Below are 43668 nucleotides of genomic sequence, written 5' to 3' on the forward strand. Positions count from 1 at the left end.
GATACAATTTGGTGTAACCCGCTTCAACTGCATTCCTAACTAAATAGTACAAGAACGGTCTCTCATTTTTCCCTACGGGAATTAAACTTTTATGGGGAATATTGTCCATAATCCCCTTTTTATCTTCCTTGGCTTTCAGGCTCTTTTTCATTCGGGAAGAAGCACCACCTACCATAATGATCAAACTCGTATTCTCCATTGCCATCAACTTGTTAATTCTACGGTATACACCGCTTTGGCACCTTTATCCAAAAATGCCTGTTTTACTTGGTCCTCTGCATCATCAGTTACCATTGCCACCATACAACCTCCACCTCCAGAACCGATTATTTTTGTTCCGATAGCTCCAGCATTGCGTGCAGCCTTCATCATCTCTACCATTTTCAGGGGCGTGTTTTTGATTTCATTTTGAAGAATTATTTGGTGTTGGTTCATTAATTCTCCCAATGCTTGGATATTTGGATTAGGATTCAGCAGCTCTTTTTTTGCTTTTAACGTAATGTGATAGTTATAAATAGTGGAGTACCAATACCCCTGAAGCTCCTCCGGAACCAAGTCGATATATTTTTCATAGTCATCCAATGTCGCATGTTTCAATTCAAACTCAGGGTTGGCATTTTTAACCACATCCACCGCATTTTGCGCATACACTCTAGCATTTTTCAACACTTCCAAGGTTTTTTTGGGCACACCCGACTCAGCAACCAAAAGTTTTCCCAGATTTGCGCTCAAGCGCGTGCTCTCCCCACTTTGGGTATCAATATAAATAAGTCCCTTTTGGGCAATGGTGTACTGATCCATTAAACCACCGGGCTGATTAAAAAACAACACTTCGGCTTCATAGGCCCACCTTCCAATTTGATAATCACTTATTTCTTCCGATTTCCCCTGTGTTGCCACCAAAAATCGAATCCAGGCCACCACCAAAGCGGAAGAACTGGACAATCCAGCATTCACGGGAATGTTTCCTGAGATTTCGACATCATAACCTTGTTCAAATTCAAAACCCTGTCCTTTCAAAACTGACATCACGGACCTAAAGTAATCATCAGCTTGGATATGCTTTAAATCATCGTCTAACGAAATAGAGGATTCTTTCTTTAGATCCAACAACCTTAAGAGATAATTTCTATCAGAATTGGGGATTGCTTTTAAATTGATGTATCGGTCAATGGTTCCTGCTATCACAGGCAATCCCAAATAATCTTGATGGTCCCCGTAAAAGCAAATTCGGGCCGGAACTTTTATTTCAATCATTAATCTAGACTGCTTAACTTATTATTTCCAGTGGTGCTGTTTCTTTCCAGTTTCCTCTAGTAAAATCCGGAAAAGGCTGTGGCGCACCCCCACTTGCTACTGAGCGTTCACTTAAAGGGGAAACGGCGCTCCACAAACATCCTTCATATACATTTTGGTCCAACGGGAGCCCTTTTTGCAGGCATTCCATTATGCGGTACACCATGATTCCGTCCATCCCTCCATGCCCACTTCCTTTGGCAGCTTCGTTCAATCGTTTGTAGAGTGGATGGTCATATTTTTCATATAATTTTTCGAGTTGTTCCCCTTGCACCCAAGAATGGTGGTCTTCCGTAAGCCCTTCTACTCCACCTTCCAGTGCTACGCGAGTTGGAAACCCTGCTAAAATTCCCTTAGTTCCCTGAACCAAATTCAATCGGGAATAAGGTCGTGGACTGGTCTCGTCCCACTGTACCATAATAGTCTTACCCATGGTTGTTTTTATGATGGAAGTATTTAAATCTCCACCTTTAAAATCCAATTGATTCCATTTATGATTGGTGGGATAATTTTTTTCCGCATAGAGTTCGCGACCTCTTGCAGGCGTCGAAAAAGAAACCAAGCTTCCAAATGTATCCTCTTTTCTGGCCAAGCTCATGTATTGGGCAACAGGACCCAAACCATGGGTAGGGTACAAATTTCCATTTCGTTTGGCGTAATGATGTGTTCTCCAAGAACCCGTACCTCGCTCCTGCTCTTCCATCTGCCAACGCAGTTCGTGAATGTAGGCTGCTTCGCCATGCAAGATTTCACCAACTACTCCTTGTCTGCACATATTTAGGAACATCAACTCATCACGGCTGTAGTTTACGTTTTCCAACATCATACAATGTTTTTGGGTGCGTTCGCTGGTATCCACGATATCCCACATATCTTGAATCGTAATGGCAATAGGCACTTCAACAAAGGCATGGGCTCCGTGTTCCATGGCCCCAATCGCCATCGGTGCGTGGTTCACCCAGTTTGTGGCAATAAACACCACATCGGGTTTTACTTCTTTGAGCATAGTACGCCACTTGTCCTCATCACCCCAGTATTGGGCTATATTTTTGTGTCGATTTGGCCCACTGGCCTCTTTGACCCATTGTGTCTTTTCTTGCACCAAATCCTCATAGAGATCGCAGATAGCAACCACTTCGGTTCCTTCCAAAGCGGCAAAAAACCTAGCATGCGTTCCTCCCCTAGCTCCCACTCCTATAAAAGCAGCACGTACCTTTTCCAGTTTTGGTGCTGCAAATCCGCCCATGTATGTTGATGACAGGGGTCTTTCTGAATTTGCTTTTAAATAACTAGGTGCGATGGAAACTGCGGCGGCGGTCAATGAAGTCTTTTGGATAAAACTTCTTCTATTGAGGTTTTTCATGAGTCCTAAAGTCAATTGGTTTTTATCCCTCCCAAAGTATAAAAAATAAAAAGAAAAGGGAAGCGAGCTTCCCTTTTCAAAATCAATATACTATGTATTTCTCTGCTATTGCAAACTGGCCAAGCTCTTTTCCAAAGTTTCGATCTTGGCTTCGGCATCGGCCGCTTTTTTACGCTCCATGGACACCACTTGTTCAGGGGCATTGTTCACAAAACGTTCGTTGCTCAACTTCTTTTCCACCGATTTCAAAAATCCTTTGGTATAATTCAGCTCTTCCGTGATTTTGGCAATTTCCGCTTCAACATCAATGGCGCCACTGATCGGAATAAAATATTCGTTACTCTTCACCCTAAAGGTAAGGGCGCCTTCCAGACTGGCATCTACCACTTCTATTTTTGATAGGTTGCCCAATTTTAATATGATAGCATCCATTTGGGAGCCTACTCCTTCAGCATTCAACATAAAAAGCTCCAATGCATCCTTTTGAGGGATGTTTTTCTCTTTTCTAATGGTTCTGATACCTGAAATTACCTCGGAGGCAAATTCAAATTCAATAATTAAGGCTGAATCCACTTCCTTTGCTTCTGGCCATTGTGCTACGATCAAAGCATCCTCTGGAGTACGTTCGGCGATATGTTGCCAAACTTCTTCCGTTAAGAAGGGCATAAATGGATGTAACAATTTCAAGTTTTCTTCAAAAAGACCTAGTACTTCATTATAGGTAGCCTCATCGATTGGTTTTTGATATTCAGGCTTTACAATCTCCAGCAACCAAGAGCAGAAATCATCCCAAACCAATTTATATGTTGCCATCAAGGCATCGGAAATACGGTATTTGGAGAAATGGTCTTCAATCTCAACCAAGGTCTGATTGAATTTTGCTTTGTACCACTCGATTCCTTTTTGCGCTGCTTCGGGTTGTGATATATCGGCAACTTCCCATCCTTTTATCAATCGGAAGGCATTCCATATTTTATTGGCAAAGTTGGCTCCTTGCTGGCAAAGGGTTTCATCAAACATTATATCGTTACCGGCTGATGAACTCAGTAATAACCCTACACGAACCCCATCTGCCCCAAAATCTTCTATAAGTTTAAGCGCATCGGGTGAATTGCCCAATTGCTTGGACATTTTTCTACGCTGCTTATCGCGAACCAAACCAGTCAAGTATACATTTTCAAAAGGTCGTTTTCCTCTGTATTCGTAACCCGCCATAATCATTCGTGCTACCCAGAAGAACAAAATATCGGGTCCAGTCACTAAATCATTGGTTGGATAATAATAGTTTACCTCTTCGTTCTCTGGTTCCAAAATTCCACCGAACACGCTCATTGGCCACAACCACGAAGAAAACCAGGTATCCAAAACATCAGAATCCTGACGAAGGTCGGATGCTTGGAGGTTTGGGTTATTAGCTTTTGCTAATTCCAATGCTTCTTCTAGCGTTTCGGCAACCACATAATCCTCTTTTCCATCACCATAATAGTAGGCGGGGATTTGTTGACCCCACCACAGCTGACGGGAAATGTTCCAATCGCGGATGTTTTCCATCCAATGTCGATACGTGTTTTCAAACTTGGAAGGATACAATTTTACGTCTTTGGTCTCCAAAACACCTTCTATAGCGGGTTTGGCCAAGTTTTCCATTTTCAGGAACCATTGGTCGGATAGTCTCGGTTCGATTACCGCTTTGGTTCTTTCGGATGTACCCACTTTGTTAGTGTGCTGCTCTGTTTTAACCAAATACCCTTTCTCTTCCAATTCCTTGGAAATTTCTTTACGCACTACAAAACGGTCCTTTCCTTCGTAATGAAGTCCGAAAGAATTTAGGGTTGCATCTTCATTGAAGATATCAACCACTTCAAGGTTATGTTTATCTCCAAGGTTTTTATCGTTTTCGTCGTGCGCAGGGGTCACTTTTAGACATCCTGTACCGAATTCAACATCTACATATTCGTCTTCAATAATCGGAATCACCCTATCACAAATAGGCACAATGGCCTTTTTACCTCTTAAATGATGATATCTTTCATCATTTGGGTTGATACAAATAGCAGTATCTCCCAAAATGGTCTCTGGACGGGTGGTAGCAATCGTTACTTTTTCATCAGAATCTTCAATGGCATAGGACAAATAATATAGATTGCCTTGTCGTTCCTCATAAATCACCTCTTCGTCAGAGAGTGTGGTTTTAGCTTCAGGATCCCAATTCACCATTCGATACCCTCTGTATATCAAACCCTTATTGTATAAATCAACAAAAACTTTGATTACGGAAGCTGACATATCGTCGTCCATGGTAAACTTAGTACGGTTCCAATCACAGGAACAGCCCAACTTCTTAAGCTGTTGCAAAATGACACCTCCATATTCGTTGGTCCAATCCCAAGCATGCTTTAGAAATTCATCGCGGGACAATTTTGACTTATCGACACCATCTGCTTTTAGCTTAGCAACCACTTTAGCCTCGGTGGCGATAGAGGCGTGGTCCATTCCTGGGACCCAACAGGCATTTTTTCCCAAGAGCCTTGCTCTTCGAATGAGAACGTCTTGTAAGGTATTATTGAGCATATGCCCCATATGAAGCACCCCAGTAACGTTTGGAGGGGGAATTACTATGGTGTACGGCTCCCTTTCATCTGGCTTAGAACTGAAATAATCATGCTCGGACCAGTAAGCATACCAGTGTTCTTCAACCCTTTTCGGGTCATATTTTGATGGAATCTCCATTTTTCGGTACAGTTTTTGTTTAATTGGACTGTGATTGGTTTTATGAAGGGAAAGCTAAATGTTAATTTTTCGCTATTCTTCGGATGAGAGCCAATCCAGAAATACGAAACAAAAATAAGTAACGTTATTCTATAACAAAAGAATTTTGGATGCAGGTATCAAAACATCTACATTTGAAGTTCACCCAAAAACCAAAAATGATGAAAAAAACTGTACTCATGCTGTTTGTAGGGCTTTTATCCTTAGGGATATACGCTCAAGAAACTGCTAAAATCGAATTTAAGAGCGAGACCATTGATTACGGAGAAATCGAAAGAGGTAGTGATGGTGTTCGTGTATTTGAATTTACCAATACCGGTAATGTACCTTTGGTAATCAGCAATGTAAGATCTAGCTGCGGATGTACCATCCCAAAAAAGCCCGAAGAGCCTATTATGCCTGGTAAAGTTGGTAAAATCGAAGTGAAATACGATACAAACAGAGTTGGACCTATTAGAAAGGCAATTACTGTTACCTCCAATGCGGATACACCTACAAAAGTTCTAAAAATTAAAGGAACTGTAAAAAATCCCGGAGCAAAGTAAGCAAAAAGAAAATTATAGTTAAAAGCCCCAAAACCAATTGGTTTTGGGGCTTTTACTTTTTATTAATCGTCATCAAAGACCTTTTTGAGCACAAAAGAGAACAATAAATCCCTATTATATCTTTCAATAAGCAATTTGATACGTTTTCCTTCTTTATCATTAATCATTTTAAGAATTTCCTGAAGCTTATATTGGTGAACCCTCTTGCCATTAACCGCTAAAATAACATCACCTTCGCGCAAACCTGCCTCTGCAGCAGGACTTCCTGCTCGAATACCGGAAACAACTATTTCGGGCACTAAGCTTAACTTTGTTCTGTTCTCGAGTAAAATTTTGACATTCCCAAATGTATCCTCCCCCTCGCTTTTGACAACTCCATTGACATCGGCAATACTTTCTGCTATGTAGCGGAGCCCATTGTGTTGAAGATCTATACCTGCCAAATTATATTGAAAAGGATCTTTGAAATTTCCGTTCTTTTTTAATGTAACCAGCCCTCGTCCATAATCAAAAATCATATTGAAACGCTTGAGCACCTCACCACCCAAACTGCCATTACGATCACCTAAACTATCCATACCTTGAAAAGATTCACGGTCAGGAAAAGCAACTTTTGCCTCTTCCAATTCATAATTGCCTATTCGAACTCCATTAATTTTGCTTCGTTTTCCAAAAATATCACCGCTCAGACCTCGTCCCAAATGATCATCATAATTTTTCTCCGGGATTTCCAGTCCTTTTTCGGGTTCGGGAAACAACCATAGCGCATCGCTGCTGCCCGTATCCACAAGTAACTTCACCGGTATGTTGGCTGTGTCTTTCATTAGAACGGTACCTTCAACGTAGGCCTTCCGTTTTTCCACAAGTAAGGGAATAGTATGTGTATTTCTTTTATTTTTATATGTATAATGTTCTGGATTATGGAGTTTTAATCTTTTTGAGCCATAATTTACCTCTACAATAAAATCCCTAAAGAGATCATACCCCATGATTCCATGAACGGGAATACCTAAAGATGTTGAAAAGTTTATTTCTCTGTCCATAACCACATAAAGATCTTGAGAGTAGTTTCTTGCATGCCCTATCTTGAAGGCATTCCCTTTGGAACTCAAAGCTTTCATGGGTTCGCCGTCGCCTAGACCACGAATTGTAACTTCGGAAACATTGTTGATCGGCACAGAATCAGAATCAGAAAGGTTGAAAAGGATTGGCTTACTTACACCAGAATCCAAAATAAAGGTGAGTTCCGTCCCATTTATCTCAACTGGAATTATGATTAGGTTGTTGATAAGTTCAAACTTGATTTTTTGAAATTTTTCACTCTCGGGCAACCTAAACCCTTGCGCTACCATAAAAAGAGGCACAAACAATAAAAGCGCAAAATAAATAATATTTTTCCTCAACATCTTTAATATCAACTGGTCATACTTATTAAATATACAAATTTAGATTCAATGATTACCTTAATTTAACATTTCAATAACCGGGTAATTAATCTTTAAAGTTGTTGTTTTCGATAATTGGTTTTCTCATTTTTGTCAAAATTTTAGCTCATGCCAAGTATCTCCAACAAAGGGAAACAAATGCCCGCATCTCCCATCCGTAAATTAGTACCTTATGCGGAAGCCGCAAAAAAGCGAGGTGTCCATGTCATCCACCTTAATATTGGACAGCCTGACATTAAAACCCCAAAAGTCGCTTTGGATGCTGTACGAAACCATAATATTGAAGTACTTGAGTATAGTATGACACAAGGTTCTGAGGCATATCGGCAAAAAATTGCAGCCTACTATGCCAAACAGGATATTTTTGTTGATGCTGAAGATATTATTGTGACCACAGGGGGTTCCGAAGCTTTGTCTTTTGCTATGGGAACCATTATGGACAATGGGGATGAAATAATTATTCCCGAACCATTTTATGCCAACTACAATGGTTTTGCCACGGCAGCAGGAGTAAACGTGAAACCTATCGCTTCCTCTATTGAAAATAATTTTGCATTACCCCCTATTTCCAAATTTGAAGAGCTTATTACTCCAAAAACAAAGGCCATTCTTATTTGTAATCCCGGGAACCCGACGGGATACTTGTATAGCAAAGAAGAAATAGAGCAATTGGCCGAATTGGTCAAAAAACACAACCTTTTCCTTATTGCTGATGAAGTATATCGGGAATTCACCTACGATGGAAGGGAACACTACTCCATACTTCAAGTTGAAGGATTGGAGGAGTATGCCATTGTTGTAGATTCCGTATCTAAACGATATAGTATGTGCGGCGCACGAATTGGTTGTTTGATTTCCAAAAACACCGAAGTGATAAGCACTGCCATGAAATTTGCACAAGCCCGCTTGTCGCCACCAACTTTCGCACAGATTGCCAGTGAGGCTGCCTTGGAAACTCCACAGGAATATTTTGATAATGTTATTGAAGAATATGTTTCCAGAAGGAATCTGTTAATTACAGAGCTAAATAAGTTGGAAGGTGTAAAGGTAGCTACTCCACAAGGCGCGTTTTACTGCGTTGTAGAGTTACCCATAGCAGATGCGGACCATTTTGCACAATGGTTGCTCGAAAGTTTTGTACTAGATGGAAATACAGTGATGGTAGCCCCTGCCGCAGGCTTTTACGCCACGCCAGGATTAGGAAAAAATCAGATAAGAATTGCCTATGTGCTCGAAAAAGAGCAACTTGTGAAGGCTGTCCAAATTTTGGGCAAGGCCTTAACCGAGTACAACGCCAAGTGAACATTCAGGAAAACATATCCTTAAAAAGCTACAATACCTTTGGTATTGATGTAAAAGCCAAGTTCTTTGTTGAGATAACCGGATTGGTTCAACTCCAAAAAGCATTGGAACTTAAAGCATACCCCAAAAGGTTTATAATCAGTGGTGGAAGTAATATGCTGCTCACTAACGATATTGATGCTTTGGTCATGCATATTAACCTCAAAGGAATCACCGTTGTTGAGGAAGACGAGAAAACAGTAGAGGTTAAAGCGATGGCCGGTGAGAACTGGCACGAGTTGGTAATATGGAGTTTGAAACAAGGATACGGTGGGTTGGAAAACCTTTCGTTGATTCCAGGCAATGTAGGCACCGCCCCCATACAGAATATTGGTGCATATGGTGTAGAACTGAAAGATGTTTTTGTGAGCTGTGCCGCAATGGACGTTAAAACCGGTGAGCTAGAAGGTTTTGATAACGAAGCATGCAAATTTGGATACAGGGATTCCATTTTTAAAAATGAGGCCAAGGACAACTATATCATCACTTCGGTGGTGCTCAAGCTCACAAAAAAAGACCATGTACTTCACACAGGGTATGGTTCCATTGAGAATGAACTGAAGAATAATGGCATTGTTCATCCGACAATACAAGACATTTCCGATGCAGTAATTGCCATTCGAAAAAGTAAACTGCCCGACCCGAAAGAAATTGGAAACAGTGGCAGTTTCTTCAAAAACCCCATTGTTTCAAAAAAAGCTTTTGACAAATTTAGTAAGTCACATCCAGATGCTCCCTTTTATGAGGTTGATGAAAATCAATATAAAATTCCAGCCGGTTGGCTTATTGAACAATGCGGATTTAAGGGAAAAAGGATCGGAGATGCTGGGGTGCACGATAAACAAGCCTTGGTTTTGGTAAATTACGGTAATGCAACAGGGAAGGAAATCTTAAATCTATCCAAAAAAATTCAAGAGGAGGTCAAAAAGAAATTCAAGCTAAAAATACAACCAGAGGTAAACATAATAAAATAACCCTCGCATTGAAATCAATAACGAGGGTTATACCAAACCAAACTAACCAAATTTATATATGCTGTCAGGGCTATACACCCTTTATTCTTTTATTAAGCAAAGTCAAAAATGCTTTTTCTGTCTTAGCTTTGTTTTATATACGAGATAAATCCTATTTTAGATTTTGGCCCCTAAAAAATTTTACCAAAAGCATCATAAATGAGCACATTGATCGAGAGACATATTGTTTCACTCCTAGCGGAAAAAGACGATAAGGCTATTTCCCTACTATATGAAAACTACGGTGATACACTCTTCGGTATTGCTTATAAAGTGGTAAAAGATGAGGATTTGGCACAAGATATACTCCAAGAAAGTTTCATCAAAATTTGGAAAAAAGCAGATACCTACGATGCCTCTAAAGCCAAACTTTTCACCTGGTTGTTCCGAATTGTACGAAATACCGCCATTGATAAGTTACGAAGTGTGACCAATAAATCGGATAAGGAAATCCAAATAGACGTTTCGGACGTATATAATGTAGGAGTGAAGGGTATAAATCCCGAGCATTTGGACATCCAAGAAAACTTGGATAAAATTGAAGATAAATACAGAATTGTTCTGGAAGCCCTATTTTTTGAGGGAATGACGCAGCAAGAGGCAAGTGACGAATTGGAAATTCCTTTAGGAACCATAAAGTCCAGATTAAAAATAGGCCTTCGAGAACTCGGAAAGATTTATGGGACCACGATGTCTTTACTCCTCATCTTAAATCTATTGTCATGAAGGAAAAAGTTAAAATATTTTTAGAATCCGACATTTTGGAAAAGTACCTTTTGGGCGATACAACAAAAGAAGAAACCCAAAAGGCAGAAAGGTATATTGCCATGTATCCCGAAGTAAGGGAAACATATGATGTGCTCCAAAAGAACTTGGAGACTTTTGCCAATTTGTACGCCAAAAAGACACCGGAAGGCCTTAAGGAAATTATACTTTCCAGCGCCAAGAAAGAGACAATGGCAAGTAAAAGGTTCATACGTTATGCCATTGCAGCCAGTGTGGCCATTATGATTTTTGCCGGCTCTTCGATTTTCTTCTGGAATCAGAACAAAACACTTCAAGAGGAAAATACCATGGTCACCAACCAAATCAAGTATTTGGAGAACAACATGAAAGATCAATTGGCAGATATGAGAAACCAATTTATTGTTCTTAACAATCCGGCCACTAAAAAATACCAAGTAAAAGGAGAAAAAGAAGGTAAAGAACTCAAGGCCATTGCTTATATCAATCCCGTCAAAAAACTTTCTTACATCAATGTTAGCAATGTCCCTGAACTTCCAGAGGACAAATGTTTCCAAATGTGGGCCGAAGTCAACGGTGAATTGGTGAACTTGGGTGTGATCAAGGATTTTGATGAAAAAGACAAGCTTCTTGCAATACCTTATGCCGATAACGCAGTGGGCTACATTACCATTGAGCCCAAAGGTGGAAACAATGCTCCATCAGTAGACAATATTGTGGCCAACATTAAATACTAAGGGCTAAGTTTAAAGAAACCTTAAACTTCCTAACCTTTAGCAAGGTATTTTGTACCTTTGCCCAAAAGTTGGATTATGAAGTTAGCATTAGTTACCATCGGATTATTGGCACTTGCATTTGCAGGAATAGCTATTAAAATCTGGGGGAAAAAGAACGGTGAGTTTGCCGGCACATGCGCAAGTCAAAGTCCGTTTTTGAACAAGGACGGACAAGCTTGTGGGTTTTGTGGAAAACTTCCAGAGGAACAAGATTGTAAAAAAGACACTATTACCAACACGCATTAACCTGCAATATTCTAGGTAAGCTTCAAATTTTTGGAAAAAACCGACGATTCCATCAAAGAAATTATACAAAAGGCAAAAAAAGGAAACCAAATTGCCTTTAGTACACTCTTGGATACTTTTTGGAACGATGTTTATGGTTTTCAGATACTTCGCACCAAAAATGAAAATGACGCAGAGGATATTACCATAAGAACATTTTCCAAGGCTTTCGATAAAATTGACACTTACGATGAAACGTATGAGTTCAAAACCTGGCTTATCACCATCTCCAAAAACCTTCATGTAGACCTTCTTAGAAAACGTAAAAGAAGCCTGTTGAACGAGATGGATTCCCGAGGGGACGAAGTAAAAAAGGTTTTGGACGAAACACCATCCGTAGAAGACCGATTGATTACCGAGCAAAACTTGGCCAACCTACTTAGGGATATCAAAAAATTAAAACCTCATTACCAAAGGGTCATTAACCTGCGCTATTTTCACGAAATGAGTTATGCCGACATCGCCAAAGAACTCAACGAACCCGTAAACAATGTGAAGGTAAAGTTGCTTAGGGCAAAGAAGCTTTTGGCCGAAATCATCAAAAAAAAGTGAGCCACCTCAGTTCACAAATTTTCCTTCCCAGTTTTGTATCTTTGTAAACCAAATTTATTTGTATGAGTACAAGTGTAGCAGAAAATGTTCTTCCACCCAAAGGAAAGCCAAAATGGCTAAGGGTTAAGCTCCCAACAGGTAAAAAATACACTCAGCTAAGAGGCCTAGTGGACAAGTACGACCTACATACCATTTGCACCTCTGGAAGTTGCCCAAATATGGGCGAATGTTGGGGAGAAGGCACAGCTACCTTTATGATTTTGGGCAACATTTGTACCCGCTCCTGTGGGTTTTGCGGCGTAAAAACAGGCCGACCCGAAACAGTGGATTGGGCAGAACCTGAAAAAGTGGCCCGTTCCATAAAAATCATGAACATTCAGCATGCCGTACTTACATCTGTGGATCGTGACGACCTTAAGGATATGGGATCCATTATTTGGGCCGAAACAGTAAAAGCTGTCAGGAGAATGAACCCGGAGACTACTATGGAAACACTTATTCCAGACTTTCAAGGAATCTCCACACACTTGGATAGAATACTGAACGTAGCTCCAGAAGTCATCTCCCATAACATGGAAACTGTAAAACGTTTGACTAGAGAAGTTAGGATACAGGCCAAATACGAACGAAGCCTCGAAGTGCTGGACTATTTGAAGAAAAACGGTGCAAAAAGAACTAAATCGGGTATTATGCTCGGTCTAGGAGAAGAGGAAAATGAAGTTATCACAACTATGGAAGACCTTAGAAAGGCTGATGTTGATGTAATTACTATTGGCCAATACCTTCAACCTTCAAAAAAACACCTGCCCGTAAAGCAGTTTATTTTACCAGAGCAGTTCAAAAAATATGAGGAAGTAGGGTTGGAAATGGGCTTTAGGCATGTGGAAAGTGGAGCCTTGGTTCGCTCATCTTACAAGGCACACAAACACATTCACTAGCACAACCTCCCTTCCCTCCCAATCATGAAAAATATCACTGTTGGCATCAATGGCTTTGGCCGTATCGGCAGAACCCTTTTTAGGCTTTTACTGAACCATCCAAACATCAAAGTAGTGGCCATAAACGATTTGGCCAATGCCGAAACCCTTGCTCATTTATTAAAGTACGATAGCATTCATGGGGTGTTGAATGCAGATGTGTCACACAAGGACAATTGTATTCTAGTCGAAGGAAGGGAAATCCCTGTACTTAATTGCAATCATCCCAAAGAAATCGATTGGAAATCTCATCAGGTTGATATTGTTGTTGAATCCACCGGGAAATTCAAAACAAGTGAAGATTTGGGATTTCATGTGAAAAATGGGGCCAAAAAAGTGATTCTTTCTGTTCCTCCGCTGGATGAATCGATTAAAATGGTGGTTTTAGGGGTCAATGAGGAAATTATCAATGCTGAGGACGAAATTATTTCCAATGCCTCTTGCACTACCAACAATGCAGCCCCCATGATCAAGGTAATTAATGGGTTATGTGGCATAGAGCAGGCATATATCACCACGATACACTCCTATACCTCAGACCAAAGTTTGCACGATAGTCCCCACCGAGACCTCAGAAGATCTAGGGCCGCCGGACAATCCATAATACCTACCACAACAGGGGCCGCCAAAGCCTTGACAAGTATTTTTCCTGAACTATCCGATGTAATAGGTGGATGTGGCATACGTGTTCCGGTTCCTAACGGTTCACTAACTGATATTACCTTCAATGTAATAAAAGAAACTTCCATTGAAGAAATAAACGCTACCTTTAAAAAACAAGCAGAAAACAGCCTAAAAGGCATACTCAATTATACAGAAGACCCTATCGTTTCTATCGATATAAACAATAGTTATTACTCTTGTACGTTTGATTCTTTGATGACCTCAGTGATTGGCAAAATGGTAAAAATCATTGGATGGTACGATAATGAAACTGGATATTGCTCCAGAATAATTGATTTAATAGCTTTGCTCATTAAGAAAAACTACGTTTGAACTTCAACCTAGTAAACAAAAAAATAGGCGAAAAATCGCTGCTTCTATTGTGTATATTACTATGCGCACAATTCTCTTTTGCCCAAAGTGAAAGTAATTCTGCTTCAGATGTAAAGTCTATTTTTGATGAGTTTATGGGCTATCGCCATGAAAACAAAATAGACAAGGCCTTGGAAACCTTGGACAACGCTGCCAACATTGCAGAGAACAATGAAGACGCTAAACTTTTGGTGGACACCTATCATCAATATGCAAGATTGTTTTTGGAAGAAGGCGATATAGATACTGCAATTTTTTATTTAGAACGGGCGGGAGACTTCTTAAAGGACACTTCCTATTCATATGGGCAAGCATTCCATTTATATTTGGATGGAGCTCTTAGATATGGAGAAGGCAATAATTTTCAAGCCTTGAAACAGCTAGAGGAATCCAGAAAACTTAGCAACAATAGAAATCTTACCAATAATATACTTTTACTTGAGGCCTATATTTACACCAATATTGAAAAATATGATGACGCCATTAAAAACCTGCATGCGTTAATCGTTAACTCAGATGATAAAGAGCGTGCTTATTTGGCAACAAAAGCTAACCTACAATTGGCCAACATAAGCATTACCTTAAATGACCTTGAAGAAGCCATTATTCATTCCAAAGCAGCTTTGGAGTTGGCTCAAAAGCATGGTTTTGCCAAGGAAATTAAAAACGCTTACGAGCAATTGTCCAATATCTATGAGATAAATGGCAACTATGAAGAGTCATTGATGTACACCAAAGAATTGGCTCAAATCAAGGATTCCATATTTAATACAGAGAAAGCTAAACTGGATGCGGATACAGCGGATAAAATCCGGTTCGACCACCAAATGAACGAGCTTAATAAGCTCCAGGCCAAGAACGAAGAGCTGAGTGAATCGAAGAACCGTTCAGAAATAACGGCCATATTAACTTCTGCTTTTTTGACCATTATTTCTCTTTTGGCAGTTTCATTGTTCAGAAACAACCAGATCAAACTAAAAACAAACGATCTTCTTTATACCAAAAACAAGGAGCTGGAGTTGGCTAGGGATGCGGCGGTTTCTGCTATGGAAGCCAAAACCAATTTCCTATCAACAGTTACGCATGAGCTTAGGACACCTTTATATGCTGTTACAGGGCTCACCCATCTTTTATTGGAGGAAAACCCGTCTGAACATCAAAAAGAACATTTAAAATCATTAAAATTCTCAGGAGAATACCTGCTTAATTTTATAAATGACATCCTTCAAATAAATAAAATTGATGCGGACAAACTTGAACCGCTAAGTATAGAGTTCAAACTTGAAAAAGTACTTAGGGATGTTGTGGAATCACTACAACAAAATGCGAATGAAAAGAATACTGAGCTCATTCTGGATTATGATAACAAAATCCCAAAAAAATTATTGGGAGACCCCATAAAGCTATCCCAAATTTTCATGAACCTTGTTGGCAACGCCCTCAAATTCACCAAAAATGGCAAAGTTGAGGTCATAGCCAAAATGCTGAAAAAAGAAGAAGACCAAGTAAAACTATATTTTGAAGTAAGAGATAACGGAATAGGCATTTCGGAGGACCAGCAGAAAAATATCTTTGAAAGTTTTGAGCAAGGGTCTATACAAATCAACAGAGAATATGGAGGTACTGGTCTTGGATTGACCATTGTTAAGAGTCTTTTGGGCTTGTTTGGTAGCACAATCAACCTGGAGAGTGAACTTGGCCACGGAAGTTCCTTCTATTTTGAAATGGATGTGGATTACGAAAGTAAAGAAGGAGAAGAAGTTGCCTTTGAACTGAATCCCGAAGAGTTCCAATTTAAAGGGTTGCATGTTCTTGTGGTTGAAGACAACAAAATCAATCAGGTGATCACCAAAAAAATGCTCACCAAAAAAGAAATCACCTGCGATATCGCCAATAATGGTAACGAAGCCATTGACCTAGCCAAAAGCAACACCTACGATGCTATTTTAATGGACATCCATATGCCGGGTATTAGTGGGGAAGAAGCTACCCGACAAATACGTAAGTTTGATACAGTTATTCCAATTATTGCACTTACAGCCATTTCTTTGGACGATAGTTTGGACAGTTTCTATGAGGCAGGCTGCAATGATGTGGTCACAAAACCGTTTAAGCCCGAAGTGTTCTACCAAAAAATTGGTGAGAATATCTTTAGAAGCAAAATGGAAGGTTCCGTTTAGAACAAGCCCTGAACTGCTTTTTTCAAAACTTCCGCGTCTGTAGAAGAAAAGTTATGAGTTATTTCCAAATAATACAGATTTTCCAACCTCCCCTTTAACCGGACAAAGTCTTTCTCTGTGGTCAATACCATTTCGTATCCTTCAAACTGTTCAATTTCCTTGTTCGTAAAATGGTGATGATCACCAAATTTGAAGTGTTTAAAATTGATTCCATGAGAATTTAAATATTCAACCAAGGGTTTGGGTGATGCGATACCTGTCACCAATGCTAATTGCTTAGCTTTCAATTGGGATAATTGGATGTTGTCTTTTCCCCCATCAGTTACAAAATCATTATACTTCAAAGTAGCAAATAACACTTTTTGACGGGATTTTGGCTTAAGCTTTCCAATAACCCTATTCTTATCTTCTAAGTCAATAGAATTAGGGCATTTGGTTACAATAATCAAATCTGCACGTTTGGCTTCTTTTTTTGCATCCCGAAGGTTACCCGTTGGCAAATACCAATCATTAACATATAAATTATGATAAGTCGTGAGCAAGATAGAGAGAGTTGGCTTCACCCTTCTATGCTGAAAGGCATCATCCAAAACAATAATATCTGGATTGAGTAAGCTTTCCAGTTTTTCAATACCATTCCGTCTATCTGCATCCACCGCAACCGTTACCTCAGGGAATTTTTGATGGATTTGATAAGGCTCATCGCCCAGTTCCAAAACAGTACTTTCCGAATCCCCCATATAAAACCCGTTGGATTTACGCTTGTATCCCCGGCTTAGAACAGCAGTTTTTCGATTGCTCAATATCCGAAGCAAATATTCCGTCATCGGGGTTTTGCCCGTTCCACCAACACTCAAGTTGCCCACACAAATGGTCGTGGTTTTGTACGATTTGGATGAAAAGACACCCACATCAAACAAGAAGTTTCGAACATAAACCACCAGGGCGTAGATCAACGAAATGGGGAACGCTATTTTCCGAAGCAATTGAAGCATTGAACGAAAATATAATATTTTATCTTTAGCCCACTTAACAATTTTAAAATGACCGTTAACGAGATAGCAAAAGTGCTGGAAGAATTGGCGCCTTTGGCACACGCCGAAGATTTTGACAACGTAGGTTTATTGGTAGGAGACCCTAAAATGAAGGTTGAAGGTGTTTTGGTGACCTTGGACACCTTGGAAAACGTTGTGGAAGAAGCCATTGAAAAAAAGTGCAACCTAATCGTGAGCTTTCATCCCATCATCTTTAAAGGGTTAAAAAGATTGACGGGAAGCAACTACGTAGAGCGTGTAGTGCTCAAAGCCATTGCCAACAATATTGCCATTTACAGCATGCACACCGCGCTGGACAACAGCAAAATGGGCGTCAACGCTAAAATTTGTGAGGTTCTTGGGTTAAAAAATCCCGAAATCCTGATTCCACGGGCCAAAAGCATAAAAAAATTAATCACCTACGCACCAATGGCGGATGCAAAACAAATAAAATTGGCATTGTTCAAAGCTGGTGCCGGAGATATTGGAAAATACAGCAATTGCAGCTATAGTTTGGAAGGCATTGGAAGCTATAAAGCGGAAAATGGAGCTAATCCAACCATAGGAAAAATTGGCGAAGTCCACTTTGAAAAAGAAACTCAAATCAATGTTATTTATTCTTTTGAGAAGGAAAAATCAATTCTGAAAGCGCTTTTTGATGCCCATCCGTACGAAGAGGTGGCCTACGAAGTCCTAACTTTGGAGAATACCAATCAAGATTTGGGTATGGGAATGGTAGGAACCCTCGATTCCGAAATGGATGAAAAAGCGTTCTTGCTATCGGTCAAGGAACGGATGAATGCTTCTGTGGTACGGCATTCTAAGTTGTTAGGGAAAAAGGTTAAAAAAATAGCTGTTTTAGGGGGGAGCGGGGCATTTGCCATCAGTGCTTCCAAGAAAGCCGGAGCCGATATTTTAGTGACCGCAGACCTTAAATATCACGATTTTTACCAAGCCGAAAACCAATTGGTAGTCGCCGATATTGGGCACTTTGAAACTGAGCAGTTTACAAAAGATTTATTGGTTGATTATCTTACGAAAAAAATTCCTAATTTTGCAGTCTCTTTATCGGAGAGTATAACGAATCCCATCAAGTATTTATAAAATATATGGCGAACAAGAAAGAAAGCACTGTAGAGGATAAATTGAGAGCACTGTACGATTTACAGCTTATCGACTCTAGAGTGGATGAAATCCGCAATGTTAGAGGCGAATTGCCTTTGGAAGTACAAGACTTGGAAGACGAAGTTCTTGGTCTTAAGACGCGAATGGACAAATTGAAAACGGATGTTGAAACCGTTAACTTTGAGATTACTGCCAAAAAGAATCTTATTGATGAGTCCAAGGCACTCATGAAAAAGTATAGCGAGCAACAAAAAAATGTAAGGAACAGCCGTGAGTTCAATTCATTGAGCAAAGAGGTAGAGTTCCAAGAGTTGGAGATTCAATTGGCCGAAAAGAACATTAAAGAGTTCAAAGCCCAGATTGAGCAGAAAAAAGAAGTAATTGCTGCTACTAAGGAGAAGTTATCCGAGCGCGAAAGCCACCTTAAACATAAAAAAGGAGAGTTGGATGCCATTCTTGCTGAAACTGAGAAAGAAGAAAAAGCGCTTTTAAAGAAATCTGAAGAGTACGAAGATAAAATTGAAGATCGCTTGATCAAGGCTTACAAAAGAATCCGTCATAATGTAAAGAACGGTTTGGCCGTAGTTCCCGTAGAACGTGGAGCTTCAGGTGGTTCTTTCTTCACTATTCCACCTCAGGTTCAGGTAGAGATTGCATCTCGCAAAAAAATCATTACCGACGAGCACAGTGGTAGAATTTTGGTAGACCCTCTTTTGGCTGAAGAAGAGCAGGACAGAATGGAAAAGCTTTTTGCTAAGCTTTAACCCAACCGGCAAAAAAATATTAAGCCACCTTTTTAGGTGGCTTTTTTGTTTTATAAAGTTATCATTTCGAAATGAGCAAAGTGATTGAGAAATCTATAAAGGTAATACCTAACGGCTGCTAAAGGTAGTCGAAGTACCATGTGATACCTTCAGTCTATTTTTGCTTCGAAACAATTCGTGAAATTCGTGTCAAACAAAAGAGATTTTTCGCTATGCTCAAAATGACAAGCTAATGGGCTTATTGGTCAGTTAAGAGTTCCAAGATTTTATCTTCCACTTCTTTGGAATCCCATCGCTCTTCAATATTAGGAAGTTGCATTACCTTTTTCATAATGCCTTCTTGCATATCACCAATGGCCAAAGCCTCTGCATACGGTCTGTCTGAAAAAGTGACACGACTATACACCGGAACCCACTTCTCAGGATGCCTAGCGGCAAAATGTTTTTCAATTTTCTTTTGTAATATGAACTTTGGATCTGCCGTCTTACTACTCATTTCCACAAAGTTCCTGTAACTCAATTCAGCAATGGCATCGGCATTAGGCTTCCGCTCTTCCTGGTATTCAGAAAAAATAGTTTCCCAATCGTCACCATGCTTTTCCATTAATTGATTCAATATGTAGATATCCTCAAAACCTGCATTCATGCCTTGTCCATAAAATGGAACAATGGCATGGGCGGAATCACCGACCAAGGCGACTTTGTCCCAATAGGTCCACGGATAACATTTCATGGTTACCATGGCACTGGTCGGATTAATGAAAAAGTCCTTGGTAAGATCTTCAATCTCCTTGCGCACATTAGGGAAGTATTTTTTAAAAAACTCCCTAGCCTGATCTTCGGTTTTGATACTTTCAAAAGAGACTTCTCCTTCAAAAGGCAAAAATAAAGAACAGGTAAAGCTCCCATCGATATTGGGCATGGCAATAAGCATAAATTCTCCCCTTGGCCAAATGTGGAATGAATTTTTATCCAATTTGTGAGTCCCGTCTTCATTGGCGGGAATGGTAAGTTCTTTGTAGCCTACATCTATAAAGTTTTGGGAATAGTTGAATCGACTACGGCGTTGCATTTTGTGACGCACTCGAGAAAAAGCACCATCACAACCGAATATTTTATCAAATTGATATTCCTTCCATTCGCTTTTCTCGGTTTCACCTGTATAAATTTTAGCTTCAGGTAAATCTACATCCCAGACCTTTTCATTGAATCGAAACACAGCACCTTCTTCCTCTGCCAAATCAATCATCCGCTTGTTGAGAATCCCTCTGGAAATAGACCAAATAGCTTCGCCATCCTTTCCATATTTCTGAAAATACATGGGTTTATCGTTCACGTGCATAGCACGCTTGTCCAACGGAATCGCCAAATCTTTGATTCTATCCCCTATTCCTACCTCATCCAGTGAACGCCATCCTCTATTGCTCATGGCAAGGTTGATGGAACGTCCTGAAAATTTAATGGTCCGAATATCTGATCTTCTATCAAAAACGGTAATCTGGTGACCAATTCTTCGAAGATATATTGCTAAAAGGGAACCCACCAATCCGGAACCGATGATGGCTATGTTTTTTGGAGTCTGTGCCATAAATGCCCAAAGGGCTTATTCTGATTAAAACAATAAAAATACGCATTTTGCTCGGTAAACTATTCTGATTCCAAGGTTTCAACCTTCCTACCTATTTTTGTTTAATTTTTTATTATTTTTATTAAACAATAAATTTGGATTGGCTCACAAGAAATCGCATTTACCCACAAAAATATGTCCAGTATGCCAGCGTCCCTTTGCATGGCGAAAAAAATGGGCGAAAGATTGGGACCAAGTAGTTTATTGTAGCGAACGATGCAGAAAAAACAAAAACAAGTATGGAGACTAGCCTCATTTGGTTTGGGAACAATCTAAGGGTACACGACAACGAAGCTTTACACTCAGCAGCAAAGGCCAAGAGGGTCATTGCCGTTTACTTTTTTGACCCAAGACATTTCCAAATCAATCCCTTTGGCTTCAAAAAAACGGAACGTTTCAGGGCCAAATTCTTGCAGGAAACAGTGCTTCAACTCAAAACGGATTTGGAGAAGCTTAACATCACCCTGCTCGTCTATCATGAAAAACCTGAGAACAAAATCCCAGAATTGGTGAAACAGTTCAACATTAACCATGTTTTTCTTCAAAATGAATGGACTTCTGAAGAAGAGCATGTGATAAAAACCGTTGAAAATCGTGTATCCAAAGCAGTTACTTTTCACAAAACCTTTGACCAGTTTTTATTTCATCCTGATGATATTCCCTTTGATGCCCATTCTCAGATTCCACAGGTATTTACGGTTTTCCGTAAAAAGTGCGAGAAACATTGTCCAGTGAGGCCCTGTTTTGACAAACCAGCGCTAAAACCCACCGAAAACAGAATAGAATCAACAACTGAAATACCAACATTGGAAAACCTAGGCTTTTCCAGTTTTGAAACGGACCATAGGTCTGCCTTTCCTTTTGAGGGTGGCGAGAAAATTGCGCTACAACGTGTACAGCATTATTTTTGGGATTCGAAGAAGCTCGCTTACTATAAAAAGACCAGAAATGGATTGGTGGGCACCGATTACAGTTCCAAATTCTCCGCATGGTTGGCCAATGGCAGTATTTCCGCTCGCACCATTTATTGGGAAGTGAAGCGTTTTGAAGATGAAATCAAAAAAAATCAAGATACCTATTGGTTGATCTTTGAACTGATTTGGCGAGATTACTTCAAATATGTTTCGCTAAAACATGGCAACCAAATCTTTAAGATTGATGGCATCCTTCAAAAAGATTACGATTGGCAAACCAACAAGACTGCAAAGGAAGACTGGGTTAATGGCGAAACGGCTGATGATTTCGTAAACGCCAATATGATCGAACTCAAACAAACAGGCTGGATGAGCAATCGCGGCCGCCAGAACGTGGCCAGTTATTGGTCCAAACATTTAGAACAGGATTGGCGGATCGGCGCCTCCTATTTTGAAGCTATGCTGATTGACTACGATGTGCACAGCAACTGGGGCAACTGGATGTACAATAGCGGCGTAGGGAACGACCCTAGGAACAGAACTTTTAACACCAAAAGGCAGGCGGAGATGTACGATCCCAATAAAAAATTTCAAAGCCTTTGGCTGCAACCTACTTTATTTTAATTCATGAAAACGCTTAAACTTATCCTTGGCGATCAGCTCAACCTTTCCCATAGCTGGTTTCACCACGTAAATGATGACAACCTATATATGATGGCGGAAATGCGCCAAGAAACGGATTATGTAAAGCACCATATCCAAAAAGTGGTTGGTTTTTTTCTTTCCATGCGGAATTTTGCAAATACCTTGGAAGATAAAGGGCACAATGTGCTGTACTTTAAAATTGGTAACGAAAACAATCCTCAAAACTTGCCAGACCTCATCAAAAAAACCATTTCGGAACACCAAATTGAAAAGTTTGAATACCAATTGCCTGATGAATATCGATTGGATGAACAGCTCAAAGAAATTTGCGAATCTATTTCCATCCCCTCCGTGGCTTTTGATACGGAACACTTTTACACTAGTCGAGATGAACTGAAAAACCACTTTAAAGGGAAAAAACAATTGTTAATGGAAAGTTTCTATCGCATGATGCGCAAGAAACACAACATTTTGATGGCCAACGAGCAACCGGAAGGCGGCAAATGGAACTTCGACCAGAGTAATCGTAAAAAATGGGATGGATCTCCCAGCATTCCCAAGGAACTTACATTCAAAAAAGATGTAAGCAAGCTGTTGGAAGAAATCCAAAGTGCCGAAGTGAATACTTTTGGGAATATTGATGCTAAAGACTTTCCTTGGCCCACCTCTTACCAAGAATGCAAAGAACTATTAGAATTTTTCTGTTCCAATCTATTGAAATATTTCGGGGATTACCAAGATGCTTTGCATACAGAACAAAAATACCTGTTCCATTCTCGCTTGTCCTTTGCCATGAACAGCAAAATGCTTTCACCGAAAGAGGTCATTGATACCGTGGTGGATTATTACTACAAAAACAAAGATGACATCCATATTTCTCAGGTGGAGGGATTCATTCGGCAAATATTGGGTTGGCGGGAATATATGCGTGGCGTGTATTGGAAAGAGATGCCAGGTTATGCGAAATTGAACAAACTGGAAAACCATAATCCCCTACCCAATTTCTTTTGGACGGGAAAAACAAAAATGAACTGCCTTCACAAAGCCATCACACAAAGTTTGGACGATGCCTACGCCCACCACATTCAGCGCTTAATGGTCATTGGCAACTATGCTTTGCTCACACAAGTGGACCCAAACCAGGTGGATGCTTGGTATTTGGGAGTTTACATTGATGCCATTGAATGGGTAGAAATCACCAACACCCGAGGGATGAGCCAATTTGCCGACGGAGGTCTTGTGGCCACCAAACCCTATGTGAGCAGTGCCAATTACATCAATAAAATGGGCAACTATTGTAAGGAATGCTCCTATAGTCATACTGTTAAGTCCGGAGAGAAATCCTGTCCGTTCAATTCGCTTTACTGGAATTTTTTGGAAGAAAAGAAAGCACATTTTAAAAACAATCAACGGATGTCGATGATGTTGAGCTTGCTGGAAAAGAAAAGCAAGGAAGAGTTAAACGAGTTGCAAGAACGAGCCCGCAACATAATAGAACAGCCTGATCAATTTTAATTTTTAACATTACTACGTAATCCCAAGACTCAAATTTCGACGTATATATTTTAGAATATTCCGCTACGGCGCCTATATATAAAAAGTCCTTCACAATACGTTGCGAAGGACTTTTCACTTTTTTATAAGGATGTTGTCTTATTTCAAGATTTCGTCCACAATACCGTATTCCAAAGATTCTTCGGCACCCATCCAATAATCACGATCAAAATCTTTCATGACCTTCTCATAAGTTTGTCCACAATTATCTGATAAAATTTTGGCGCCAAGTTCTTTTGTTTTGATGATTTCCCTAGCCTGGATTTCAATATTGGAAGCTTGTCCTCTTGCTCCCCCACTAGGCTGGTGGATCATTACACGGGCGTGCGGCTGAATAAACCTTCTGCCCTTTTCCCCTACCGATAAAAGAATGGAGCCCATTGAGGCCGCCAAACCAGAACATACGGTGGATACCGGGCTTTTTATCTGTTTAATGGTATCGTAAATAGCAAAACCAGAGGTTACATACCCGCCTGGGCTATTGATAATCAATTGAATCTCTTTATTGTTCAACATATCCAAATACAGTAACCTGTCGATAACGTGCTTCGCAGAATCATCATCTACTTGGCCCCACAAAAATACTTTGCGGTCTTCTAACAGTTTTTCTTGGATCAATTCCTGAACTTTTCCTTTTTTTGAACTCATTTTTTACGTGTTGTAAGACTTCAAAAATAATCAAATTCCAAGGAAGTTTCCGCACTTGTTTTTCACAATAGCAGTATTATGATTTTATCTGCACTTTTTGCGACACCACATCCTTGATCGGAATCACAAATTTACCTTCTTGGGTTTCCAAAGTAAGACTATTATTATCTATGACCTTAATGGTTCCTTCATCTCCGTCGATAACTATTTTATCGCCCACCACATAGGTTTTTCGGGTATAGAAAGACCTGAGAAGGTCGGCAACAATCTCACGCGACCCCAAACCAACACCCAAGGCGAATGCCAAAAGGAACGATCCCAGGATCAATGTAATATTATTTGTAATGATTGTAGTGTCGACTCCTGCCTGATTCAATGCGGTGATGGACATAAAAATGACAATCACGTAAAAGAATAGGTTGCTCACAATATTGGAACCGCCAAATTCCAAGGAATCAAAAAGTCGCTTAATGGTATTTTTTACAAAATTACCAATATAGAAACCTAACATAAGTAACACGAGAGCACTGAAGAATCGTGGTAAATAATTCAAGAGGTTACCAATTTCTTTGGATATAATATGCCAATCCAGAATATCGGCGGCAACAATTAAAAATACCAAAATCATAAACCACCGAACAAAGCCCAATATTATTTTGGTAAGGTCAATCTTGAGGTCGCCTTTACCTGTTACGTCCATACCATTTACCTTATCGTTCAGTACATCGATCTTGGCCAGTTTAAGGATTTTCTTTAATAAGAAAAGTATAATTCTGATGACGATCCATCCTAAGAATAAAATCACGATCGCTCCCAAAATCTTGGGAAAGGCCAACGCTATCTCTTTACCCATACCGGATAGGGAATCAAGGGTCACATTTTTCCATTCATTAATAGTCTCCATAGTTGCTGTTTATTTATAGTGTTCTGTTCGTTGATTAGTTTTCCCCCAAGGTTCTGAATAGTTTACGCAAAGCTCCTCCCAAATTGATTGAGAACAACGAAGCCATGTCCATAACCAACTTTGCCGCAGCAATATCGTTCATGACTTTTTGCTTCATTTCGGGCGGGGCCTCGTGCAAGGAAGCCTCCAACTCTTTAAATGGGTTTTTGTGTTTCTTTGCCATCTATTCCAGGGTATTATAGATTTCCAATAGTCTTTCTTTCGCTCTTTTAAGCCGCATTTTCACCGCACTCTCCCCAATATCCATTAAACTGACCAGCTCTTTAATGCTGGCTCCATCTTGATATTTCAACAACAAGATGGACTTGTCCTCCGCAGAAATGATTTCCAAGCATTTTTTCAGTTTATCGGCCTTCATTTCAAATAAACTCTCATCGGGCACTTCCTCGGTAAGTTTATGTTCGGAAGTTTCAACCTGTACGGATTGATCCCGTATTTTTAGTTGCTTGTCCCGGTTTACATAGTTCACACAAAAATTATAGGTAAAAGAATACAACCAAGTAGAAAACTTCGATTTCCCTTTAAAGGTTCGAAGTTTGATAAAAAGCTGGAGGAACACATCCTGTGTTAAATCCTCCGCCTCATCCGCAGATTTTGCGAATCCGTAACATTTGTTATAGACCATTTTAGCATAGCGGTCGTACAACTTCCCAAAAAGTAAAGGGTCATTGTTCGCAACAATCTGTTTCACTAATTCCTCATCAGAAAGATGTACGTATAAGTCTTCCGTTTCCAAAAACGCTTTGTCGGGGTTACTTACAAGTATTAGAAACAGGTTTTTTAAAAAAGTCACTCTGGCGTTGAATTAATTTTGCTTGGCTTTTCCAAAATGGGGCGCAAAATAACGGATTTTCATGGTATATTTGGTTAAAAACCAGATATGAAGACCAAATACCTCGTTGCACTGTTCGCTATTTTATTTTTTGCTGCTTGTAAAACGGAACCAAAAAAATCCGAAGAAACCGCTGAAACCACCAAGCCCGAAAAAACAATTCCTGAACGTATCGCAGAAGCGCACGGGTTTAACCACTGGAAAGATGTTAAGGAAATCACCTTTACCTTTAATGTGGACAGGGATTCCATGCATTTTGAGCGCAAATGGGACTGGAAACCAAAAACGAACATGGTAACTGCCATTTCTGGTGCCGACACCTTAACTTATGATCGCGCAGATATGGATAGTATTGCCCTCAAAACCAATAGTGGTTTTATCAATGATAGATATTGGTTGATGGCACCCTTTAATTTGATGTGGGACGCCAGCAACTACACTTACGAGCATACGGCAGAGGCTACCGCTCCTATAAGCGAAGAGCCAATGCAAAAACTCACTATTGTATATGCCAATGAAGGCGGCTATACTCCTGGAGATGCGTATGACTTCTATTTTAGAGATGATTTCATTGTTAGAGAATGGGCGTATCGCAAATCCAACCAAAAAGAACCGAACTTGGTGTCCACTTGGGAAGATTATGTGGATGTGGAAGGTATACAACTGGCCAAACAACACAACCGCCCCGAAGGTGGTATGAGTCTTTATTTTACAGGACTTTCGGTAAGTAAGGAATAGAACACTAAAAGCATTGTGCTAAAAATACGTTTACAAGTTCTCCCATTAAATAGCTAAAGGATGATTCCTTACATCGATTTTACACCAATCTGGGAGTGTAACGATGTAAAATACATCTCTATAAACAAGTTAGCCTTCATTTCAAAAACAATGGAATATGAAACAAATATTATTATTGACTTTATCCGTATTGCTATTGGGAACAAGTTGCCAAAACGAAAAGGCAGTTTCCAATAAATCCTCTTTAGAAATATACGCAGACTCACTATTTCAAGAAAGTGTTGATAGTTCTCAAATTGCCGGAGGAGCAATCTTGGTTTTTCAAAATGGGGAAAAACTGTTGAAAAAATCATATGGCTATGCTAGTATAGAATTAACCGTGCCAATGCCTGAGAATGCACAATTTGAAATTGGCTCTGTAACGAAACAATTTACGGCTGCTGCCATCTTAAAATTAGTAGAAACAAAAAAGCTCTCTTTAGAAGATGATTTTACAGATTATATTCCATTTGATACCAAAGGAAGAAAAATTACCATCAATAATTTACTGAATCACACTTCTGGAATTCCTAGTTATACTGAAATTGGAGAGTTTTGGGATTTATCTATTCAGGAACACCCAAGAGATTCTCTGGTACGATTAGTAGAGCGAAATGATTTTTTATTTGAACCAAATGAAGCATTAATTTATAATAACTCTGCTTACTTTTTTCTTGGATTAATTATAGAAAAGGTTACCGAACAAAGTTATGAGGAATTTCTAAAGCAAGAATTCTTTGAGCCTTTGGTAATGAATAGTACAAACTATTGCTCCAATAGTAAAGTAGTTAAGAATAAAGTTTATGGCTACAATTATTCCCCAAATGGTCTTCAGCAAAAACCGTACTTAAATCACACTTGGCCATATTCAGCAGGCTCACTTTGTAGCACAACTGAAGATTTACTCATTTGGATGAGAGCTTTACATACAGGAAAAGTATTGACAGAACCTATGTATCAAACAATGATTAGTCCAGACAATTTAAATGATGGGACTTCTGTTAGTTATGCGAAAGGACTTGTCAATTTTTCAAATTTTGGACATAACGAAATAGCTCATGGAGGAGGAATCCATGGCTTCCTTTCTGATACACGATATTTTCCTGAAGAGGATTTATACATCATATGTTTGATAAACACAACAGGACCTAGAGGTGGGAGTTTCTTTGCGGAGGAAATTACTTGGAAACTACTAGATAAAAAAGAATACAAACAGGTAGAATTGGATAGCGATTTTACAAATATTCAAGGAACTTATACTGGAGCCGTGAGAGGTGCGAATGTATCATTAGAAGTTAAATCGATAAAAAATGGCATAACACTGCAAGCTGTGGGGAACGACCAAATTGATACTTTGAAAGTTTATATTGGCAACAATACTTGGATGGACGGAAACGATAAGATAACCATAGAAAATAATGAGTTTCGTAAAAATAATATTTATAACTACTACATTTTAGAAAAGGAAAAATAAACAACGAAGGTTAACACGGTATATGAAATCATCATACCCACGGGGGATGCTGTGCTTCAAACACTATACCATTCCACTTCATTTTAATGCGTTCTAAATACGGGCTTTTTGATACAAAATATTTGAACATTTAAGAATAACTAAAACCAATATCATGACAACTAAACAAAACATTCAAATCATTGACACATTGTACAAGGCTTTTTCAACTGGCGATATGCCAACGGTTCTAGGATTAATGCACCCTGATATCGAATGGAACGAAGCTGAAAGTAATTCGCTTGCAGATGGCAATCCCTATATTGGTCCAAATGCAATTTTAGAAGGCGTTTTTGCGCGTATTGGTGCTAGTCATGAATACTTTGGATTACAGGATGTAAAAATCCATGGTATGGATGACAACATGATCTTGGCCACCCTGCGATATGATGCCAAAGTAAATGCAACAGGAAAGAGCTACAATGCGCAAGTAGCACATCTATGGACGTTTAATGATGAAGGAAAAATTATTGCCTTTCAGCAATATGTTGATACCAAGAAGTTAGCGGACGCAGAAAATTAATTTCAATTATATAAACTGAATTGGAAAAAGTTGACCAATTTCTGGAGGAACATTTTAAATATCTGAACGAGTAATATGAATTAGGATATTTTCTTGCTTCTGGACTAAAATTACCAAGAACAGGTGGAATAATATTATTCAATCTCGAATCAAAAATAGAATCAAAATAAATCTTAAACGATTTAATATCTTATAAAAGTTAAGTATCTTATAGGTGACATACAGCACTTATATAATTCCAAAAATAGAAGACCTATGGGCTATTATTTTAGTACAATATTAAACGAGAAAGATTTCGAGAAGGCTATTGAAAAAGTAACTCTTGAATTAAAAAATGAAGGATTTGGAATCCTTACCGAAATAGATATCGCCCAAACCTTAAAGAATAAACTGGGAGTTGATTTTAAAAAATATAGAATCTTGGGCGCATGCAATCCGCCTGCTGCCTATGAAGCACTAACCCATGAAGAAAAAATTGGCCTCTTTTTACCCTGTAATGTAGTTGTTCTAGAAAACGAAAATGGTGAAATTGAAGTAGCCGCTGTAGACCCCGTAGCTTCGATGATTGCCGTTAAAAATGAAAAGTTGGCTTCCGTTGCCCAAGAAATACAGCAAAAGCTTAAAAATGCGATTGAAAAACTCGGTTAAGCAAGATCTACAGTTCTATTTGAAAGCTTGTAAAACATTCATATCTTGTTAACTAAACATCCGAACTTTATAAGACTACTTAAAAGCAATGTTATTCTAGGTTCCCGAAGGACGAATTAGAAACATCTTTCGGTATGATGAGTTCGATTGTTGAATTTCACCAACCAAATAATCAATGATAGAACTAATTGAAAGAGCCACTGATTTTGCTGGACGAACGGCAATCAAGAGTGAGGGTCAGAGTTATACCTATGATAAACTCTTAGAAGAATCAAAAAACGTTGCACTTACATTACTAAACGGGCAAAAAGACTTGAATGGAGCACGGATAGCCTTTCTTGTACCCGCTAGTTTTGAATACGCAAAAATCCAATGGGGAATATGGAGAGCCGGTGGCATTGCCGTACCACTCTGCGAAAAACACCCTTTGCCTTCCATTGAATATGTTCTTAATGATACGAAAGCGTCGACCCTTATTTTTTCAGAAGAATTTAGACCGCTGTTGGCCCCACTTTTTAATACCAGTGAAATCAATTTTATACCCCTATCTGAAATAACATTCCAAGAAGGGCAATTACCAGATGTTCAGACGCACCGTAGCGCCCTGATTCTCTACACCAGTGGAACAACTGGTGCGCCAAAGGGAGTAGTGACCACGCACGACAACATCGAAGCTCAAATAACCACATTGGTCGATTCTTGGAAATGGAATAAAGATGATCATGTTCTCAATGTACTCCCGCTACACCATGTGCATGGTATTATCAATATGCTGAGTTGTGCACTATGGAGCGGAGCCTGTTGTGAATTTCTTCCTAAATTCAATCCCGAAGAGGTCTATGATGTATTTAATAAAGGAGAGGTAAATGTTTTTATGGCCGTACCCACTATTTATTTTAAATTGATTGCCCACTTCAAGAAATTAACACCATCAGAGCAAGAATCAATTTCGAACAACCTTAAAAAGTTTAGACTTATGGTCTCCGGCTCCGCTGCTCTTCCCATTAGTGTTTTAGAGCAATGGAAAGAAATCAGTGGTCATATTTTACTGGAAAGATATGGGATGACCGAAATGGGCATGGCCATCAGCAACCCATATGAAGGTATTCGAAAGCCAGGCCATATTGGACAACCCCTACCCGGGGTTGAAATTCGATTAGGCGACGCGAACCACAAGCCTGTCCAAAATAATGAACCCGGAGAAATTCTGATTAAAGGACCCAATGTTTTTAAGGAATACTGGAACAAGCCCAAAGCAACACAAGAGGCGTTTACTCCAGAGGGATGGTTTAAATCCGGTGACATTGCAGTTTTGGATGGTGACAGCATTAAAATTCTTGGGAGAAATTCGGTAGATATTATAAAATCCGGAGGGTATAAAATCTCTGCATTGGAAATAGAAGAAGTTCTCCGCAAACATCCCAAAATAAAGGACTGTGGTGTCGTTGGCATTCCAGACTTGGAATGGGGAGAAATAATTGGAGCCGCTATTGTCACCGAGACGGATAATTTTGACACTGAAGAGCTAAAATCTTGGTTGCACAAAAAATTACCAGGCTATAAAACACCAAGAAAATATATGGTTATGTCCGATTTACCCAGAAATGTTATGGGCAAGGTCACCAAGAATAATATCAAGGAACTATTTACCACTAATCAATAAAACAAATGAAAATCTACGGAGTTGCACTGTTGGCCGCATGTTTTCTAATGGGAAAACTGCTGGGCCGCCTATTGGGCCACCTCATCAATATTGACAGTGATATTGGCGGCGTGGGTTTTGCCATGTTCCTGTTGATGACTTCCAGCATTTATCTCCGAAAAAAGAAGTGGTTGGTTTTAGAAACGGAAAAAGGTATTTGGTTTTGGAGTTCGATGTACATCCCAATTATTGTGGCAATGACCTCCACGTTGAATGTAAAGGCTGCACTTTCCGGAGGATTTTTGGCCATTATTCTGGGGATTAGCGCCACTGCAGTATGCATGTTAATGGTTCCCTTGCTTTCCAAGATTGGGAGAGGAAAGAGTATAGACTCCCCGAAAAAATAACACATGGAAATCATCAATACCATCATTGGAAAAAATGGGTTAGTATTTGCATTTCTTTGTGTAGGGATCATCATGCTGTTTTCCTCCTGGGTTTCAAAATACATTACCAACAAAAAAATCCCTGGGGTTGCCATAGCGATTATTATAGGGCTATCACTTGCTTTTTTGGGTGACGAGAAAGGTATATCAAACATTCCTCTTTTTGCGGGGATGGCATTACTAGGGGGACCGATGCTTCGCGATTTTGCTGTTGTGGCAACTGCCATGAGCGCCGATCTTTCAAAAATAAGGCAAGCAGGGTTGGCCGGACTTGTCTCTTTGCTCATTGGTGTTTTTATATCATTTACCATGGGGGTTTTGATTGGGTTGAGCATGGGCTATACCAATATCGAGAGTCTTACCACCATTGGGGCCGGGGCCTGCACCTATATAGTAGGTCCGGTAACGGGTACAGCCATTGGGGCAAGTTCAGATGTAATTGCCATTAGTGTGGCAACAGGGGTGGTAAAGACCATTTTTGCAACCATTGGTACACCTTTGATTGCCCAGAAAATAAAATTGGACAATCCACATGCAGCCATTGTTTTTGGCGGGTTGGTCGGAACAACCAGTGGTGTAGTGGCAGGACTTGCGGCCACAGATGAAGAGTTGGTTCCCTATGGGGCGTTGACCTCTACTTTTTATACAGGAATAGGATGCCTATTATGTCCATCCTTATTTTATGTTATTTTGCGATTCTTGAATATTTAAGACAAATCCAGTTGAAGTTTAAATAAAGGATGATCTATCACATCGATTTTATGCCATTTTGGATGTATGTCAATGTATTTTATAACCTTATAGCATAACTTAGTTAGTAGAAATTTACAAGGGAATGAAAAATAGATCAACCAATAATCGAACTAGGTGGATTAAAGTAATTGCATTTATTAATGGTATCGCAGCCATATTTCATTTACTCTTTTGGATTGCCGCCTTCATTAAACTGCCCGCCATCACCTCAACAAAAAATATTGCGGATCAGATAAATCTTTCCACAACGTATGGATTTGGAATCGCTGATTTTTTATGGTCGGTTCCTCTTCTGATAATTGGATCAATAGGACTTTGGAAAAAAACCGGAATTGGTTGGTTAGCTGCACTTTTGGCCAATTCGCTATATTGGTACTCGCTCACGGTTGTAATAATTAGGGATTTATTCTCGAATTCAATTTCACCCGGAACAATTTTATTTTTGCCTTTTGCACTAGCTTCATTCTGGATATCCTATTTTTTATGGAAGAGCCGAAGTGTTTTCTTGAACAAAGAAAAATGAAATGGATAAATAACCTCAAACCAAAAAGAACTGAGTAAAACATAAGTTCAAATAAACGATAGTTTATTTATCCCTCCTACGCAAGAAAAACGTAATCCCAAAAACCAAGAAGGCCATACACAATAGCAAGATAAAACTATAGTTGAGCGAAGCACTTTCGGCTATAAACCCAAGAATAACGGGACCTAACAAAAAACCGATGTATCCTGAACCTGCAATAAAGGCCACTCCTTGCGAAGAATCCACTCCCTTGACATTGCCCCCGATACGGAACAGTTCGGGCACAATGACCGAAAAACCAAGCCCATTAAAGGCAAACCCAATAATGGACCATGTGGTTTGTTGTGTCAATACCAAAAAATAGCCCAAAGCTGCGATAAGGGCACCTAGTCCTACCAACTTTATGGGCCCAATTCGAGCACTGATGCCATCACCAAGAAACCGGCCAAGCGTCATGGTGGTGGAAAATGCCAAAAAGCCAGCTCCAATAAGCAATTCCGGAGCCATGGTCATTTCTTTGAGGTAGAGTCCGCTCCAGTCGATAATGGCTCCTTCACTACCAAAGGAACCAAAGCCGATAATACCCAACAACAACAAGGGCTTGAACAATTTTAGGCTGAAAGGTTCCTTTTCCACAGGTGCGGCAACGATATGGATGTAATGTTTTCTAAAAAACAGATTGATGATAAATACCAACACCACTGTAATACCCATATGCAAAACAGGATTACCGATTACTGGAATCAAGAAACTTCCCAGCCCCACCAAAATGCCGCCCAAACTAAAAAAACCGTGGGCCGCGGACATAAAGTTTTGCTTGTCTTCCTTTTCAATCTCGGTGACCAGGGTGTTTATGGCAATATCGATGAAACCGTTCCCTGCCCCAAACAGGTAGAGCGCCGCCATCAATACATAATAATTCGGAGCCATTAAGGGAAGCATTGCCGTTGCCGAAACAACAACTACCCCAATCCACGATGCCCTTCCAACCCCAATACGGTTGATTAGCTTGGATGACATAGGAATGATGGTAAAAACCCCAAGGGACAAACAAAATAGGGCAATGCCCAAATCAGCTTTGTCAATGCCCAGCTTTTCCTTAACGGTGGGGATATAAATGGCCCAGGTACCAAACCAAATATTAATACTGGTAAACACCCATGCCGCTCCAAAATATCTTGGATTGGACAGAATCAGTTTTAGGGATTTCATAAATGGTTTTGGTTGGTCGGGTTCATGAAATACGCAATCTTATTTGTTTTGTATTCCTGCTTTCAAGATTTGTCCAAAGCGGTACATATCCTCATAAGAGCAATACAAAGGTGCCGGGGCCAATCGTATAACGTTGGGCTCCCGCCAATCGGTAATGACACCGTTTTTCATTAAGTAATCAAAAATAGCCTTGCCCTCCCCGTGCAAAAACACGGAAAGTTGGCAACCTCTGTCATCAGGGGTAATGATTTCAAAAGTGCTGTCCACTTCCTTATCAATTTCATGAAGCACAAACTCCAAATAGGCCACAATGGTCTTTTGTTTTTCGATAAGGGCATCCATCCCAACCTCATCAAATATTTCCAGAGAGGCCAAATAGGGCGCAATGGAAAGTATGGGCGGATTGCTTACCTGCCAAGCATCGGCGGTTTCTATGGGGTCGAACTCGGGCTTCATTAAAAAGCGGGTCTCCTTTTTGGTGCCCCACCAGCCTTCAAAACGGGGAATATCTTCTCTTCCCAAATACTGTTCATGAACAAAGATTCCCGATGCATTGCCAGGACCACTATTCATGTATTTGTAACTGCACCATGCAGCAAAATCAGCGCCCCAATCGTGCAGGTTCAATTTTATATTTCCAACCCCGTGGGCTAAATCCCAACCCACAAAGGCACCTACATCTTTTCCTGCTTTAGTAATGGCTTCCATATCCAATACCTGACCATTGTAATAATTCACACCGCCCATCAACACCAAGGCCAGCTCGTCCCCTACTTCATTAATTTTTTGGATGATGTCTTCCGTGCGCCAGGCATGTTCGCCATCACGCTTTTTCACCTCAACAATGACATCTTTAGGGTCCAATCCATGAAAACGCACCTGGCTTTGCAACATATATTGGTCGGATGGAAATGCTTTTTCCTCACAAATGATTTTGAATCGCTTTTCTGTAGGTCGATAAAAAGACACCATCAACAAATGAAGGTTGACCGTTAGCGTGTTCATTACCGATATCTCTTCGGGTTTGGCACCGACCACTTTGCCCAGACCTTCGGCTAGCCTTTCATGGTAATCCCACCAAGGTTTATCGGCGTAAAAATGACCTTCCACGGCCAATTCCCGCCAGTCATTCATTACATCATCCACAAATTTTTGGGTCCGTTTGGGTTGAAGCCCTAGGGAGTTTCCTGTAAAATAGATAACATCCTTGTCATTTACTTGGGGATAGTGAAACTCATTTCTATAGGGTGCAAGGGCATCCGAAGCATCAAGCTCCTTGGCAAATGCAAGCGTATTTTGGAACGTCATTCTTTTTTGGTTTTCCTCAAAAATACGATTTGTGGAAGTAATCTGAAGAAAAGAAAATTACACCAATCGCATTTCGATGATGTGTTTTTTAAAGCCTACTTTTTCATAGGCTTTAATGGCTGCTAGATTTTCGTTGTATACCGTCAATCTAATTTCTTTTAAACCATTGGTATTGGACCAGTTTTTTAATTCTTCTACAATTAAAGCGTTGATTCCCATGCCGCGAAAATCTTCGTCGGTGTACATAAAACCGAGGTAGGCATAAAATTCATGATCTAAATAATGCCTTGCCTTTTTGGGAATGGCATAGCCCGAGGCCACAACTTTATCTTTCGACTCCGCTACAACCACATGAGCTTTAGAGTCTTGAATCATTTCGCCGATATCGTAATAACTAACAGGTCCCTCTTTAATAGTGACATCGAACGGACGTTCGGCTTTTATGATTTCTTGTTCAAAATTTAGCAGCACGGGAAGATCGTCCAATGTTGCTGTTCGTATATTTACCTTTGGTAACGTCATGGAATGCTTTTGCTTTAACAGATATTCCAATGTAGTTCTTTTCTATATTTTTGCGAAAAATAAATCATGCATTTCCTATCACCCATTTTGGAGAGTTACATTGCCAACAGTTCGGAAAACGAACCGGAATTGTTACGGGAACTTACCCGCGAAACCCATTTGAAGGTCATTCAACCCCGAATGATCACAGGTCATTTTCAAGGTCGGGTATTGAGTATGTTGTCCAAAATCATCAACCCCAACTATATTTTGGAGATAGGCACCTACACAGGCTATTCTGCTTTATGTTTGGCAGAGGGGCTCCAAAAAGAAGGTGAACTGCATACGATTGAGGTAAACGAAGAGCTCCATCAAATGCAACGAAAGTATTTTGATAAAAGTGGATTTTGTTCTCAAATCAAACAACATATTGGAGATGCCCTGGACATTGTCCCAAGCTTGAACCAGACCTTTGACCTTGTTTTTATTGATGCTCAAAAGGTCAACTACGATGCTTATTTTGAGGCGGTGGTACAAAAAACAAAACCTGGCAGCGTTATTCTATCGGACAATGTACTTTGGTCTGGAAAAGTGGTCGAGCCCTTACAGAAATCGGACAAGGCCACAGAGGCCCTTTTGGAATACAATCAAAAATTGAAAGAAGACCCTCGGGTAGAAACGGTTTTGCTGCCCATTAGGGATGGACTGACGTTGAGTAGGGTGCGATAAAGCGTTGGTGCAACCAATAGAAAAGCCATCCGGACAATAAACCTACCACCATTCCAACAATAATGTCAATCGGGAAATGTACCCCCACATAAATTCGGCTCATGGCAAACAATATGGGCCATATAAAAAAGAGTATCGCCCATTTTACTTTTTGTCTCAAAAAAAGGAACACCAGCATGGTAATGGAGAACGAACTGGATGCATGACCAGAGAAAAAACTATAATCCGTTGGCGTTTTTAGAATACGTATCAGGGTATTGATTTCTTCTGTATTGTTTGGCCGTAACCTTGCTACCGAAATTTTGGTCAAATGGGTAATGACCGTTATAAAAATGGCCAATCCAAGAACCGTCAAAAATTTATAGAAGGCCTCTTTTTTTGAAAATTTCAGGTAAAACAAGACGAGAAATAGGATAAAGAGGGGAATCCAAGTAGAAATATTGGTCACGGTGGCCCAAAAAAAATCATACTTCTCTATGCCCAAGCCATTGAGATAAACAAAAGTGTCTCTATCCCATTTGAGCATTTTTTCCAACATAGGAATTTACTTGTTGAGGTCTCTTTTGATGGAGCCGGAAACTTCGTTTACATTCTTCTTAACATCATCGATTTCCTTACGAATATCCTTGGTGAAGTCGGTGTCAATATCCGTGCTATTTTGGATTTCACGCTTAATATCGTCCGTGGCATCCTTTAATTGGCGCATTCCTTTACCAAGCCCTTTGGCTATTCCAGGAATTTTGTCCGCACCAAACACCATCACCACTATAAATAGGATGAAAAAAATCTCAGCTCCGCTAATGAATAGAAATTGCATGCCACAAATATAATCAGAACTTAGGTTCAAAATAAAAAAAGCCCCGTGAAATCACGAGGCTCTTAACATAGTTTTTTCTTTTACTATTTTCCTTTGATATTTTCTTTGAACTTATCAAAGTCTGACTTCTCTTCTTTCTTAGGCCAAGAGTTATTGGTAGTGTCGATATCGGCAGTTTCCAATTTTGGATCTACTACGATTCCCACCAATTCTTTTTCTGTTGCCATTACTCTTTTCACTTCAGCATCATTCTTTCTCCAAATTTCTGGAGGATAGGTAACGCTTTCGGTTGTACCATCGGCATAGGTATATTCCACAATCAATGGCATTGGAATGCCTCCTGGTTTGTCAAAAGTGATTTCGTAGAAATACTTAGGCTCTTCAACCTGAGCTCTTTCAGCCTCGGTCATATTGTCCATCATGAATTCCTTCAAGTTTTGGGAAGTCTCTGTTGGAGATTTTCCTTTAAGTTCTGGAGCAAAGTCCTCGCTATCCTCTTCTGCCAAGTAAACCAATGGAGGAAGATCGGCCTCGGTAAGGTTTCTATCGGCCATGTATTTTTCCATTTCCTTGGTCGGCTTGTTGGACACGTAGTATTTTTTAACTCCTTTTACACCTATGTCAACATAATCGGTTGTATAGAACCATCCTCTCCAGTACCAATCCAAATCCACTGCAGAAGCATCTTCCATAGTACGGAAGAAATCCTCTGGGGTTGGGTGTTTAAACATCCAACGTTGTGCATAGGTTTTAAAGGCATGATCGAACAATTCCTCACCCATTACGGTTTCCCTTAAAATATTCAGGGCAGTTGCAGGTTTACCGTAGGCGTTTGGGCCAAGTTGGTATACATTTTCTGGATTGGACATAATGGGCGAAATAAAACTTTGATCTCCGCTCATATAAGGAACAATTTTCGATGGCTCACCTCTTCTTGAAGGGTATTTTTCGTTCGGAGCAATAACTTCTGGATTGTTTTTTCCAAAATCCTGCTCTGCCAAATACTGCATAAAGGTATCCAAACCTTCATCCATCCATCCCCACTGACGCTCATCGGAATTAACGATCATTGGGAAGAAGTTGTGTCCTACTTCGTGGATAATCACACTGATCATACCATATTTTGTTCTGTCGGAATAGGTACCGTCTTCGTTAGGACGACCATAGTTCCAGCAAATCATAGGGTATTCCATACCTTGGTTTTTTGCGTGTACCGAAATAGCTTTATGGTATGGGTAATCAAAAGTGTGCTTAGAGTATGTTTTTAAGGTTTGTGCCACGGCTTTGGTAGACTGCTCTTCCCAAAGTGGGTTACCTTCTTTTGGATATAGCGATACCGCCATAACATCCTTACTACCTATTTTAACGGCCTGCATGTCCCAGATAAATTTTCTGGATGTTGCAAATCCGTAATCCCTAACATTGGTCGCTTTGAACTTCCAAGTTTTGGTATCCGTAGCGAAACCTTTTTCAGCAGCTTCTGCTTCTTCTTGGGTTACAATAACTACAGGCTTGTCGTACGACTTTTTGGCCTGCTTGTAACGCTTCATCATATCTTTCGAGAAAACATCGTCTCTGTTTTGAAGTACACCTGTAGCATCCAAAACGTGATCTGCAGGAACGGTAATGCTCACATCGTAGTTACCAAATGGCAATGCGAACTCTCCACTACCCCAGAACTGATGGTTTTGCCATCCTTCCACATCACTGTAAACAGCCATTCTTGGGAAGAACTGGGCAATTACGTAAGCACGGTTTCCATCTTTTGGAAAGTACTCATATCCCGAACGTGCTCTGTTTACGGTATGGTCTGGTATGTTATACCACCATTTTATCGAGAAAGAAATTTTCTCTCCACTTTTAAGTGGTTCAGCAATGTTAATACGCATCATGGTTTGGTTGATGGTATAAGACAATGGTTTTCCGCTATCATCTTTTACCGACTCAATATTGAAACCACCATCGAACGGCTCGTTAATGTATGTTTCGGCAAAGTTACCTGCTGTATAAGCAATATTTACACCGTTTCCATTACGTAGTGGTGACTTGGAATCCTTTGCACGTACATTTTGGTCCAATTGCACCCAAAGAAATTCTAAATCATCTGGTGAATTGTTATGGTAAGTAATGGTTTCCTCACCATTAATTTTGGCATTTTTATCATCTAGGTAGATATCCATTACATAATCCGCCTGTTGTTGATAATAATCTGGACCGGGGGCACCAGAAGCTGACCTGTAAGTGTTTGGAGAGGAAAATTCCTCATACAATTGTTTAAATTTACTTTGGTTGTAGTGACCGGGATCCCGTTCTTCTTTAACGTCTCCCTCTTCTTGCGCCATAACCACGGCTCCAAAAAGGAACAATAGGGAAGCGAAGCAATACTTGAATCTGTTCATTTTCTATCTGATTTTATAACGGTGAAAAATAACATATTTTAACCAAATGTTAAGAATACGTCATAAGTTTAACATTCCTTTATTGTTCTCCCTGATCAACACAAAACTTTTTTTGTTCCCGTTCCACTTTACATGGACCACATTTTGCTGCTCATCAAACAAATCGGTCAGCACCTCATTCTGCACTGACATGGTTTTTACTTCGGATAATGTTACGTTGGGAATTTCCAGGTAGCAGATAACCACATCGGCATCATACCTTTTTCCAAGGAAGTTATATGGTACAACATTCCCGTCCAATTCGACCACGAATTTTGACCTAAAATATTTTTCGATATACTCATCGGCTATTTTGGATTCTTTGGGAGTGGCCAGTTTGGCCTCGATGCCATAACGTTCTTGAAGAAGTTTATCGAGGTCATCTATAAAAATTCGACTGGTAACCTGGAAAGCGTTGTTCTCTTCTGCATATTCGATATTGGTGACGCTTACGTAGAATTTATGTGCGGACGAGAAAGACAAAAATAGAAGCATTGCCAAAGGCAAAACCAAGATTTTTGCTTTTTTCAGTTTCATCATGTGTTATTAGACTTTAATTGTGCAACAATGTTACAGTTTTATGATTCGTTCTGCAATTTACCTGCCAAACTATTTTTTCGGACATCAGATATCTAAAAAAATCAATCCAAGTCGTTGCTTTTGCGGTAGGCTCTACTTTTGTTAATCATTACGTCCCATATCCTTAATCTATCTTGCGATTCCACTGCAGCCTGAAAAGCTTCGTCCACCTCACAGAAATACATGAAATCATCAATTTTGTCCATGGGAATTTTCAAGGTGGTTACAAAAAGTGAATCAGCATAATATCCCTGAACGCGTTGTGTCTGTGCGTAGCTCTTGTCAACTTTTACCCTATTTTTTAGCATTTTGGTGCGACCGGTAATCGCATTGATAATAGGATCTAAAGGAGGGGTTAATATCATTCCCAAATTAAACTTTCCATAGGTAGCTTGTTTTAACCTTCGCTCGCTTTGTGTAGGTACGCGTTGATGGGCATTGGGCAGGTTCAAGGCTTCAGCGCTAACATCTTTTTCCAAAACGACCCGATCAATATCCTTGGTTAGGTCACCTGTTAAATTGTATGGAGTCACCACCACTTCCCTAAGCTGGTTCACAAATTCCTGCATGGGCACTTCAACAAAATTGGATTGAAACAATCCTTCGGTAACTGGTATGGATTTCCTTAAAAAATGTACTGCGGAGAACACCAAGGTATCATTTAACCGAACTCGAATAGAGAAGTTACCTTCAAAATCGGTGATAACGGCATCTTTTGTAGTGATGTTCTGCACTACTACACCAATCACATCCTTGTCCACACTGGTAACCCTTCCCTGAAGCAATTTAGTATCACCCTCTTGAGCAAAAAGCCCTTGGACGATAAAAAAAATGACGAATGCGAGAAAGCATTTTTTCATTCCTCATTCAAGGTTGCCAAATATTCTTTGCTTTGGGTAACCAGAAAATCGATCAATTGAAATTCGTTCTCTTTTCTAAGCAAGGTCTGTGAAGGTATCTTGTCGTCGCAATACAATAAAAAAGCGTCTATTTTGTCTTGCGGTAATTTAAGGTCTACCACAAAAAACTCATCGTCGTAAACATGTCGAAGCACTTCGCTAACTTTTAGCGGTGCTCTTTGCTGACCGTTGACTTCTTGCGATTTGAACAAGGCCTTGAAGATGTTCACAAAGTTGATTCCATCCTTCATGCCCCGCGTAATTCTGGAACTTGCTACGTTCTCCACTTCGGTCCCTCGATCGATCTCGTAGTCGAACTGCTTAAAATCTTCGTTCTTCACCTGAAGAAAACGTTCCTGATTCTCCGGGGTCACTACTACCTCGTCCAATTCCCGCACCTTTTCGGTCACTTCCACCACTAAGCGATTGTTCGCCAATATTTCAGGAGTAATGGTAACCACCTCCAATTGGTAATTTACAGCGGTAAATACCAATTGATCTCCATCCTGAACGGCTATCACAAACTCTCCATTATCGTTGGTAATCGTAGCATGTCCACTAGTGGAATTGATAACATTCTCATTAGGAACATTTGAACTCCTATACAGCACCTTGCCCCTGAGCATTTGGCGTGAATCCTGTGCCAAGGACCAACCCGACACAAGTAAAGAGAACAATATCAAAAAAGTATTTTTCATTTCAATGTATTTAGCACAAGTTAAAGAAAACCCTTGGAGCTCATAAAAAAAATTAAGCCGTTCTAAACTTTTGTTAATTCTAATCCTACAAATATACCAAAGGGAATTCCATTCACCCTTGAATTACGTGTTTTAGCGGTATTTATTAAAAAAATTAAAACATAAGGTTAGTTTTGTTTTTTACGTTTGGAAATCCTCAAATAACAAACACTGTGAAAACTTCAATTGTCTACACGATCATTGGCCTACTTATGATCAACACCTTGAGCGGACAGGTAAAGATTGGTAATAACCCACAGAACCTGGACCCCGCCTCTGTACTTGAACTGGAAAGCACTACCCGTGTATTGGTAATTACCAGGGTCACCGACGCCCAAATGAGCGTAATCAACCCATTGCCCGGCGCCATGGTCTACAACACGGATCAGGAGTGTTTGCACTATTATAATGGTACAGCATGGATCAACATTTGTGAAGAACTGGACAATTCCTTTACGGTAACCACTAGAGCAGATTATTTGAGTCTACTCAACCCACAAGCAAGGGATAGCACCGTTGTTATTACCCAAACCAACAATCCGGATGGCAGCATCAATTACAATTATGAAGTTGGACAGATTACTGGGGCAAATATTGTAACCCAGTCTATAAATGCCGATTCAAAAATCCAACCTACATCGATTACCACTGGGCTTTTGGCTCCCAAATCGGTGACCATTGGCAAATTAGCCGATGCTACAGGTGGTCAACCTGGAGACATTTTCCAATGGAACGGAAGCCAATGGACCTTGGTGAACGAATCTGTATTGGGGATTACTGAAAAAGATAGTATTGTAGGGAATGAAGTGGTAGGACCCACAGATACTACGTTACTTTTAGATGGCGATGGAACCGAGGCCGTACCTTTTACGCTTGATGTTGCACCTTTTGGTATTGACACCCCTGAATTAGCAGATGATGCGGTGACAACGCTAAAAATCTCAGATGGAAATGTCACTAATGACAAACTTGACAAGATAAACATCCCGTTAAGCGGGTTCGGGGCTGCGGGAGCCAATGTTGATTTAGGCAACCAAAATCTAGTTAATGTAGCCGACCCCACCAATCCTTTGGATGCGGTAAACCTTCAGTATTTAGATGTTGCAATCGCTACTTCTGAAGCAGCAGATTTGGACACCGACCCGAACAACGAGTACAACACGGGAAGCGGCATTGCGGCAGGAACCCTGTCAAT

Annotated in this window: 45 protein-coding genes (1 of these 45 cut by a window edge); 25 read left to right on the top strand and 20 right to left on the bottom strand. The window is 40.0% G+C overall.

The genetic code is table 11. The annotated features are described in order from the left end of the window. The 4 genes from D2V08_RS02100 to D2V08_RS02115 all read right to left on the bottom strand — a co-directional run. Positions 1 to 199, bottom strand: partial view of a sugar phosphate nucleotidyltransferase gene (locus D2V08_RS02100; protein ID WP_245980471.1) — the 5' portion only. 635 nt of this gene lie to the left of the window's left edge; 199 of the gene's 834 nt are visible here — the first part of the coding sequence; the start codon lies at positions 197 to 199; its stop codon lies beyond the left edge, outside the window. 5 nt (positions 200 to 204) lie between these two features. After that, on the bottom strand, positions 205 to 1257 hold the full coding sequence (locus tag D2V08_RS02105) for a GHMP family kinase ATP-binding protein (RefSeq protein WP_119606460.1): 1053 nt from the start codon (positions 1255 to 1257) through the stop codon (positions 205 to 207). 13 nt (positions 1258 to 1270) lie between these two features. Continuing rightward, on the bottom strand, positions 1271 to 2659 hold the full coding sequence (locus D2V08_RS02110; protein WP_119606461.1) for a Gfo/Idh/MocA family protein: 1389 nt from the start codon (positions 2657 to 2659) through the stop codon (positions 1271 to 1273). A gap of 105 nt (positions 2660 to 2764) precedes the next feature. Next, positions 2765 to 5389 carry a valine--tRNA ligase gene (locus tag D2V08_RS02115; protein ID WP_119606462.1) on the bottom strand — a complete coding sequence of 875 codons (2625 nt, stop codon included), beginning with the start codon at positions 5387 to 5389 and terminating at the stop codon, positions 2765 to 2767. 197 nt (positions 5390 to 5586) lie between these two features. Between D2V08_RS02115 and D2V08_RS02120 the strand changes: the two genes are divergently transcribed. Beyond that, on the top strand, positions 5587 to 5973 hold the full coding sequence (locus tag D2V08_RS02120; protein WP_119606502.1) for a DUF1573 domain-containing protein: 387 nt from the start codon (positions 5587 to 5589) through the stop codon (positions 5971 to 5973). A 62-nt stretch (positions 5974 to 6035) separates the two neighbouring features. Here the strand turns inward: D2V08_RS02120 and D2V08_RS02125 are convergent, their stop codons facing one another. Next, positions 6036 to 7379 (bottom strand): aspartyl protease family protein, encoded by a 1344-nt coding sequence (locus tag D2V08_RS02125; RefSeq protein WP_119606463.1) that lies wholly within the window; start codon positions 7377 to 7379, stop codon positions 6036 to 6038. Between the two features lie 147 nt (positions 7380 to 7526). On the opposite strand from D2V08_RS02125, the gene D2V08_RS02130 reads away from it, so the two are divergent. From D2V08_RS02130 to D2V08_RS02170, 9 genes are all read left to right on the top strand, one after another. Beyond that, positions 7527 to 8720 (top strand): pyridoxal phosphate-dependent aminotransferase, encoded by a 1194-nt coding sequence (locus D2V08_RS02130; RefSeq protein ID WP_119606464.1) that lies wholly within the window; start codon positions 7527 to 7529, stop codon positions 8718 to 8720. Then, complete coding sequence (murB, locus tag D2V08_RS02135) at positions 8717 to 9733, top strand: UDP-N-acetylmuramate dehydrogenase (protein ID WP_119606465.1); 1017 nt, start codon at positions 8717 to 8719, stop codon at positions 9731 to 9733. The genes D2V08_RS02130 and murB overlap by 4 nt, the downstream gene beginning before the upstream one ends. A 198-nt stretch (positions 9734 to 9931) precedes the next feature. Then, a complete protein-coding gene (locus tag D2V08_RS02140) occupies positions 9932 to 10498 on the top strand; it encodes an RNA polymerase sigma factor (protein ID WP_119606466.1) in 567 nt (188 codons plus the stop codon). After that, positions 10495 to 11253, top strand: a complete 759-nt coding sequence (locus D2V08_RS02145) for an anti-sigma factor (protein WP_119606467.1) — start codon at positions 10495 to 10497, stop codon at positions 11251 to 11253. Before D2V08_RS02140 ends, D2V08_RS02145 begins: the two co-directional genes overlap by 4 nt. Positions 11254 to 11328: 75 nt before the next feature. Continuing rightward, the gene (locus D2V08_RS02150; protein WP_119606468.1) at positions 11329 to 11538 is read left to right on the top strand and encodes a membrane or secreted protein; all 210 of its coding nucleotides are present in this window, start codon (positions 11329 to 11331) and stop codon (positions 11536 to 11538) included. A gap of 30 nt (positions 11539 to 11568) precedes the next feature. Beyond that, on the top strand, positions 11569 to 12129 hold the full coding sequence (locus D2V08_RS02155; protein ID WP_119606469.1) for an RNA polymerase sigma factor: 561 nt from the start codon (positions 11569 to 11571) through the stop codon (positions 12127 to 12129). 62 nt (positions 12130 to 12191) lie between these two features. Next, positions 12192 to 13067 carry a lipoyl synthase gene (lipA, locus tag D2V08_RS02160; RefSeq protein ID WP_119606470.1) on the top strand — a complete coding sequence of 292 codons (876 nt, stop codon included), beginning with the start codon at positions 12192 to 12194 and terminating at the stop codon, positions 13065 to 13067. Between the two features lie 24 nt (positions 13068 to 13091). Beyond that, on the top strand, positions 13092 to 14102 hold the full coding sequence (gap, locus tag D2V08_RS02165; protein WP_119606471.1) for a type I glyceraldehyde-3-phosphate dehydrogenase: 1011 nt from the start codon (positions 13092 to 13094) through the stop codon (positions 14100 to 14102). Beyond that, positions 14099 to 16321 (top strand): tetratricopeptide repeat-containing hybrid sensor histidine kinase/response regulator, encoded by a 2223-nt coding sequence (locus D2V08_RS02170; RefSeq protein WP_119606472.1) that lies wholly within the window; start codon positions 14099 to 14101, stop codon positions 16319 to 16321. The genes gap and D2V08_RS02170 overlap by 4 nt, the downstream gene beginning before the upstream one ends. Here D2V08_RS02170 and lpxK read toward each other — a convergent pair. Next, positions 16318 to 17316, bottom strand: coding sequence for a tetraacyldisaccharide 4'-kinase (gene lpxK, locus D2V08_RS02175; protein WP_119606473.1), 999 nt, complete (start codon positions 17314 to 17316; stop codon positions 16318 to 16320). The genes D2V08_RS02170 and lpxK overlap by 4 nt on opposite strands. Before the next feature lie 48 nt (positions 17317 to 17364). Here lpxK and D2V08_RS02180 point away from each other — a divergent pair, with 48 nt between their 5' ends. Then, complete coding sequence (locus tag D2V08_RS02180) at positions 17365 to 18459, top strand: Nif3-like dinuclear metal center hexameric protein (protein WP_119606474.1); 1095 nt, start codon at positions 17365 to 17367, stop codon at positions 18457 to 18459. A gap of 5 nt (positions 18460 to 18464) precedes the next feature. Beyond that, positions 18465 to 19244 (top strand): zinc ribbon domain-containing protein, encoded by a 780-nt coding sequence (locus tag D2V08_RS02185; protein ID WP_119606475.1) that lies wholly within the window; start codon positions 18465 to 18467, stop codon positions 19242 to 19244. Positions 19245 to 19482: 238 nt separating this feature from the next. Here the strand turns inward: D2V08_RS02185 and D2V08_RS02190 are convergent, their stop codons facing one another. Further along, positions 19483 to 20832 (bottom strand): FAD-dependent oxidoreductase, encoded by a 1350-nt coding sequence (locus D2V08_RS02190; RefSeq protein ID WP_119606476.1) that lies wholly within the window; start codon positions 20830 to 20832, stop codon positions 19483 to 19485. Between the two features lie 139 nt (positions 20833 to 20971). Here D2V08_RS02190 and D2V08_RS02195 point away from each other — a divergent pair, with 139 nt between their 5' ends. The 3 genes from D2V08_RS02195 to D2V08_RS02205 are packed head-to-tail and all read left to right on the top strand — an operon-like array spanning position 20972 to position 23945. Beyond that, the gene (locus tag D2V08_RS02195) at positions 20972 to 21121 is read left to right on the top strand and encodes a DUF2256 domain-containing protein (protein ID WP_119606477.1); all 150 of its coding nucleotides are present in this window, start codon (positions 20972 to 20974) and stop codon (positions 21119 to 21121) included. Further along, a complete protein-coding gene (locus D2V08_RS02200) occupies positions 21111 to 22409 on the top strand; it encodes a DASH family cryptochrome (protein ID WP_119606478.1) in 1299 nt (432 codons plus the stop codon). Before D2V08_RS02195 ends, D2V08_RS02200 begins: the two co-directional genes overlap by 11 nt. A 3-nt stretch (positions 22410 to 22412) precedes the next feature. Beyond that, positions 22413 to 23945, top strand: a complete 1533-nt coding sequence (locus tag D2V08_RS02205) for a cryptochrome/photolyase family protein (protein WP_119606479.1) — start codon at positions 22413 to 22415, stop codon at positions 23943 to 23945. A gap of 138 nt (positions 23946 to 24083) precedes the next feature. Here D2V08_RS02205 and D2V08_RS02210 read toward each other — a convergent pair whose 3' ends face one another. From D2V08_RS02210 to D2V08_RS02225, 4 genes are all read right to left on the bottom strand, one after another. After that, complete coding sequence (locus D2V08_RS02210; RefSeq protein WP_119606480.1) at positions 24084 to 24632, bottom strand: ClpP family protease; 549 nt, start codon at positions 24630 to 24632, stop codon at positions 24084 to 24086. A gap of 76 nt (positions 24633 to 24708) precedes the next feature. Beyond that, positions 24709 to 25536 carry a mechanosensitive ion channel family protein gene (locus D2V08_RS02215; protein WP_119606481.1) on the bottom strand — a complete coding sequence of 276 codons (828 nt, stop codon included), beginning with the start codon at positions 25534 to 25536 and terminating at the stop codon, positions 24709 to 24711. A 34-nt stretch (positions 25537 to 25570) separates the two neighbouring features. After that, complete coding sequence (locus tag D2V08_RS02220) at positions 25571 to 25759, bottom strand: hypothetical protein (protein WP_119606482.1); 189 nt, start codon at positions 25757 to 25759, stop codon at positions 25571 to 25573. After that, positions 25760 to 26389 carry an RNA polymerase sigma factor gene (locus tag D2V08_RS02225; protein WP_119606483.1) on the bottom strand — a complete coding sequence of 210 codons (630 nt, stop codon included), beginning with the start codon at positions 26387 to 26389 and terminating at the stop codon, positions 25760 to 25762. An 87-nt stretch (positions 26390 to 26476) separates the two neighbouring features. On the opposite strand from D2V08_RS02225, the gene D2V08_RS02230 reads away from it, so the two are divergent. From D2V08_RS02230 to D2V08_RS02265, 8 genes are all read left to right on the top strand, one after another. Next, positions 26477 to 27166, top strand: coding sequence for a hypothetical protein (locus tag D2V08_RS02230; RefSeq protein ID WP_119606484.1), 690 nt, complete (start codon positions 26477 to 26479; stop codon positions 27164 to 27166). 157 nt (positions 27167 to 27323) lie between these two features. After that, positions 27324 to 28679 (top strand): serine hydrolase domain-containing protein, encoded by a 1356-nt coding sequence (locus tag D2V08_RS02235; protein WP_119606485.1) that lies wholly within the window; start codon positions 27324 to 27326, stop codon positions 28677 to 28679. Between the two features lie 154 nt (positions 28680 to 28833). Next, the gene (locus D2V08_RS02240) at positions 28834 to 29241 is read left to right on the top strand and encodes a nuclear transport factor 2 family protein (RefSeq protein ID WP_119606486.1); all 408 of its coding nucleotides are present in this window, start codon (positions 28834 to 28836) and stop codon (positions 29239 to 29241) included. A gap of 255 nt (positions 29242 to 29496) precedes the next feature. Then, positions 29497 to 29889, top strand: coding sequence for a DUF302 domain-containing protein (locus tag D2V08_RS02245; RefSeq protein WP_119606487.1), 393 nt, complete (start codon positions 29497 to 29499; stop codon positions 29887 to 29889). A gap of 175 nt (positions 29890 to 30064) precedes the next feature. Beyond that, positions 30065 to 31552, top strand: coding sequence for an acyl-CoA synthetase (locus tag D2V08_RS02250; RefSeq protein ID WP_119606488.1), 1488 nt, complete (start codon positions 30065 to 30067; stop codon positions 31550 to 31552). Positions 31553 to 31557: 5 nt separating this feature from the next. Continuing rightward, on the top strand, positions 31558 to 31938 hold the full coding sequence (gene madL, locus D2V08_RS02255; RefSeq protein WP_119606489.1) for a malonate transporter subunit MadL: 381 nt from the start codon (positions 31558 to 31560) through the stop codon (positions 31936 to 31938). A 3-nt stretch (positions 31939 to 31941) separates the two neighbouring features. Next, positions 31942 to 32688 carry a malonate transporter subunit MadM gene (gene madM, locus D2V08_RS02260; protein ID WP_119606490.1) on the top strand — a complete coding sequence of 249 codons (747 nt, stop codon included), beginning with the start codon at positions 31942 to 31944 and terminating at the stop codon, positions 32686 to 32688. 124 nt (positions 32689 to 32812) lie between these two features. Further along, a complete protein-coding gene (locus D2V08_RS02265) occupies positions 32813 to 33253 on the top strand; it encodes a hypothetical protein (protein ID WP_119606491.1) in 441 nt (146 codons plus the stop codon). A gap of 63 nt (positions 33254 to 33316) precedes the next feature. On the opposite strand, the gene D2V08_RS02270 is transcribed toward D2V08_RS02265, so the two are convergent. Genes D2V08_RS02270 through D2V08_RS02280 form a run of 3 tightly spaced genes read right to left on the bottom strand, consistent with a single transcriptional unit; the run spans position 33317 to position 36295 of the window. Beyond that, positions 33317 to 34465, bottom strand: coding sequence for an MFS transporter (locus tag D2V08_RS02270; protein ID WP_119606492.1), 1149 nt, complete (start codon positions 34463 to 34465; stop codon positions 33317 to 33319). Positions 34466 to 34504: 39 nt separating this feature from the next. After that, the gene (gene kynU / locus D2V08_RS02275; protein ID WP_119606493.1) at positions 34505 to 35773 is read right to left on the bottom strand and encodes a kynureninase; all 1269 of its coding nucleotides are present in this window, start codon (positions 35771 to 35773) and stop codon (positions 34505 to 34507) included. 57 nt (positions 35774 to 35830) lie between these two features. After that, the gene (locus D2V08_RS02280; RefSeq protein WP_119606494.1) at positions 35831 to 36295 is read right to left on the bottom strand and encodes a GNAT family N-acetyltransferase; all 465 of its coding nucleotides are present in this window, start codon (positions 36293 to 36295) and stop codon (positions 35831 to 35833) included. 66 nt (positions 36296 to 36361) lie between these two features. On the opposite strand from D2V08_RS02280, the gene D2V08_RS02285 reads away from it, so the two are divergent. Continuing rightward, the gene (locus D2V08_RS02285) at positions 36362 to 37003 is read left to right on the top strand and encodes an O-methyltransferase (protein ID WP_119606495.1); all 642 of its coding nucleotides are present in this window, start codon (positions 36362 to 36364) and stop codon (positions 37001 to 37003) included. Here D2V08_RS02285 and D2V08_RS02290 read toward each other — a convergent pair. From D2V08_RS02290 to D2V08_RS02315, 6 genes are all read right to left on the bottom strand, one after another. Continuing rightward, positions 36969 to 37541, bottom strand: a complete 573-nt coding sequence (locus D2V08_RS02290; RefSeq protein ID WP_119606496.1) for a phosphatase PAP2 family protein — start codon at positions 37539 to 37541, stop codon at positions 36969 to 36971. The genes D2V08_RS02285 and D2V08_RS02290 overlap by 35 nt on opposite strands. A gap of 6 nt (positions 37542 to 37547) precedes the next feature. Further along, positions 37548 to 37820: a Sec-independent protein translocase subunit TatA/TatB gene (locus tag D2V08_RS02295; RefSeq protein ID WP_119606497.1), complete on the bottom strand. Its 273-nt coding sequence runs from the start codon at positions 37818 to 37820 to the stop codon at positions 37548 to 37550. Positions 37821 to 37903: 83 nt separating this feature from the next. Further along, positions 37904 to 40219 carry a M1 family metallopeptidase gene (locus D2V08_RS02300; RefSeq protein ID WP_119606498.1) on the bottom strand — a complete coding sequence of 772 codons (2316 nt, stop codon included), beginning with the start codon at positions 40217 to 40219 and terminating at the stop codon, positions 37904 to 37906. A 60-nt stretch (positions 40220 to 40279) separates the two neighbouring features. Beyond that, a complete protein-coding gene (locus D2V08_RS02305) occupies positions 40280 to 40798 on the bottom strand; it encodes a DUF6702 family protein (RefSeq protein WP_119606499.1) in 519 nt (172 codons plus the stop codon). Positions 40799 to 40899: 101 nt separating this feature from the next. Beyond that, complete coding sequence (locus D2V08_RS02310; protein WP_119606500.1) at positions 40900 to 41697, bottom strand: BamP family beta-assembly machinery protein; 798 nt, start codon at positions 41695 to 41697, stop codon at positions 40900 to 40902. Beyond that, the gene (locus D2V08_RS02315) at positions 41694 to 42434 is read right to left on the bottom strand and encodes a BamP family beta-assembly machinery protein (RefSeq protein ID WP_119606501.1); all 741 of its coding nucleotides are present in this window, start codon (positions 42432 to 42434) and stop codon (positions 41694 to 41696) included. The genes D2V08_RS02310 and D2V08_RS02315 overlap by 4 nt, the downstream gene beginning before the upstream one ends. 212 nt (positions 42435 to 42646) lie before the next feature. On the opposite strand from D2V08_RS02315, the gene D2V08_RS02320 reads away from it, so the two are divergent. After that, the coding region (locus D2V08_RS02320; protein ID WP_147374051.1) for a phage tail-like protein at positions 42647 to 43668 on the top strand (1022 nt) is incomplete at its 3' end.

This window comes from Flagellimonas lutimaris, assembly GCF_003581615.1.
In the GTDB taxonomy this organism is placed as follows: Bacteria; Bacteroidota; Bacteroidia; order Flavobacteriales; family Flavobacteriaceae; genus Flagellimonas; species Flagellimonas lutimaris.

Coding starts and splice junctions, on each gene's coding strand:
- gap (WP_119606471.1), top strand. CDS start 13,092: ATGAAAAATATCACTGTTGGCATCAATGGCTTTGGCCGTATCGGCAGA.
- D2V08_RS02185 (WP_119606475.1), top strand. CDS start 18,465: ATGGCGAACAAGAAAGAAAGCACTGTAGAGGATAAATTGAGAGCACTG.
- D2V08_RS02270 (WP_119606492.1), bottom strand. CDS start 34,465: ATGAAATCCCTAAAACTGATTCTGTCCAATCCAAGATATTTTGGAGCG.
- kynU (WP_119606493.1), bottom strand. CDS start 35,773: ATGACGTTCCAAAATACGCTTGCATTTGCCAAGGAGCTTGATGCTTCG.
- D2V08_RS02280 (WP_119606494.1), bottom strand. CDS start 36,295: ATGACGTTACCAAAGGTAAATATACGAACAGCAACATTGGACGATCTT.
- D2V08_RS02190 (WP_119606476.1), bottom strand. CDS start 20,832: ATGGCACAGACTCCAAAAAACATAGCCATCATCGGTTCCGGATTGGTG.
- D2V08_RS02300 (WP_119606498.1), bottom strand. CDS start 40,219: ATGAACAGATTCAAGTATTGCTTCGCTTCCCTATTGTTCCTTTTTGGA.
- D2V08_RS02145 (WP_119606467.1), top strand. CDS start 10,495: ATGAAGGAAAAAGTTAAAATATTTTTAGAATCCGACATTTTGGAAAAG.
- D2V08_RS02125 (WP_119606463.1), bottom strand. CDS start 7,379: ATGTTGAGGAAAAATATTATTTATTTTGCGCTTTTATTGTTTGTGCCT.
- D2V08_RS02285 (WP_119606495.1), top strand. CDS start 36,362: ATGCATTTCCTATCACCCATTTTGGAGAGTTACATTGCCAACAGTTCG.
- D2V08_RS02235 (WP_119606485.1), top strand. CDS start 27,324: ATGAAACAAATATTATTATTGACTTTATCCGTATTGCTATTGGGAACA.
- D2V08_RS02110 (WP_119606461.1), bottom strand. CDS start 2,659: ATGAAAAACCTCAATAGAAGAAGTTTTATCCAAAAGACTTCATTGACC.
- D2V08_RS02290 (WP_119606496.1), bottom strand. CDS start 37,541: ATGTTGGAAAAAATGCTCAAATGGGATAGAGACACTTTTGTTTATCTC.
- D2V08_RS02205 (WP_119606479.1), top strand. CDS start 22,413: ATGAAAACGCTTAAACTTATCCTTGGCGATCAGCTCAACCTTTCCCAT.
- D2V08_RS02105 (WP_119606460.1), bottom strand. CDS start 1,257: ATGATTGAAATAAAAGTTCCGGCCCGAATTTGCTTTTACGGGGACCAT.
- D2V08_RS02295 (WP_119606497.1), bottom strand. CDS start 37,820: ATGCAATTTCTATTCATTAGCGGAGCTGAGATTTTTTTCATCCTATTT.
- D2V08_RS02250 (WP_119606488.1), top strand. CDS start 30,065: ATGATAGAACTAATTGAAAGAGCCACTGATTTTGCTGGACGAACGGCA.
- D2V08_RS02240 (WP_119606486.1), top strand. CDS start 28,834: ATGACAACTAAACAAAACATTCAAATCATTGACACATTGTACAAGGCT.
- D2V08_RS02180 (WP_119606474.1), top strand. CDS start 17,365: ATGACCGTTAACGAGATAGCAAAAGTGCTGGAAGAATTGGCGCCTTTG.
- D2V08_RS02310 (WP_119606500.1), bottom strand. CDS start 41,697: ATGAAAAAATGCTTTCTCGCATTCGTCATTTTTTTTATCGTCCAAGGG.
- madM (WP_119606490.1), top strand. CDS start 31,942: ATGGAAATCATCAATACCATCATTGGAAAAAATGGGTTAGTATTTGCA.
- D2V08_RS02210 (WP_119606480.1), bottom strand. CDS start 24,632: ATGAGTTCAAAAAAAGGAAAAGTTCAGGAATTGATCCAAGAAAAACTG.
- D2V08_RS02220 (WP_119606482.1), bottom strand. CDS start 25,759: ATGGCAAAGAAACACAAAAACCCATTTAAAGAGTTGGAGGCTTCCTTG.
- madL (WP_119606489.1), top strand. CDS start 31,558: ATGAAAATCTACGGAGTTGCACTGTTGGCCGCATGTTTTCTAATGGGA.
- D2V08_RS02315 (WP_119606501.1), bottom strand. CDS start 42,434: ATGAAAAATACTTTTTTGATATTGTTCTCTTTACTTGTGTCGGGTTGG.
- lipA (WP_119606470.1), top strand. CDS start 12,192: ATGAGTACAAGTGTAGCAGAAAATGTTCTTCCACCCAAAGGAAAGCCA.
- D2V08_RS02305 (WP_119606499.1), bottom strand. CDS start 40,798: ATGATGAAACTGAAAAAAGCAAAAATCTTGGTTTTGCCTTTGGCAATG.
- D2V08_RS02115 (WP_119606462.1), bottom strand. CDS start 5,389: ATGGAGATTCCATCAAAATATGACCCGAAAAGGGTTGAAGAACACTGG.
- D2V08_RS02120 (WP_119606502.1), top strand. CDS start 5,587: ATGATGAAAAAAACTGTACTCATGCTGTTTGTAGGGCTTTTATCCTTA.
- D2V08_RS02215 (WP_119606481.1), bottom strand. CDS start 25,536: ATGGAGACTATTAATGAATGGAAAAATGTGACCCTTGATTCCCTATCC.
- D2V08_RS02230 (WP_119606484.1), top strand. CDS start 26,477: ATGAAGACCAAATACCTCGTTGCACTGTTCGCTATTTTATTTTTTGCT.
- D2V08_RS02245 (WP_119606487.1), top strand. CDS start 29,497: ATGGGCTATTATTTTAGTACAATATTAAACGAGAAAGATTTCGAGAAG.
- D2V08_RS02130 (WP_119606464.1), top strand. CDS start 7,527: ATGCCAAGTATCTCCAACAAAGGGAAACAAATGCCCGCATCTCCCATC.
- D2V08_RS02140 (WP_119606466.1), top strand. CDS start 9,932: ATGAGCACATTGATCGAGAGACATATTGTTTCACTCCTAGCGGAAAAA.
- lpxK (WP_119606473.1), bottom strand. CDS start 17,316: ATGCTTCAATTGCTTCGGAAAATAGCGTTCCCCATTTCGTTGATCTAC.
- D2V08_RS02265 (WP_119606491.1), top strand. CDS start 32,813: ATGAAAAATAGATCAACCAATAATCGAACTAGGTGGATTAAAGTAATT.
- D2V08_RS02150 (WP_119606468.1), top strand. CDS start 11,329: ATGAAGTTAGCATTAGTTACCATCGGATTATTGGCACTTGCATTTGCA.
- D2V08_RS02200 (WP_119606478.1), top strand. CDS start 21,111: ATGGAGACTAGCCTCATTTGGTTTGGGAACAATCTAAGGGTACACGAC.